Origin of the sequence: Halorubrum rarum (assembly GCF_048380895.1) — an archaeon.
In the GTDB taxonomy this organism is placed as follows: Archaea; Halobacteriota; Halobacteria; order Halobacteriales; family Haloferacaceae; genus Halorubrum.
The window spans coordinates 1-55,305 of record NZ_JBLWMN010000008.1 but is presented as its reverse complement, the minus strand read 5'-3'; the positions used below and the strand labels follow the sequence as shown (position 1 = coordinate 55,305).

The following is a 55,305-nucleotide window of genomic DNA, read 5'->3' as shown; positions in this document are numbered from 1 at the left end:
CCGGCCCGTTTCGCGGTGACGTCCGCCGATCGGCGGTCGGAGACGTGGCGGTCCGCGGACCGTCAGCCGCCCCCGATTCACCGCCAAGCGGCGAGGAGATCGACTTCGTCGCGCTCCCCCCGTCGCTGACGCCCGTCGAGCCGCCGAGCGCGGACGAGCCGCCGACCGACGACCGGGACGAGCGGGACGGGACAGCGGAGTCCGATCGGTCGGGCGTCGACTCGTCGGAACCGCCGCCGGTCTGCGGCCGGTTCGTCTGTGTTTTGACGTCGCCGTCGGGCGTCGAACCGAGGAGACCGACGCCGCCGCCGAGATCGCCGAGTCGGTCGCGTTCGACCTCGATGACTTTCGTTTCGCCCTTATGAGTGACTTCCATGGTGACGGTGCCGCCGGGGTCGTTCCGCGTTTTGAAGTTGGCGACGCCGACGAACAGACACCAGAACGTCGTCGCCGCGCCGAGGAAGTAGATACCCGCGGTGGGGAGCGTGAGGTCGGTCAGCTCCGGTCGCGGGCCGCCGACCCACTGGTAGGGGTACGCGTGCGCGAACAGGGCCACGCCAAGCGCCATCACCGCAGCGCCGACGACGGCCGCCGCGCGGGTGGTCCGATCGGCCGGCAACACGGTCATGACGCCGAGCATGACGAGCGGGACGCCGAGCCCGCCGAGTATCCCGCCGTACAGACGGGCCTCACCGGACGAGTACGTCCCGCTCGCGAGCACCTCCGCGGCCGTGAGAATGCCGACGACGAGCAGCAGCGTTCCCCCCGCGAACAGCGCCACGCCGAGGTACAGCCGCCGCGAATCGACCTCGGAGCGTCCCCGACCCCCGTACGTCTCCGAGAGACTGGTCATACGCGGGCTACGTGGTCCTCCCTGAAAACAGTATGTCAGACGTACCCCGGGCGATCGGCGTCGGAGTCGGCGTCGAACGGGAGGGCTCAGGGGCGGGTCACACCCGGCGAAAGTCCCATCCGACGCGCGGAGACGTGAAGCGATCGAAAACGTTAGGCCCGATGGAACGGAACCGCGAGGTATGAGCGACACCGAAGCGGAGGACGCCGAGGAGGCCGAGCCCGCGGTCGAACTCGGTGACGGTCCCGACGTCGACGGCGAGCCGATCGCTCGCGTCGCCGCCCGTCTCACGTGGCCCGCGAAGAACAGCGACGTCCGAACCCAGGAGGGCGACGCGGTCGTCAGAACGCCCGACGGCCCCAAAGAGCTCGACGCCGTGTTGGTCGACACCGACCGCCCCCTGTTCGAGAGCCGCGGCGAGTTCGTCGACGCCGTCGAGAGCGTCGTCGGCTCCGGTCCCGTCGCGACCGAGTAGCGAGCGGTCCGGATCGCCGCCGTCCCCCACCCTTTTGCCCGAGCGACCCCAATCATGAGTCATGACGCTCCCGTTCGATCCCGCGGCGCTTGACCCCGACGACCTCGGCGAGAAACGAGCGACGCTCGAGATGGACCACGACGAGGCCGTCGAACGCGTTCGGACGGTGTGTACGGACGCAGGCTTCGGCGTCCCCGTCGAGTTCTCCCCCTCGGAGCTGTTGAACGAGAAGGTCGACGCCGACCGTGACCCCTACTACGTGCTCGGGGCGTGTAACCCCGCGATCGCCGACCGCGCGCTCTCGGCGACCGACGGCCGGATCGGTGCGCTGTTCCCGTGTAACATGGTGATCCAGGAGATCGAACCCGGCGAACAGCTCGTCTACCACGTCTCGATCATGAAGGTCGCCCGCCTGCTCGGGTTCGCCGTCGACGACGAGGAGATGGACGAGATCATCGCGGAGACCGGTGAGCTGGTCGAGTCGGTGTACGAGCGGCTCGAGGAGGCGTAGCGACCGCGTCCCGGACACCGGTCGGCCGCCGCCGTCGATGGGGTCCGATCGACCGTCATTTCTTTGCTCCCTCCGGACGTGACCGGAGCCATGGAGGTGCTCGTCTACGGTGCGGGCGCGCTCGGCAGCCTCGTCGGCGGGCTGTTGGCCCGCAGACACGACGTCACGCTCGTCGGGCGGGACCCGCACATGCGACGGATACGGGAGGAGGGTCTCCGTATCGAGGGCGCTGTCGACGCACACGTTCATCCGCGGGCGGTGACGGACGGGTACGGTCGGTCGGCGGAGCTGGCGCTCGTGACGACGAAGGCGTACGACGTCGACGAGGCGGCCCGCGGGCTCGCAACGGGAACGTACGAGGCGGTCTGTTCGCTGGCCAACGGGCTCACGGAGGAGCGGCTCGTCGCCGCGCTCGACACGGTCGTCCTCGCCGGGACGGCGACGTACGGCGCACGGTTCCGCGAGCCGGGACGCGTGTCGTGTACGGGCGTCGGTGAGATCGCGGTCGGGTCGCTGTCCGGCGGTCCGGATCCGATCGCCGAGCGGGTCCGATCGGCGTTCGAGGACGCGGGCGTCGAGGCGGTCGCAGCGTCGGACATGCCCCGCCGCCGCTACGAGAAGCTCGCAGTCAACGCGGGGATAAACGGCCCCTCGGCGCTCGCACGGACCGACAACGGAACGACCCTGGACGGGCCGGCGGGCGACGTGGCCCGCGAGACCGCCCGCGAGGTCGCCCGTGTCGCGCGGGTCGAAGGTGTCGACCTCGCGGACGACGAGGCCGTCGCCGCCCTCGAACGGGTGGCCGACGACACCGCGACCAACCACTCGTCGATGCGCGAGGACGTCGAGAACCGGCGGCGGACCGAGGTCGACGCGATCTACGGGGCCGTGGTCGATCGCGCCGACGCGACCGCGGTGTCGGTTCCGACGTGCCGGACGATCGCGTCGCTGCTGCGAGGGTGGGAGACGGGACTGGACCGTCGCCCCGACGAGTAGTGCTCCGACGAGTAGCCCCGGCAGCGGTCACGCTCCGTGGAGTGACCCAGCGAGGAGACGGTCGAGGAAAGAACGGTCGCTATCGACTCAACACCACTCCTCGAGGACGGTGGCGTCCGTCTCGTCGACGGACATCCACGCGTTCTCGCGAGAGACGTCGGCGATCACGAGCTCCGGTCGGGACTGGGAGGCGTCGATGGACGCCATTACGTCCGTCGACGGCGTCGGGATCGTCTCCGCACCCGTCGGCAGTTCCGTCGGCCGACGATCAGGGTCCGGTTCGTCCCAGGGAGTGGAACTCCGTGACATGGTTGACATCAACCAGCAGCCAGTAATAAGGGTTGCGGATCGATAGCATGAGACGGGGATATTGAGCACAGTCATGCAGTAATATTCGGATAGATGGACCGTTCGTTTTCAATACAGCCGTGAGCCGGACGTATGCTCGAACTCGCGTCGATAGCCGTTCCGGTCGGTCACGTTCGCGCGCACACGACGAATCGCTTCGCAGTATACAAGAGGTGGCACGGCAAAGGACGGGTCATGAACGTGTCCGACGCCATGACTCCGCGGGCGGATCTCGTCGTGGTCGAGATTCCCGGCAGCCGAAACGACGTCTTAGAGTACATCCAGGAGTACGGATTCTCCTCGGTACCGGTGGTCAAAGAGGTCGACGGCGAGGAGGTGTACCGCGGGCTCGTCTCGCGGGACGATCTGATCGAACAGCCGGACGAAGACCAGCTCGCGCTGTTGATGCGCGAGGTCCCGACCGTCGAGGCGAGCGACGACCTCCGTGAGGCGGCCGCGACGATGGTCGCCGAGCAGTCCCGCCGTCTGCCGGTCGTCGACGGCGACGCGCTCGGCGGGATCGTCACCGTCACCGACGTCGTTCGGGCCATCGCTCGCGGCGAGGTCGACGGGGAACGCGAGGTCGGACCGCTCGCGACTCGGACGGTCAACACCACGTACGTCGGGACGCCGCTCCCGGTCGCGGAACGCGAGATCGGCCTCGCGGACGTTCCCTACGTCGTCGTGCTCGGTGACGACGCGCGGATGGCCGGCATCCTCACCGAGGTCGACATCCTCGCGGTCGCCCGCGTCGTCGAGGGCGAGGCGAGCACCGGTAACTCCATCGCCGAACAGGACTCCGAGTGGTCCTGGGAGGGGATCAAGGCGATCGGTGCACGGTACCTTCCGACTCGGAACGTCGAGATCCCGGCCGAGGAGACGCGTCACTTCATGACGAGCGACCTCGTGACCGTCTCCGGGACCCGAACCGCAAAGGAGGTCGCCCAGGAGATGATCGCCAACGACATCGAGCAGGCCCCGCTCGTGAGCGGCGGCGAGCTCGTGGGCATCGTCCGCGACGTCGACCTCCTGGAGGGCATCTGAATGGCGAGCGCCGACCTCGTCGAACTGGCGAAGCGACGAGGGTTCTTCTTCGGCTCGAACGGCGCGTACGGTGGCACCGCCGGGTTTTACACGTTCGGACCGCAGGGCGCGGCCCTGAAGCGGAACGTCGAGGAGGCGTGGCGCGATCGCTTCACCATCAAGGAGGGGAACCGCGAGATCGAAGCGCCCACGATCATGCCCGAGGCCGTCTTCGAGGCGTCCGGTCACCTCGACGGCTTCGACGACATGCTCGTGGAGTGCGGCGAGTGCGGCGAGTCCCACCGAGCGGACCACCTCGTCGAGGACGCCACCGACGTCGAGGACGCCGAGGCGCTCCCCGGCGAGGAGGTCGAGGCGCTGATCGCCGACCACGATATCGCCTGTCCGTCGTGTGGTACCCCCCTCGCCGGCGAGGCGGTCGAGGACTTCAACCTCATGTTCCGGACCGACATCGGGCCGGGGGACTCCCAGCCCGGCTACCTGCGACCGGAGACAGCACAGGGGATCTTCGTCGAGTTCCCGCGCTTGAAGGAGTACGCCCGGGGGAGCCTCCCGTTCGGGATCACCCAGATCGGTCCCGCCTACCGCAACGAGATCTCTCCGCGCGGCGGTCTGCTCCGCCTCCGGGAGTTCACGCAGGCGGAGTTGGAACAGTTCATCGACCCCGAGACGGACGAGCCACCGATCGAGCGGGTCGCAGACGTCGAGGTTCGGCTGTACCCGGCGACTGAACAGGAGCGCGAGGACGGCGACTACCTCGAGACGACCGTCGGCGAGGCGATAGACGAGGGAGTCATCGGCTCCGCGTGGGTCGGCTACTACCTCGGCGTGGCCCAGCGGTGGTACGACCGGGTCGGCGTCGATCCCGATCGGTTCCGATTCCGCCAGCACCTCGCGGGCGAGCGCGCCCACTACGCCGCCGACTGCTGGGACGCGGAGTCGGAGATCGACGGCGACTGGGTCGAGATCGCCGGTTTCGCGTCCCGCGGCGACTACGACCTCTCGAAACACGACGAGTACGGCGACGACTCCTTTACCGTGTTCAAACGCTACGAGGAGCCGAAGACGGTCGAGCGCGCGACCGTCGACCCGGACATGGCGACGCTCGGCCCCGAGTTCGGCGGGGACGCCGCGGCGGTCGCCGACGCCCTCGAAACGCTCGCGGAGCGCGATCCGGACGCGTTCGAGCAGGACACGGTCACGGTCGAGATCGGCGACGGCGACGATCGTGAGACGTGCGAGGTCGACGCCGACGTCGCGAACTTCTCGATCGAGACGGTCACCGAGAACGGCGAGCACATCACGCCGCACGTCGTCGAACCCTCCTTTGGCGTCGGCCGAACGGTCCAGACGCTGCTCGCGCACGCCTACCGCGAGGACGAGGTCGACGGGGAGGAGCGGACGTACCTCGCCTTGGAGCCGGAGATCGCGCCCCGCGACGCCGCCGTGTTCCCGCTCGTCACCAGCGACGAGCGCCTGACGGAACTGGCAGACCGCGTGGCCGCCGACCTCCGCGAGGCCGGGCTGTCGGTGGCGTACGACGACTCCGGTTCCATCGGTCGGCGCTACCGACGTCAGGACGAGGTCGGGACCCCGTTCTGTGTCACCGTCGACCGGGACGGCGTCGAAAGCGACGGCGAAGCGACCGTAACGGTGCGCGAGCGCGACTCCGCGGCACAGGGACGCGTTCCCGTCGACGAGTTGGCGGACGAGCTGGCCGCGTTGCGTGCGGGAGACGGGTTCGAGGGGCTCCTCGATCGGTACGAACCCGTCGAAACCGACGTGGAGACGAACTGACGTGACCCTCCCTGCGGCGGACTGGCGCGAGCGCATCGAGTTCGAGCGTCGACTGGTCCACGCGGGAGGAACCCTGTACCCGGTTCCGTACCTCCTCGGGTGGCTCTCGTGGACGGAGACGGGATACCTGCTCGTCGCGGGACTCGTCGTCGTCACCGTGCTGGAGGCGCTTCGACTGTCAGACGCCGCGGGTCCGCTCGACCCGCTGTACGACGCGTTGGTACGCGAGTACGAGGCCGACGGCGTCGCCGGCTACGCGCTGTATCAGCTCAGCATGACCGGGGTCGGGCTGCTGGCGGCCACGTCGGTCGCGAGCCCGTCGATCGCGATCCCTGCGATGTGGATGCTGTCGCTCGGTGATCCGGTGAGCGGCGCGCTCGGTGACAACGCGGCGACGGAGCCGAAACGCCCCGCCGTGTGGGTCGCGATGTTTCTCGTCTGTGTCGCGCTCGCGACGCCGTTTACCGTGCCCGCGTTCGGGACGACCGCGGGTGTCGCCGTCGCGGTCGCCGGAGCGAGCGCCGCGACGATCGCCGACGGGTTGCCGCCGGTGATCCGCGACGTCGCCGTCGACGACAACCTCACCATCCCGCCCGCCGCCGCCGCCGCGATGCTCGCGGTCCTCGCGATCATCGGGTGACGCGATAGCCGACGGCCGAGGCCGACGCGGCCTCATCGAAGATCGACACTCCGTGAACGACCCGCATCTCGCTGCACGGGCTCCGTGAGCAGCGCGTTCCTTCCGACGACGCCTCCGGGCGTTCCCGTTCATCGCCCGGCGAACAAGTGAGGATTGTGTATTGCCATATGGAGTTTATCAGAGATGGCTCGGCGCTCCCCGGATCGGAAAGCCTCCCGTTGACGAACCCGGGGTTCAGGGACGCAGCCCGCGATCGACCGTCTTTTTCCCGTCGACGACCGACGTCCGAGTATGGCCGACGAGTTCGATCCGGAGAAGTTCGAGGACAAGTACGTACACTACTTCCAGGAGCTCCAGCGGGCGTACAAGAACGCCTTCAACCGGATGAACGAACGGTACGACTCGGAGCTGATCCACGGGATCGACCAGATGGTGCTCAACGAGTCCGAACCGTTCTACGAGGACGGTGAGTTCCGGGTCGAACTCCCGGAGAACCCGCGCGAGCGCCTACAGGGCGTCCTCGTCGACGACGAGACGTTCGAGGACGTACTGGAGACGTACGTCGATCGGATCGAGGAGGAGCTCCACCGGACGCTCGGCGTCGATCGCTCCGAGTGAACGACGAGGGGTACTGCTCGAGGGCCCGGAGCGATTCGAACGCCGCACGAGGCGACGGATCGGGAAAACGAACCAAACACATAAGCACGGCGACCACCAACCGAGACGTATGAGCACGGAAACGAGCGACGCGGACAACGATCTCCGCGAGCGGATCACGAACTTCCTGCGGCGCAACTTCCCGCAGATCCAGATGCACGGCGGGAGCGCCGCGATCAGTCACCTCGACCGCGAGACGGGCGAGGTCCACATTCAGCTCGGCGGTGCCTGCTCGGGCTGTGGCATCTCCCCGATGACGATTCAAGCGATCAAGTCGCGAATGGTCAAGGAGATTCCCGAAATCGAGTCCGTCCACGCCGACACCGGCATGGGTGCCGGCGCGGACGGCGACCTCGGCGGCACGGGCGGCACGTCGCCCTCGTTCCCCGGCGAGACGAGCGGCGACGGCGAGGACGACGAAGGTCCGCAGGCCCCCTTTTAACGCAGATAGCCCGTTTCAGGGCCCCGAGCGCAGAGAGACGCTGCGCCAGTTTTCGACCGCGTACGAGTTGTTACGCCGATCCGAACCAGGGACGGCGATCCCGCTCGGCCGTGATAAATCACATATCGCGATATAGAAATACGCGATTCGGAGATCGCGACAGACGCCTCGAGACCGGGGCGAGTGAAGCCTTTTTGCCCCCGTGGACCGTCACCGGTTCCTATGCACTATCGGGAAGTCGAGCCGACGGCCGAGTACGTCGCACGGTTCGAGACGGGAGCCGATTGGCGCGAGGAGATCGAGGACCTCGCCCGCGAGGAGTCGGTCGAGGCGGGGTGGTTCACGGCGCTCGGTGCGGTACAGGACGCCGACGTCTGGTTCTACGACCAGGAGGACACCGAGTACCGGTCGGTGACGTTCGACGAGCCGCTGGAGGTCGCCGCCTGCGTCGGCAACGTGTCGCTGCTCGACGGCGACGTCTTCGCGCACACCCACGCGGTGTTGTCGCGGCCGAGCGGACAGGCGCTCGCGGGGCACCTCGACGCCGCGACCGTCTGGGCGGGCGAGTGTCACCTGCGCGCGTTCGCGGAGCCGCTGGAGCGCGATCACGACCCGGTCACCGACCTGGATCTGTGGCTCTGATGGATCGGAGACGGGGCGTGTCGGGGGACGGAGGACGCGGATGAGGCCGGACGACGAGCGCTACTTCGCCCGGATCGAGGAGCGACTCGACGAGGCGTTCGACGTCGCGGAGGCGGCGAAAGGGCAGGGAAAGGACCCCGAGCCCGAGATCGAGATCCCGGTCGCCCGCGACATGGCCGACCGCGTCGAGAACATCTTGGGGATCGACGGCGTCGCCGAGCGCGTCCGCGAACTCGAAGGCGAGATGTCTCGCGAGGAGGCGGCCCTGGAACTCGTTACCGACTTCGTCGAGGGGACGGTCGGGGAGTACGACTCCCGCGCCGGCAAGGTCGAGGGCGCGGTCCGCACCGCGGTCGCGCTGCTCACCGAGGGTGTCGTCGCCGCGCCGATCGAGGGGATCGACCGCGTCGAACTGCTGGAGAACGACGACGGAACCGAGTTCGTCAACGTGTACTACGCCGGACCGATCCGCTCGGCCGGAGGGACCGCACAGGCGCTGTCCGTGCTCGTCGCCGACTACGCCCGGTCGCTGCTGGGGATCGACGAGTACAAGCCGCGAACCGAGGAGGTCGAGCGCTACGCCGAGGAGATCGCCTTATACGACAAGGAGACGGGCCTCCAGTACACCCCGAAGGACAAGGAGTCGAAGTTCATCGCCGAGCACATCCCGATCATGCTCGACGGCGAGGCGACCGGTGACGAGGAGGTGTCGGGGTTCCGGGACTTAGAGCGCGTCGGCACCAACTCCGCGCGCGGGGGGATGTGTCTCGTCGCGGCCGAAGGGATCGCCCTGAAGGCCCCGAAGATACAGCGGTACACTCGCGATCTGGACGAGGTCGACTGGCCGTGGCTCCAGGACCTCATCGACGGGACGATCGGTGATGACGGCGGTGACGCCGACGGGGACGCGGGCGAGGGAGCGGGAGCCGCCGAGGGAGGAGCACACGACGACGGCGGCGACACGGATGCGACACCCGAGGACGTCGACGACGGACCGTCGGGCCCGCCGCGAGCGAAACCCTCCCAGAAGTTTCTCCGCGACCTGATCGCCGGACGTCCGGTGTTCACGCATCCCTCGGAGCCGGGCGGGTTCCGGCTGCGGTACGGACGGGCGCGCAACCACGGGTTCGCGACCGGCGGGGTGCATCCCGCGGCGATGCACGTCGTCGACGACTTCCTCGCGGCCGGAACGCAGATCAAAACCGAGCGTCCGGGGAAGGCACACGGGGTCGTCCCGGTCGACTCCATCGAGGGGCCGACGGTGAAGCTCGCGAACGGCGAGGTCCGGCGGATCGACGATCCGGCGGAGGCGCTGGCGGTCCGAAACGGGATCGAACGCATCCTCGATCTCGGCGAGTACCTCGTCAACTACGGGGAGTTCGTCGAGAACAACCACGCTCTCGCGCCCGCCGCGTACGTCCACGAGTGGTGGGCCCAGGAGTTCGAGGCGGCGGGGGCTGACGTTCAAGCGCTCTCGGACGACCCCCACGTCGACCTCGAACGCCCGGATGCCGACGAGGCGCTGGCGTGGGCGGAGTCGTACGACTGTCCGCTCCATCCGGAGTACACGTACCTGTGGCACGATCTCTCAGTGGCGGGATTCGAGGCGCTCGCGGACGCGGTCGCCGACGGCGAGATCGCCGGGAGCGTGTTGGCGATCGAGCACACGGAGGCGACCCGCACCGCGCTCGAAGCGCTGCTCGTCGAGCACACTCAGACGACGGACGCGCTGCGGATCCCGACGTGGCGGCCGCTCGCTCGCTCGCTCGGCGTCGACGACGGCCTCCGAAAGGAGTGGGACGACCTCTCGGCGACGGCTCGGGCGTGGGACGGCGGTGAGAGCGCGATGCGGGCGGTCAACGAGGTCGCGCCGTTCGAGGTGCGCGAGCGTGCGCCGACCCGGATCGGGAACCGGATGGGTCGCCCGGAGAAGTCGGAGAGCCGCGACCTCTCGCCGGCCGTTCACACCCTCTTTCCGATCAACGAGGCGGGCGGTCCGCAGCGCGACGTCGCGGAGGCCGCCCGAGCGATGGACGATCGGGGGCGGCGCGGTCACCACGAACTGGAGGTGGCAGACCGACAGTGTCCGTCCTGTGGCACCCACACGTACCGGGCCGCCTGCCCCGACTGCGAGACGCACACGGAACCGCACTACGAGTGCGGCGACTGCGGCACCGTCTGTCAGCCGGACGAGGCGGGCCGCGTGGAGTGTCCCCACTGCGAGTGGGAGGTCACCGCGGCGACGTACCAGGACGTGGACCTCAACGAGGCGTACCACGACGCCTTAGCGGAGGTCGGCGAGCGCGAGGCCGCCTTCGAGATCCTGAAAGGGGTACAGGGGCTCACCTCCAGGAACAAGACGCCGGAGCCGATCGAGAAGGGCGTGCTCCGCGCGAAAAACGGCGTCACGTCGTTCAAGGATGGGACCGTCCGATACGACATGACCGACCTCCCGGTCACCGCAGTCCGACCGGAGGAGCTCGACGTCACCGCCGGTCACTTCCGCGAGCTCGGCTACGAGACCGACATCGACGGCGACCCCCTGCGTCACGACGACCAGCTGATCGAGTTGAAGGTACAGGACGTCGTGCTCTCGGACGGCGCGGCCGAGCACATGATGAAGACGGCGGAGTTCGTCGACGACCTCCTCGAGCAGTACTACGACCTGCCCCGCTTCTACGAGCTCAACGAGCGCGACGACCTCGTCGGCGAGCTCGTCTTCGGGATGGCACCGCACACGAGCGCGGCGACCGTCGGGAGAGTGGTCGGGTTCACCTCGGCCGCAGTCGGGTATGCTCATCCGTACTTCCACGCCGCGAAGCGGCGGAACTGCTTCCACCCGGAGACGAGGATCGAGTATCGAGACGACGCAGGGTGGCACCGCAAAACGATCGAGGAATTCGTCGAGGAGCGGTTGGACGACCCCGAGCAGGACGACTTCGGGACGCTCGTCGAGGAGCTCGACGGAGCGGTTCGAGTGCCGTCGATCGACGAGCGCGGCGAACCGACGATGAAACCGGTGACCGCCGTCTCGAAACACCGGAGTCAGGACCATCTCGTCCGGATCGAAACGCGACACGGACGCTCGATCCGGGTGACTCCGGACCACGCGATGCTTCGAGCGGTGAACGGTGCCGTTCGGAGGGTCCCGGCGCGCGAGCTGGACGTCGGTGATTCGATACCCTGCGAGCCGTACGGCGACGGAGCGACTGCGGTGGCCGCGGCGACCGAAGCGGCCGGCCCCGAGACCATCGCGGACGGCGGCGTCGCGACCGACGAGGTCGCCTCCGTGGAGTACCTCGAAAGCGACGTGGCGCACACGTACAACCTGACCGTCGCGGAGACGCACACGCTCGTTGCGAACGGGATGGCGGTCGCGCAGTGTGACGGCGACGAGGACTGCGTCATGCTCCTGATGGACGGCTTGCTCAACTTCTCGAAGACCTACTTGCCGAACCAGCGAGGCGGGCGCATGGACGCACCCCTCGTGATGTCCTCGCGGATCGATCCCTCCGAGATCGACGACGAGGCGCACAACATGGACATCGTCCGTCAGTATCCCCTCGCGTTCTACGAGGCGACCCGCGAGATGGCCGATCCGGGCGACGTCGAGGACCTGATCCAACTGGGTGAGGACACGCTGGGAACCGACGACGAGTACCGCGGGTTCGATCACACCCACGACACGACGGACATCGCGATGGGGCCGGACCTGTCGGCGTACAAGACGCTCGGCGACATGATGGAGAAGATGGACGCCCAGTTGGAACTGGCCCGGAAGCTGCGCGCGGTCGACGAGACCGACGTCGCCGAACGCGTGATCGAGTACCACTTCCTGCCGGACATCATCGGGAACCTCCGGGCCTTCTCGAGACAGGAAACTCGCTGTCTCGACTGTGGCGAGAAGTATCGCCGGATGCCCCTGACGGGCGACTGTCGAGAGTGCGGCGGCCGGGTCACCCTCACCGTCCATGAGGGGTCGGTGAACAAGTACGTCGACACGGCCATCGAGGTCGCCGAACGGTTCGGCTGTCGCCCGTACACCAAACAGCGACTCTACGTGTTAGAGGAGGCGCTGGAGTCGGTCTTCGAGGACGACACCAACAAGCAGTCGGGTATCGCGGACTTCATGTGACCGGCGTGGCGTTCGATTCCCGTCACACCGTGACGGTGATCTCCGCAACGCTTCGGGACAGGTCGATCCCCGCCACGCTTTTCCCCCCGGGTCTTATAAGGAGATTCGATGAACGCCGTCACGCTCGGCCCCGCCGGCACGTACTCACACCGTGCGGCGCGGGCCGTCGCCGCCGAGGTGTCGTTTCGCGAGTCCGTCACGGCCATCGTCGACGCCGTCGCGAACGGGGAGTTCGAGCGCGGAGTGGTTCCGATCGAGAACAGCATCGAGGGGTCGGTCACCGAGAGCCTCGACGCGCTCGCGGAACACGACGTCGCGGTCACCCGCGAGATCGTCACGCCGATCCGACACGCCCTGCTCGCGCAGTCGTCGGAGTTCGAGGTCGTCGCCAGCCACTCGCAGGCGCTCGCGCAGTGTCGCGACTGGCTGGAGGCCAACTACCCGTCGGTCGGACTGGAGGCGGTCGCCTCGACCGCCCGCGGCGTCGAGCGCGCCCGCGAGGACGCCCGAATCGCCGGCATCGGACACCCGGACAACGCGGGTGACGACCTGGAGATCCTCGCGGAGGGGATCCAGGATCGCACCTCGAACGCGACCCGGTTCCTCGTCGTCGAGCCGGCGGCCGCGCGCTCGGATGCGGGCGGGAAGACGACGCTGATCGTCTATCCGAACGACAACTACCCCGGCCTCCTGTTGGAGCTTCTGGAGGCGTTCGCGGAGCGCAACCTCAACCTTTCGCGGATCGAGTCGCGACCGAGCGGCGAGCGACTCGGCGACTACGTGTTCCACTTCGACGTCGACGCCGGGCTGTACGAGGACCACCTCGCGGCGGCCGTCGAGGACGTCGAGGCGATCGCCGAGAAGGGATGGGTCCGGGTGCTCGGCTCGTACGACGCGAAGCACGTCCTGGAGTGACTGCCGATTCGCGTCCTGGAGTGACTGCCGATTCACGTCCTGGAGTGACGGCCGACTCACGTCCTGGAGTGACGGCCGACTCACGTCACGGAGTGACGACCCTCACGTTGCGATCGGCCGAAGCCGATCGACCTCTGACGAACACGGTTATACCCGCAGACGCCCTCGGATCGTGTATGCACTGTCACTACTGTGACCGGGAGGCCGCATACGGGGCCGAGACCGACGGCGTCACCGTCGGTCTCTGTGAGGAGCACTTCCGCGAACGGCTCGAGGAGCTCGCGGAGTCCGACGAGCTCGCGGCGCTCGAGGATCGGATCGACATCGACTCCGCCGAGTAAAAGACGGCCGGGGACCAACGACCGGATATGCACCCCGTTGATCGACCGCGGCGACTCCGCACCGACGGCGTCCGACCGCTGGTCAGCGAGACGAACCTCGCGGCGTCGGACCTGATCGCGCCCGTCTTCGTCGACGCCACGACCGACGAGCGCGTTCCCATCGAGACGATGCCCGGCCACGAGCGCGTCCCGGTCGACGACGCCGTCGCTCGCGTCGAGGAGATCCGCGAGACGGGCGTGGAAGCAGTCATCCTCTTCGGGATCCCGGACTCGAAGGATTCGGACGGCTCTCGGGCGTACGCCGACGACGGAGTCGTCCAGCGGGCGATCCGGGCGATCACGGCCGAGACGGACGCGTACGTCGTCGGCGACGTCTGTCTGTGCGAGTACACCGACCACGGTCACTGCGGCGTGATAGAGGACACCGCGGAGACGGACCCGACGCTCACCGTCCGCAACGACGAGACGCTACCGCTGCTGGCGAGAACGGCGGTCTCACAGGCCGACGCGGGCGCGGACATGGTCGCACCCTCGGCGATGACCGACGGACAGGTGAAAGCGATCCGGCACGCGCTCGACGAGGCGGGCCACGAGGACGTGGCGCTGTTGAGCTACGCCGCGAAGTACCGGTCCGCCTTCTACGGCCCGTTCCGGGACGCCGCCGACGGCGCGCCCGCGTTCGGCGACCGCCGGCACTACCAGATGGATCCCGCGAACCGCCGCGAGGCACTTCGTGAGGCACGTATCGACGTCGAGGAGGGCGCTGACGTGCTGATGGTGAAGCCGGGGTTGCCGTACCTCGACGTCGTCGCCGACCTGCGCCGGGAGTTCGATCACCCGATCGCCGCGTACAACGTCTCCGGCGAGTACGCGATGCTGCACGCGGCCGCCGAGAAGGGATGGCTCGATCTGGAGGACGTCGCATACGAGTCGCTGCTCTCGCTGAAGCGGGCGGGCGCGGACCTGATCCTCACCTACTTCGCCGAGGACGTCGCCGACCGGCTGTAGCCCGCCGAGTCATTCGACGAGGTTCTCTTCCCACTCCAGATACCGCTTCATCTCCCGTGTTCCCTGTGCGTACGGCTTCCGTACCGCCTCGTGTGGCTCGATCACCGTTCGTCCGTCCCCCGTCTCGACGTCGTGCCCGGAGCCCCGCCATGCCGCCACGCCCCCCTCGAGAACGACGATCGTGACGTCGTCCGCGAGCGATTCGACCGACGCGACGGCATCGCACGCGTCACCCCGCAGTCCCTCGGCCGAGGCTCGGCAGTGCTCGAGTTGTGCCGCCGCGAACGCGGACGTCTCGCCCGACTCGCACGTCAGCACCAGCGTCCCGCCGTCCTCGTGTTCGGCGGCGATGGCGGACTCGATCTCGGAGCGGGGTGCCCACGCCGCGCCGGGCACGTGACCGTCCGCGTACGGCTCGCGTGCGCCGACGTCGAGAACCGTCGGTCGATCGGTGTCACGCAGGTCGGCGAGGTCGTCCGGGGAGACGGTCGTGACCGCCGCTGCGACCCGATCGCTGCCGATCGGTTCGATCGTCTCGGCCCCCTCGACGAGGTCGGAGCCGGCGTCCGCCCAGGCGGTGGTCCCGCCACGAAGCACGTGGACGTTCTGATACCCCATCTCGGCGAGCCAGTACGCGGTTATCGACGACCGGACGTGCGTCTCCGAGACGAGGACGATCGCCGCGTCCCGGACGGCGATGTGTCGGCCGGCGGTCTGGATGAGCTGTCCGCCGGCGACGGAGCGCGCCCCGGGGATGTGTCCCGTCTCGAACTCCGGTTCGGTCCGTACGTCGAAGAGATACGTCGTCCGTCCGTCGTCGGTCTCGGCGCGGAGCGCCGCCAGTTCGGTCGGAGAGAGGTACGACGCGTCCGATCCCTGCAGGAGTTCCTCGACGGACGACCGGAGACGACGATGTCGGTCGGAGTCGACGTCGACGGCGTCCGGTTGACCGGGACCCGCCTCCAGTTCGTGGCCCGCGAGTTCCCAGCCCATCGTCCCGTTTTCCAGCTCGTACACGTCCTCGATCCCGAGCGCCTGGAGGGTCGCAGTACCGATGATGCTCCGCGTTCGACCGGCACAGTGGACGACCAGCGGTTCGTCGTCCCGGAGCTCGTCGGCGTACAACGCGAGGTCGACGCCCTCGACGTTGATCGACCCGGGGATCGTCCCGTACCGCTCGTACTCGGGAGGGTTCCGCACGTCGACGACGGTGAGGTCCTCCCGCCGCTCCGCCACCTCGTCGGGGTCCAGCTTCGGGAGGTCCCGTGACACCTCGACCCGTTCGCCGAACTCCTTGCTCTCGTAGCCGAACGCCGTCGCGTGGACGCCGTCGACCGCCTCCACGAGGTCCATCCCGGCGTCCCGCCACGCCGCGATCCCGCCGTCCAGATAGTCGACGCGGTCGTAGCCGAGCGACTCGATCCAGTGCGCGTCGAGCGGGGCGCGCTCGCCGCGATCGTCACAGAGGACGATCGGCGTCGAGCGGTTCGGAACCAGCACCGGAAGTCGGCGTTCGAGGTCGCTTCGCGGGACCCACGTGCTCTCCATGACGTTCCCGTTGACGTAGTCGAGCGACTGTCGAACGTCGAGTATCGCGACCGGATCGCTGGAGTCGATCGCGTCCCGTACCGCCGAAGGTGAGAGCGGAGCTGCCATCGTACGTCTCGACCACAGGCTCCATCACTATTTATAGTGTAAGGGGGAGTAGTCACCCGGTAGGCGCGGGTCGACCCCGTGCGTCGGATCGACCTACACGACCTGTTCGCCGTCCTCGTACACCTCGATCGCGTCGACCGGGCACACCCGTGCGGCGAACGTCGCGTCGTACTCCTCCCCGTCCGGTACCTCGACGACGAAGACGTCGTCGTCCTCCGCCTCGCTCTCGAGGAGAACCGCCTTCCCGGCGTCCTCGTCCCGCTCGAACCCGTCCCACTCGGCGACACACTGGAACATCCCGATGCAGGTGTCGCGATCGAACTTCACACGCATACAGCGGCGTACGACAAGCGGGTACAAAGCCGTGGCGACCCGTCGGAGACGGTCGCCGCGAGAGCCGGACGCAGGCGGTGGCTCGACCGACCGCCGGCCCGCGGCGTGCCAGTCCGCTGCGGACCGGCCCTTTTACCACTGCGAGGCGCGGAGTCCGTCACGATGACCGAAGTCTGGCTCGTCGATCGGGAGTTCGACTCGAAGGGGCTCGTCCGGCTGACCTACGCGACGACGGACGGGACGCGGGTCCACACGAAGGAACTGGCCGAGCAGCGACTGTTCACGGGGAACGGGATCACCGCCGCGCGCGACGTCGGCGACGACGCACTGGGCGAGACCGCATCCGAGAACGTCGAGCGATTCGCCACGGAGGCGTCGCGGATGGCCGACGAACACGACCCCGACGACACGGTGTGAGCCCGCGCGTTCCGACGTTTTAAACCGGATCGGGGATCAAGGGGAGGTAATGCAACCGAGTTCGCTCTCCGGACTTCCCGCGGGCGTCGGCGAAGCGCTCGAAGCGGAGGGCGTCACCGATCTGTATCCGCCCCAGGAGGCGGCCGTCGACGCGGGCGTCGTCGACGGTGAGAGCCTCGTCGCGGCGGTCCCCACCGCGTCGGGGAAGACGCTCATCGCCGAGCTCGCCATGCTCTCCGCGGTCGAGCGGGGCGGGAAGGCCCTCTACATCGTCCCGCTCCGCGCGCTCGCCTCGGAGAAGAAGACGGAGTTCGAGCGCTTCGAGGAGTTCGGCGTCACCGTCGGCGTTTCGACGGGAAACTACGACTCGGACGGCGAGTGGCTCGCGACCCGCGACGTCATCGTCGCCACCTCCGAGAAGGTCGACTCGCTCGTTCGGAACGGCGCGCCGTGGATCGACGATCTGACGTGCGTCGTCTCGGACGAGGTGCACCTCGTCGACGACGCCGGGCGGGGACCGACGCTCGAGGTCACGCTCGCGAAGCTCCGCCGGCTGAACCCCGGCCTCCAGACGGTCGCGCTCTCGGCGACCGTCGGCAACGCCGCGACCATCGCCGACTGGCTCGACGCCGAACTCGTCGAGTCCGACTGGCGACCGATCGATCTCAGGATGGGCGTTCACTACGGCAGCGCGATCAACTTCGACGACGGGTCCCAAACGGAGGTTCCGGTCGGGAGCGGCGAGGACCAAACCGCGGCGCTCGTCGGCGACGCCCTCGACACCGAGGAGGACGGGCAGGGCGGCTCCTCGCTCGTGTTCGTCAACTCCCGCCGGAACGCCGAGAGCGCGGCCCGGAAGCTGACGGGCGTGACGGGCCCCAGACTCACGACCGACGAGCGAGACCGGCTCCGCGAGCTCGCCGGGGACCTGCGGGACGTCTCGGACACGGAGACGTCCGAGGACCTCGCGTCGGCCGTCGAAGCGGGCGCGGCGTTCCATCACGCGGGGCTCGCGAGCGAACACCGGAGCCTCGTCGAGGACGCGTTCCGCGACCGGCTGATCAAGGTGGTCTGTGCGACGCCGACGCTCGCGGCCGGCGTCAACACGCCCGCTCGACGAGTGATCGTCCGGGACTGGCGGCGGTACGACGGCGACTTCGGCGGGATGAAACCGCTCGACGTCCTGGAAGTCCACCAGATGTGCGGCCGGGCGGGGCGACCCGGACTCGATCCGTACGGGGAGGCCGTCCTCCTCGCGACGGACGCGGACACGATGGACGAGCTGTTCGACCGATACGTCTGGGCGGACGCGGAGCCGGTCCGATCGAAACTCGCCGCCGAGCCCGCGCTCCGGACGCACGTGCTCGCGACGGTCGCCTCGGGGTTCGCCGCCACCCGCGAGGGGCTGTTGGAGTTCCTCGACAACACCCTCTACGCGACCCAGACGGACGACGAGGGACGTCTCGCGGCGGTTACCGACGCCGTCGTCGACTACCTCGTCGTCAACGGCTTCATCGATCGCGAGCGCGACGGCGGCGTCGAGCGCCTCGCCGCGACCGGGATCGGCCACACCGTCTCCCGGCTCTACCTCGATCCGATGAGCGCCGCGACGGTCCTCGACGGGCTTCGTGACGCGTGCGCGACGACCGACGACACGGGCGATGCGGCGGGAGCGTACGCGCTCTCCGCGGGAACGGCGGAGGACGACGAGGAGCCGGCCTTCGGAACGTACAGCCGTGTGGACGATGAGGGGGAAGGCGGCGAGGGCGACGGAGACAACGAGGAGGACGGAGGCGGCGAGCGTGACGGAGACGGCAGGAGCGACGCCGACACCGACTCCGGTCCCGAGATCACCCCGCTCGGCCTGTATCACCTCGTGTGTCGGACGCCGGACATGTACCAGCTCTACTTGAAGTCGGGGGACCGCGAGACGTACGAGGAGATCTACTACGAACGCGAGGCGGAGCTCCTCGGTGACGCTCCCTCGGAGTACGAGGACGTGCGCTTCGAGGACTGGCTCGCGGCGCTGAAAACCGCTCGACTGCTGGAGGACTGGGCGAGCGAGGTCGACGAGGACCGGATGACCGAGCGATACGGCGTCGGGCCGGGGGACATCCGCGGCAAGGTCGACACCGCGGAGTGGCTGCTCCGCGCGACCGAGACGCTCGCCAGCGACGTGGACGGCGTCGACGGCGACGCGGTCCTCGCCGTTCGGGAGGCGCGCAAGCGGGTCGAGTACGGCGTTCGCGAGGAGCTACTGGATCTGGCGGGCGTCCGCAACGTCGGTCGGAAGCGTGCCAGGCGACTGTACGAGGCGGGCGTCGAGAGCCGCGCCGACCTCCGCGAGGCGGAGAAGGGCGTCGTCCTCGGCGCGCTCCGCGGCCGGGAGCGAACCGCGGAACGAGTACTGGAGAACGCCGGTCGGGAGGACCCGTCGATGGAGGGGGTTCGATCCGATCGGTCGGCCTCCGCGGCCGCGACCGCGGGATCCGACGGCGACGACGGCGAGGGGCAGGCGAGCCTCGGTGATTTCCAGTGAGCGGCGGGACGGACGAGGGGCGACCGGATCGGGTCGACGACGCCCCCGAGCCCGAGATCCGACTGGTCGAAGGGACGGCGTCGATCGACGATCTCGACCGCTTCCTCGAGGCGATCCGCTCGATCGGCGAGGAGACGGGAGCGGTCGTGCAGGCGTTCGACGCCGACCTCGTCGTCTCCGCGGCACAGCTCCGCCGCGCGACCCGACTCGCCGCGCGAGCGATCGCGAGAGGCGAGGCGGTCGCCCGCGATCCGGCCGTCGAGGTGCTGCTGTATGCGGCCGGTCGCCGACAGATCGATCGCGCGCTCGCCCTCGGCGTCTCGGAGGGCGAGGTCCCGATCGTCGCGGTCGTCGCCGACTTCGGTGCGGTGTCGGGCGCGGGGCGTCCGACGGCCGACCTCGACGCGGCGGTCGCGGCGGTGAGCGAGCTCGTGGCACCCGGAAAGACGCTCGGCGCGTTCGACGAGACGGCCGTCCGGGAGCGCTACGGCGTCACCGATCGGGAGCTCGCCGCGACCGACGGCGACCTGCCGGACGTCGTGTGCGAGCGGGTCGCGCTACTCGACGTCGAGAAGTGATCCGTCCCCGCGTTCGCGTTCGGCGGCCACCAACTGGAGCGCCTGCCGAACGTGGTACCGCCCCCGCTCGTCCTCGACGGCGTCGAGGGCGGACCCGAGGTGGCGTTCGATACGGACGAGACCATCCTGCGGGGAGGCCGAGGGGACGAGGTCATCCTCCGGGGAGGCCGAGGTGTCGTCGGGCGCGTGCGAAGCCCCGTCCTCGGGATCGTCAGAAGTCATCGATTCTCCCCTCGCGAGTCCATCCGAACCGGATCGTGTGCCGATGTTCGAGTCGGGTCACGTGATCGTATCATGCCGCATCACTGATAAGATGACGCCGCCGTCGTGACGGAAGCGTCGGGAGTTCGAGAACGATATCGCCCGTTTTCGTGAGCGATCACGACCCCCTTTGTTCTGGTGGAAATCGCATGACTGAACGGCGATAAAGTTCCAGTAGAAACGGCGAGGCGGAGAGCTACCGGGCACGGGAATGAACGTGCCGAGGAAAGCGGCGGCGGAACGCACGGCGACTGACCCCGCGGCGGATACAGCGGACCCAGCGAGGTCGTGTGAGTGCGTCGAGACGAGAATAGTCCATCCTGGATTCGAACCAGGGTCGTTGCCCCCAGAAGGCAACAGGATTGGCCACTACCCCAATGGACTGTGCACTCACCCGTAATCCGTGGGTGTTTGTAAGCGTTGCGCGTCGTCGCCGCCCTGACACCGGTTCGCAGATGACGTTCCTCGAGGAGACGGAACGGGTAGTGAGCGTCACCGTACCGACGAACGTGCGTACATCGGCGCTTTTAAGCGAGCGAATAGCCACGTTCGTGTATGTACATCGGCCGCTTCGTCGTCGTCGGACCCGGCATCGGCGCGTACCGCGTCTCCTCGCGATCGTTCCCGAACCGTCGCGTGCTCGACCGCGACGGGACCCTGACGGTCGGACCGACGCCGGACGCGCCCGAGACGGACAACCCCTACATCTCGTACAACTGCGCGCGCGGCGTCGAGACGCCGACGGGCGAGTCGCTGGCGGTCGTCGGCAACGGCTCGCACGTCGACCCCATCGCGGAGAAGGTGGAGCTCGGGTACCCCGTCCGCGACGCGCTCGCGTCGCCGCTGCTCGCGCTCGACTTCGAGAAGGACGACTACGACACGCCGCGGATCGCGGGCGTGGTCGGCGCGGAGACGGCGACGATCGGAACGGTTCGCCGGGACGCGCTGCTCGTCGAGGCCGTCGACGAGCCGACCATCGTCGCCACTTACGAGACGGACAGCCCGGAGCCGTACGGGCTCTCCGCGACCGGCGCGGGAGCCGCCGCGAGCGAGGTGCTCGGAGCCGACTTCGAGCACGCGGTGTGTGCGGCGGGCGCGACCGTCGACGGCGACGGCGTGACTCTCGCGTTCGACAACGGCGGGGAGTGAGACGCGACCGCTCGCTTCCGCCTCCCGACGCCTTTTGAGTGCGGCGGTCGAGAAACGAATATGAAGCGCGTGACTGCGGCGGATTACCACGACATCGCGAAGCCCGCGGACCCGCGGCTCTCTCCCGACGGCGAACGCGTCGCGTTCCTGCGGAAACAGCCGCTCGACGAGGAGGAGTACGAGTCGACGGTGTATCTCGTCGACGTCGACGGCGGCGACCCGCGACGACTCACCCTCGCGGAGGGAACGGACGCGGAGCCTCGCTGGAGCCCCTCCGGCGATCGGATCGCGTTCGCTTCCACGCGCGGGGCGGACGACGACCGACAGCAGCTGTGGGTGCTCCCGGTCGGCGGCGGCGAGGCGCGACGGGTGACCGACGTCGTCGGGGGCGTCTCCGACATCGCGTGGTCGCCCGACGGCGAGCGGATCGCGTTCGTACAGTCCGTGACTCGCGAGGACCGCGAGGCGGAGCGGGACCTGTCGGTTCCCGACGAGTATGAGCCGGAGGAGCATCCCGACCCACGGGTGGTCGACCGGACCGTCTTCCGGTCCGGACAGGAGTACTTCGACGGACGGTACTCGGGGATCTACCTCGTCGACGCGGACGCGATCGTCGACGGCGTCCGAGCGGACGACGAGCCCGCGATCGACCGCGTGACGGACCGCGACGCGGAGTTCGGGGCTCCGACGTTCGGCGACGCCGACACCCTGTACTACACCGAGTCGGTCGGCGACGACCCGGACGACTCCGACGAGATCGCGATCCACGCTCACGACCTCGCGGCGGACAGCCCGGGCGACACGACCGAACGGATCCACACCACGACCGGGTGGGAGACGCCCCTCGCGGCGACGGCGGACGGGCGGATCGCGTTCGCGCACATCGAGCCGGATCAGGCGTCGTTACGGGGGACGGACCTACACTGCCTCGACCGGGAGACGGGAACGGTGACGGATCTCACCGCCGGTCTCGACCGCGGGCTGGGCTACGGCATCGCCCCGCAGTGGGGCCCCGACGACGAGACGGTGTACTTCACGACGCCCGACGAGGGGGCCACTGCGGTGTGGTCCGTCCCGGGCGACGGCTCCGAAGACCCGGCCCGGCTCCGTCGATCGGGCACCGTTTCGGGCGGAACCGTCGTCGGCGCTTCCGGTGCCGGTCCCGACGAGGTCGTCGTCGCGGTCGCACGAAGCGAGTGGGACCATCCCGGCGACGTGTTCGCGTTCGATGCCGGGAGCGACGAAGAGCGGCGGCTCACGGAGCTCAACGCCGACTACCTCGCGGAGCGACGCGTCGGCGAGCCGGAGGAGCTGTGGTTCGACTCCGAGCAGGGCGAGGTCCACGGCTGGGTGTTGACGCCGCCCGAACTCGACGCGACGGACGCCGCGAGCGGCGGGGAGACCGACGGGGAGAGCGACGACCGCGAGGAGTACCCGTTGGCGGTGGAGATCCACGGCGGGCCGCACGCGATGTGGTCGACGTCGGGGACGATGTGGCACGAGTTCCAGACGCTCGCGGCCCGCGGCTACGTCGTCTTCTGGTCGAACCCGCGCGGGTCGGCCGGCTACGGCGAGGCGTACCGTCAAGCGATCGAGCGGAACTGGGGTGAAGCCACGCTGACAGACGTGATGGCGGGCGTCGACGAGGTGGCCGAGCGCGGGTACGTCGACGAGTCGAACGCCTTCGTCACCGGCGGCTCCTTCGGCGGGTTCATGACCGCGTGGACGGTCGGGCGGACGGGCTACTTCCGGGCGGCCGTCGCCCAGCGCGGCGTGTACGACCTCACGGGACTGTACGGCTCGACCGACGGCGCGTACAAGCTGGTCGAGGGCGATTTCGACACCGTCCCCACCGAGGAGCCGGGGCTGCTCTGGGAGCAGTCGCCGGCCGCCCACGCGGCCGACGTCGACACGCCCACCCTGTTGATCCACTCCGAGGACGACACCCGAACGCCGATCGGTACGGCGGAGCTGTACCATCGGATCCTCCGGAAGAACGGCGTCGAGACGCGGTTCGTTCGGTACCCGCGGGAGGGTCACGAGCTGTCGCGGTCGGGGGAGCCGGGCCACATCGTCGATCGTATCGAGCGGATCGCGCGGTGGTTCGACGGCTACTCCGATCACCACGACGCCCCGAAGGCGCTGGACCGCCCGGAGGACGACGGACTGACCGCGGGCAACGGGGACGGCGACGGCGGCGAGACCGACGACGGCGGCGAGACCGACGACGGCGATAGCCGGGCACCGTAGACGACGTCCGGCTGAGAGCCGGCGAAGCGCCCGCCCGTTTTTAAGTCCGCGGCGACCGATCGCACGGACATGGCGAACCCGTACTACGCGCTCCGTCGGATCCGTCGCGCTCGTGGATCCCTCCCGACGCCGCCGTCCTCGCGGTTCGAGACGCGTCGCGACGAGTACGAGGCGATCCTCACCGCGGTCCACGATCTGGGCGGCGACCGCGCGGTCGACGATCTCACCGGATGGATCATCGTTCAGACCGGCCACGACGAGGCGTTGCCGGCACCCGCGGCGGTCCGACGTCGCGCGAACGCGCTGTTGAAAGTGCACGGCGTATCCGTGCCGGACGACTCGCCGCTGGCCGTCGAGTAGCGCGGAGGCGAGCCGAACGGACGGTCCCCGACCGCTACAGCTCTCCTTTCGTGCTCGGCGTATCGCTGCGCCGGTCGTCGATCCGGGTCGCGTCATCGAGCGCGCGCGCCAGTGCCTTAAATAGGGCCTCCACCTCGTGGTGGGCGTTGTCGCCGGTCTCGACGGCGGCGTGGAGCGTGAGTCCCGCGTTGTGCGCGAGCGAGAGCGCGAAGTGATCGGCCATGACGCTCGTGAACTCGCCGACCCGATCCTGAGAGAACTCGCCGTCGAACTCGTAGTACGGTCGACCGGCGACGTCGACGACGACGGACGCGACCGCCTCGTCGAGGGGAACGCGGCGGTCGGCGTAACGTCGGATCCCGCGTTTGTCGCCGAGCGCCTCGTCGAACGCCTCGCCGAGGCAGATGGCGACGTCCTCGACGGTGTGGTGGTCGTCGATGTGGGTGTCGCCGTCACAGCGGACCGTGAGATCGAACAGGCCGTGTTTCGCGAACGATTCGAGCATGTGGTCGAAAAAGCCGATCCCGGTGTCGACCTCGCCGTCGCCGTCGCCGTCGATTGCGAGGGTGAGGTCGATCGCCGTCTCGCTCGTCTCGCGTGAGACGGCAGCGTGTCGGTCGTTATCGCTCATACGTCACCCTCAACGGGCGCTCTTAAGGGGATTGCGCTCGGACCGCCGCCGTCGACGGCTCAGTTCCGGACGACGAGGACGGGGCGATCGGAGTCGGCGATGACCCGTTCGGTGACGTCGCCGAGCAGTTGCTCGCGGAGCGAGGGCTCCGACTCGCCGACCACGACGAGGTCCGCCTCGCTCGCCGCGGCGGTGATAGCGACTCCGGGCGAGCCGGATCGCTCCTGTCGCCAGTCGATCCGGTCCTCGGTGATCCCGTCGTCGGCCAGTCTGTCGGCGGCCCCGCGGAGGAGGAACTCGCCGGATGCCTCCTCGTCGTCGGAATCGGCCACGTTGAACAGCGTCACCGTTGCGTCGCTCTCGGCGAGCAACGCACCGACGAACTCGACGATCCGTCCGAGGTTCACGTCGCCTTTCAGCGGGACGAACACACGATCCAGTCGCTCCCCGATGGATCCGCCGGTGAGTACCGCATGACAGTCGCTCTCCTCCGCGATCCGATCAATAGTCGCCCGCCGATCGCGCGTGAACACGACGACCGATTCGACCGTCGCGCCGGCGTCGGCGAAGCTCGTCGAGACGTCCTCGACGGCGGCAGCCGCCTCCTCCCCGTACTCGGCCTGGAACTGCTCGGGCGACGCCTGATCCGGAACGGGATAGTACCCCAACACGACGACGTGATGGGGATGGAGTAGCTCGACGAGCGCGGGCGGCGGCTCCACGGGATCGGCGACGTTCACCGGGACGAGCACGGTCGGATCGTCGAGATCGTCGTTCATGGGTGGTCGTTCCGTAATGGTTGCACGTCCGGGGGTATCAACGTCCCGGACCCGTCGAGTCGTCGTCGCCGGCCCGATCGTTCGCCCGCTCGGTCGGTCGGACGTCCGGCCCGTCGAGCGTCATCTCCACCTCGTCGCCCGTCCGGACGCCGCGAAGCGTGGCGAGGGCGCTGTCGTCCGTCGTCCGGTACCGGACGTACACGACGTACCAGGCGATACTGAGCACGACGAACGCGAGTCCGAGGAGTATCTCGATCGGGTCCATAAAGCCGATCAGCCCGAACGAGGTGATCGCTCCCGCGATCGGGACCCACGGATACAGGGGGACTCGGTACGGCGGGTCGTACGCAACACCGTCGGCCTCTCGAAAGACGATGAGCGCGATATTCACGAGCCCGTACACGACGAGATGGAGCACGCTCGCCGCCTTCGCGAGGACCGCGACGTCGCCGATCAACACGAAAAGCAGGATGAACGCACCGGTCAGGACGATCGCACGGGTGGGGGTTTTGAACCGGTCGTGGATCTTGTTCAGCGTGGGCGAGACGAGACCGTCACGGCCCATCGCGTAGTTGATCCGGGAGGCGGCGAGGATCGACGCGTTCGCCGAGGAGGCGGTCGCCAGCAGGCCGGCGAGCGTGAGCAGACCGACGCCGACCGCGGCCGCACCGAAGAACTGTCCGAACAGCAGCCCCGCCACGTCCGCGACCGCCGTCTCCGACTCCGCGATGTCGCCGCGATCGACGACGCCGAGCACGATAACCATGATGACGGCGTACATCACGGTGACGATCAGGACGCTCCCGATGAGCGCGCGCGGGAGGTTCCGGGACGGCTCCTTGATCTCGCCGGCGACGGTCGTGATCTTCACGAAGCCGAGATAGGAGACGAACACGAGCGCGGTCCCGGGGAGGATCGCACCGGTCCCCTCGGGCGTGAACGGGGTGAGCGTCGAGAGATCGGCCGCGACCACGCCGAGGAGCGCGAACACCGCCAGGATCCCGAGTAGTCCGAGTACGATGAGGTTCTGGAGGTTTCCCGTCTCCTCGGTCGAGACGTAGTTGATGCCGATGAACAACACGCCCCCGATCAACCCGCCGATCTGTGCGAATTCCAGCGTGAGGGGGCCGAGCGCGAGCGACGGGAGGGGCACGACGGCCGCCAACAGCAGTCCGAGGTAGCTGCCGAACCCGATGACGTAGAACGCGGACGCGAACGCGAGTCCGAGCCAGTTCCCGAACCCGGCGATCGATCCGAACAACGGTCCGAGTCCCTCGTTGATGAAGTGGTAGCTCCCGCCCGCACGCGGCATCGCGGTCGCCAGTTCCGAGGCGGACAGGGCGGTCAACAGCGCGATCCCGCCGCCGATGACGAACGAGAGTGCGATCGCCGGTCCGGCGGCTCCGGCCGCGGGCCCCGGTAACACGAAGATCCCCGCCCCGATCATCGTTCCGACGCCGATCATCAGCGCCTCCGTGAACCCGAGCGTCCGTTCGAGTTGTGTCTCGGGTTGAACGTCGGGTGCCATCCACCGACGTTTGTGAGGCCATAGATAAAGTGCTGGGGGATGCGGGCGATCGGCCCACCCCAGATCTCCGGACTGCATTGATCGACGGCGACGACGACGGCGTTCGTCGGCCGGGACGGAGGAGCGCCCCGGCGACGGCGACGGCGGCGGCGACGGTGACGGCGACAGCGACGGCGACAGCGACAGCGATCGCCCAGAGGGACTATGCCGGTTCGGCCGAGAGGACACACATGGTGTTCCGCGTGCTCGTCGCAATGGACGGATCGGAGATGGGAGAGCGGACGCTTCGATACGCCCTCGAAACGCATCCAGACGCCGAGATAACCGTGCTCCACGTCGTGGGAGAACCCTCGTCGATGTGGGGGAAAGCGACGAGCCTCGCGCTCGAAGACGACATCGAGCAGGCCGCCGAGGAGCTCGCCGAAGACGTGTTAACGACGGCACGCGAGATCGCCGACGAGTACGGAACGGAGATCGAAACCGACGTGCGGATCGGAAATCCCGCGCGTGCGATCATCGGTCGTGCGGAGGAGTACGACACCGTCGTGATCGGAACCCACGGCGGCTCGGTGGCCGAGCGGTTGGTCGTCGGCGACGTCGCACGGAAGGTGTTCCGGCACTCGCCCGTGCCGGTGACGACGGTTCGCTGATGACGAGTCGGTGACGACGGTTCGCTGATGACGAGTCGGTGACGACGGTTCGCTGATGACGAGTCGGTGACGACGGGTCGGTGACGCTCGTCCCGTGCGATCCGTACCGCCAGGTTCAGCTCCCGTCCGCGGCGTCCGCCGCCGACTGCGCCTCTCGAAGCGTGAACCGGCCCTCGTAGAGGGCGGTTCCGACGACGACCGCGGCGGCACCCGCCTCCTTGAGAGCGATCACGTCCTCGACCGTCGCGACGCCGCCGGAGGCGATCACGGGGATCTCGACGGCGTCGACCACGGCCGAGACGGCCTCGCGGTCGATCCCCTCGAGTTGACCCTCCACGTCGACGTTCGTGAAGAGGATCGCGCCAGCACCCAGCTCCTCGTAGCGTGCCGCGGCCTCGGCGGGGTCGAGTCCGGTCCCTTCGGTCCAGCCGCTGACGACGACCTCGCCGTCCTTGGCGTCGAGGCTGACGACGACGCTTCCGGGATGTGTGCCGTCGATATCGGCGACGATCTCGGGCGTCTCGACCGCGGCGGTGCCGAGGATGACGCGGTCGAGCCCCGTATCGAGCAGGTCTCGGGCTCCCGCCGCGGTGCGGATGCCTCCGCCGAGCTGGAGGCCGACGTCGTCGTCGACGGCGTCGACGACCGCCTCGATGGCGGCCGCGTTGACGCGCTCGCCCTCGAACGCCCCGTCCAGATCGACGAGGTGGAGCGTCGACGCGCCCGCGTCGATCCAGCGCTCCGCCGCCTCGACCGGGTCGCCGTACCGTTTGCCCGTGCCGCGCTCGCCGCCGACGAGCTGAACGACCTCGCCGTCCTGGACGTCGACCGCGGGGATCACCTCGAACTCGGGGAGATGTGTCATACGGGATCGATGATCCGGGCGGGGATTAAGCCGGTCGGTTCCGAGCGTGTCATCGCCGATCCCGCGCCGGTGATCGCCGATCCCGCGCCGATGATCGCCGATCCCGCGCCGATGATCGACGTGTCGCGTCGATCGGCCGGTTGTCTCCGACTGACTGCGGGGCCCGAGCGGAACGCTGGCCGATCGGATGCAGTTAATCGAGGATAAATCGGGACGAATCGAGTTGAGGGAACGCAACTCCTCGGGATCCGAGTTCACGGCTTCATCCCCTTATGCAGGTGGCGACCGGAGCACGGGACGCGATGAACACGAATCGACTGGTCACGATCGCGGTCGCAGCGATGTTCCTGATCGGCGGCGTGGCGGCGGTGGGTGCCGCCAGCCCGGTCGATCAGGCGAGCGAGAACGCAACGGACGCACACGAGGAGAACGCTCCGGGTGATGTCGACGACGACCTCGACGAGGACGACGCTGAATCCGCCGAAAACAGCGCGGATTCCGCCGATGACAACGCGAACGGAGTCGGTCCGAGCGACGGGCTTCCGGAGCGGACACCGGATCGAGTGAACGAGGCCCACGAGGCGATCGAGTCGTTCCTCGACGGTTCGGTGGAGAGCCTCGGCGAGTCGCTGAACGACCTGCTTGCCAGCGACGGGGCGGCTGATGGGGCCGCCGATGACGACGAGAACGCGGCGGACGATGACGGAGGCGAGGAGAATGCGGACGCGTAACCGGCCGACCGTCCACGAGCGCCGACGGTGATCACCATGCACTGGAAACACGTCGCCGTCGGGGTCACCGCGGTCGTGGTGCTGCTCGTCGGCGTCGGTGCCGCGTTGTACACCGGGGTCGGACCGGCACCCGGCGGTGGCTCCGGCGACGAGATCGAGGAGTTCCCCACCGGTACCGAGTACGGTGGGAGTACTGGCGACGACGGTTCTGACGACGGCAGCTCGGACGGAAACTCGGACGACGATGCCGACGAACCGCCGTTCACGTTCACGATCGACGAGATCGAGGAGTGCGGGCAGACCTGCCGCGACGTCACCACGACGCTGTACAACGAGCGGACCGACGCCGCGACGGACGTGACGGTGTACACCAGGATCTACGCCGGCGAGGACGCGAGCGACCCCGACGACATCGTCTGGGAGGGGACCGAACCCGTCGGGGACCTCGATGCGAACGAGTCGTACACCACGGACGAGCGCGTGGAGCTCTCGTTCCGGGACGCACGGGAGATCGATCGGAACGACGGATGGATAACGATCGTCACGACGGTCGAAGCGAACGAGGAGACGGTGACGTTCACGGACAATGAACAGGTCGCGTAGCCTCGAACCGTGGCGGACGCCTCGGTCGGTGGAGGGGTCCCTCTCGAAGCAGTCGACCACCACCTATACCCGGCTCGTGAGAGAGGTGAACACATGGTAGTTCCATTCATCGGGTCGATCGTCGCGTTCCTCGTCGCACTGCTGGTCGGCGGGCTCGCCATCTACGTGAGCGCCCGGCTGATCGCCGACGTCGACGACTACGGTCGTGCCGTGATCACGGCGCTGATCGGTGCGGTCGCGTGGGCGCTGACGTCGTGGATCCCGCTGATCGGGACGATCGTCGCACTGGTCGTCTGGGTCGGCGTGATCAACTGGCGATACCCCGGCGGCTGGGTCGCCGCCGCGAAGATCGGCCTGATCGCGTGGGCCGCCGCGCTCGCCATCCTCTTCGTCGTGAACACGGTGTTCCGGCTCGGGATCGGTGCGTTCGGCGTCCCCGGCGTCTGAGCGGTTCGAGAGCTCGCCCGTGAGGGAGCTCACCCGTGAGGGAGCTCACCCGTGAGGGAGCTCACCCGTGGGAGAGCGGCCGTTGATCGCGGTCCGCGTATCGGCGACCGCCCGCGGACGAAAACGTTTCCCGCCGGCCGCGCGTCGGACGACGTATGCGAATCGCCGTGCCCAACAAGGGCCGCCTGCACGACCCGACGCTCTCGCTTCTCGAACGCGCGGGGCTCCACATCGAGAACACCGCCGACCGACAGCTGTACGCCGACACGGTCGATCCCGACGTGTCGATCCTGTTCGCGCGCGCGGCCGACATCCCGGAGTACGTCCGTGACGGCGCGGCGGACCTCGGGATCACGGGCCTCGATCAGGCCGAGGAGTCCGGCGGCGTCGCCGCCGACGCGGGAAGTGCGGACGAGGACGACCTCGTCGATCTGTTGGATCTCGACTACGGGTCGTGTCGGCTCGTGCTCGCCGCGCCCGAGGACGGCGACGTCGAGTCGGTCGCGGACCTACAGGGCGCGACCGTCGCCACCGAGTTCCCGAACGTCACTCGCGAGTACTTCGATCGGGTCGGCGTCGACGCCGACATCGTCACCGTGACCGGCGCGACCGAGCTCACGCCCCACGTCGACATGGCCGACGCCATCGTCGACATCACCTCCACGGGGACCACCCTCAAGGTGAACCGACTCGCGGTGATCGACGACGTGCTCGACTCGTCGGTCCGATTGTTCGCTCGCTCCGACGTCGTCGACGACCCGAAGGTCGAGCAGGTCCGGACCGCACTCGAGTCCGTCCTCGCCGCGGACGGCCGCCGGTACCTCATGATGAACGCCCCCAAAGCGAACCTCGACGCGGTGAGAGACGTGATTCCGGGACTCGGCGGACAGACCGTGATGGACGTCGAGGCCGACGAGAACGGCAACGGAATGGTCGCGGTCCACGTCGTCGTCGACGAGCGCGACGTGTTCGAGGCGATCGCGGAGCTGAAGGAGGTCGGCGCGACCGGGATCCTCGTCACGGAGATCGAGCGACTCGTGGAGTAGTCCGGGCGAGTATTTACCTAGCGGCGTCGAACGGCCACGTATGCACGTCGGCGTCGTCGTCAACCCCATCGCCGGGATGGGCGGCCGTGTCGGGTTGAAAGGGACCGACGGGAAGGTCCGGGAAGCGATCGAGCGCGGCGCGGAGCCACGGGCACCGGACCGGGCGCGGCGCGCGCTCGACCGACTCGCGTCGGTCGCTCCCGAGGCCGTCGTCTCGACCGCCCGGGACCCGATGGGCGAGCGGCTCGTTCGCGAGGCGGGGTTCGATCCGGTCCGCGTGGTCGATCCGTTCGGGGACGAGGCGGGATCGGGAGCCGTGGCGGGTTCCGAGACGACAGCCGAGCACACGACGCGCGTGGTCCGCGAGTTCCTCGACGACGGCGTCGACGTCGTCCTGTTCGTCGGCGGCGACGGGACGGCCGCGGACGTCGCGGAGGCGATCGAGGGGACCGGGACGCCGATGCTCGGGGTTCCCGCCGGGGTGAAGGTGTACTCGTCCGTGTTCGCGGTATCACCGGAGGACGCCGCTGAGGTCGTCGCGACCTTCTCCCGGACCGAGCGTCGCGAGGTGATGGACATCGACGAGGACGAGTACCGCGAGGGGGAGGTGAATCCCGAACTGCGTGCGGTCGCACACGTCCCCGTCGCCGAGAACCTCCAGTCGTCGAAACAGACCGGCGGGGGGACCGTCGAGTCGCTCGCGGAGGGCGTGGCCGACGACATCCGCTCCCGCGAGGGCGACGGCGTCACCTACGTGCTCGGGCCGGGCTCGACGGTCGGCGCGATCAAAGCCGAGCTCGGCTTCGAGCCGTCGCCGATCGGTGTCGACGTCTGGCGCGACGGGGAGGTCGTGGCCCGGGACGCGACGGAGACGGAGATACTCGCGGCGCTCGGCGCGGAGAACGTCGTCGTCGTCTCGCCGATCGGCGGACAGGGGTTCGTGTTCGGGCGCGGGAACCCGCAGCTGTCGCCCGCCGTGATCCGCGAGTGCGACGTGGCGATCGTCGCCTCGCGGGCGAAGCTCGACGACGTGCGCGCGCTCCGCGTCGATACCGACGACCCCGACCTCGACGCGGAGCTCGCCGGCTGGGTGAAGGTGCGCGTCGGGAAGTTCGAGACCCGAATGATGAAGATCGTGTAGCGGGACGGGGTGGGCGACGCCCGACGTTACCCGTCGAGCGCGTCCGCGATCGCGGGCGCGGCGCTGACGACGCTACAGCCGCGCTCGATCGTGTCGGTTCCGACGATCCGGTCGACGCCCGCGGCCCGCAGCTTCGTCGTGGCGTTCGCGGCCAGCATCGGGTGAACGCAGGCGGCGAACACGCGTTTCACTCCGCGATCGGTCAACACGCCGATCGCCTCGCTCATCGTCGAGCCGGTGGCGACGATGTCATCGACGACGACGACGTCGCGATCGGCCACGGGCGCGTCCGAGGGGACGATCTCGATCTCGCCCGTCTCGCGGTCTCGGTGTTTCTCGAAGTAGTCCGTCTCGCCCGCACTGTACGCCTCGCGGACGGTGTCTGCGATCCCGATCGCGCCCTCGTCCGGTGCGAGAAACAGCGGATCGTCGAGCGCGGGGAGGGGATCGGCGAGCACGCCGGCGGCGTCGACGGTGGTGGCCGGGACGGTGTAGAAGTCGGCGACGGCCGACTCGTGGGGGTTCACGAGAACGACCCGGTCGCTTCCGGTGGAGACCGCCTTCGCCATCGCGCGCGCGGAGACCGGCTGGCCGTCGCCGAACGACTCGTCCTGTCGCGCGTACCCCATGTAGGGGACGACCGTCGTCACGTGCTCGGCACCCGCCTCGCGGACGGCGTCCTGGAGCTGGAGCAGTTCGACCCACGCCTCGTCGGAGTCGGTCGTCGCGACGACGACCGCCTCCTCGCCCGTGAACTCCGGGACCGCGGCCAGCCGTTCGCCGTCCGGGAAGCGGTCGTACGTCGCCGTCGCCAGCGGGCGTCCCGTCTCGTCGGCGAGCGCGGCCGCAAGCGATTGAGAGCTCGATCCGGGTACGATCATGGAGGGTCGTTCCGCGGACTCGGATAAACCAGTTTCCTTACAACGGTAGTCGCGGACGGGTCACGCCGCCGTATCCCCCGCCAGTCACCCGCATGCGGCCGACGACAGGGGCGGATATTTACGCGCGCGGCGGGTACGACGCCGTAATGACCGAAACAGGAGACCGAGTCGGCCTCGCCTGCCCGTCGTGTTCGCCGGGCGAGCCGACCGTCCACGAGGTGTTGCGACCGGGTGGACAGGCGACCGTCCGGTGTACCGACTGCGACCACACCCACAAAACCGAGATCCCGGAGGAGGAGACCGTCGACCTGCGGATCGTCGTCTCACAGGACGGCGACTCGTTCACGACCGAGATGGCGGTGCCCGCCGACACGTACGTCGCCGAGACCGACGAGTTCGTCGTCGACACCCCCGACGCGCTGATGCAGGTGCGGATCACCGGCATCGAGGTCGGACCGGAGGAGCGCGTCGAGGAGGCGGCCGTCGAGGACGTCGAGACGCTGTGGACCCGCGCGGTCGACAACGTCGGCGTCGACGTGACGCTCCACCCGAAGGACGGCGACGCCGATCGGACGCGAGCGCTCAGGGTCAACGTCCCCGGCGACTACGAGTTCGTGGTCGGCGAGAGCGCGGAGTTCGGCGACGAGGAGTTCACGATCGAGGGGCTCCAGATCCGCGAGGACGCCCCCGAGTACCGGCACGGAAAGCTCGACCACGACGGCGACATGGCGTACGCGAAGGACCTCAAGCGCGTGTACGCGCGAGATGAGACGCTGACCGCGTGGTCGGCGTGGTGATGACCGCGTGGTCGGCGTGGTGACGTCGCGAACTGACCCGTAACCGGTCGAGTTCGCGACGCTCGGAGACGTCTACCGGATCCGCGCGAGTACCTCCCGGCGTCCGCGTTCGGCCGCGAGCCCGACGCCGAGCAGGACGAGTCCCGCAGCGATCAGCGCGAGCGGTCCGGAGACGACGTCGACGACGGGGCCGGCGAGGAACGCGATCACCCCGAGAACGAACCCGAGCGTGGCGACGTTGACTAACGCGGCCTCCCGAAGCCCGACGGCCGCGACGACGAGCGCGAGCAGCAGCGCGAGCAGGCAGCCGAGCGCGACGAGCGCTGCGGCGACGTCGCCGACCCCCGCCGTGCCGACGGTCCACGCCACCGCGATACCGACCGGAGCGGCGAGGGCGGGCGTCGTCGCGTATCGGGGCCGCCCGTCGTCCCACCGCTGCCCGACGACGACCGCCGCGGCGACGACCGCGACGGTTCCGAGCGCCACCGTCCCGGCCTCGATGCCGATCCGCGGGGACTGGCCGGCGACCGAGGCGAGCGCGAGCGCGACGACGGCGAAGCCGCCGCCGAGCCATCGGTGCGTGGCCGCGATCCGGGACCTCGCCGGAGTCGCGTCGCCGTCGACCGTGGCTCGGTCCCCGAGAATCAGGCCGGCCGCGTAGACGACGCCGCCGTAGAAGCCGACGACGAGGACGGGGTTCTCGGGGGCGAGCGCGACCACGAGCGTCGCCAGCCCGAGCAGCGTCCCGAGCGCGGATATCGGTCGGGACCAGATCCCGAGCGCGATCGCGGTCGCCACCGTGGTCCACGCCAGCCAGAGCCACGGCTCCGTCCCGGTCTCGTCGACGAACGGCGCGAGGTCGGCGAGCTGAAACAGGGTGACGCCGGCGAAGAGGGCCGCGAGCAGCCACAGCCCGTGAGCGGTTCGCGGGGCTCGGTCGGCGAGTCGATGGCCGCCGAGACCGGCACCGACGGGGACGGCCACGAGAACGAGCGCCCGGACGGCGACGGGGATCGAGTCCCACCGTTCGAGCAGGAACGTGCCGACGCCGACCGCGACGAGCGCGCCGCCCATCAGCGCGAGCGCGACGACGAGCCGGCGGTCCTCGAGGAGATCGCGGGCTTCGTCACCGGAGGTCGAGTCGGTAGCGACGTCAGCGGTCGAGCCGGCAGCGACGCCGGGATCCGATTCGACGTCCTCGAAGGCTCGGATGCGGTCGGCGGTGGACTCGTCGATCAGCTCCTCGTCGGTCCACCGATGGAGGGCAGTGCGGAGGTCGTCGGGGTCCATGGACGGATCCTCCGAACGCGTCCCAAAGAGCGTTGTCCCGTCGGATCGCGGTTCGGTGAATCTGCCTGTGCCGGCCTACAGGTCGGCGACGTCCTCGATGGCGTCGGTGAGCGCCTCGATGCTCTCGACGGTGTGTTCGCCCATGTGGCCGATCCGGAAGGTCGCTTCGCCGAGCTGGGAGCCGTAGCCGTTCGAGAAGGCCATGTCGTACTCCTCGCTCACCTGCTCGATGGTGGCCGCGACGTCGATGTCTCGCGTGTTCTCGATGCAGGCGACCGTCTGTGACTCGTAGCCCTCCTCGGGGAACATCGCGAAGTGCTCGTCGGCCCAGTCGTGGACGTACTCCATCATCTCGCGGTGGCGCTCGTCGCGGGCGCGGTGTCCCTCGTCGAGCATGTGTTTCATCTGCTTGCGGTACGCCAACATGATCGGGATGGCGGGCGTCGAGTGGGTCTGGCCCTTCCGGTCGTAGTAGTCGATCGTGCGCCGGAAGCCGCCGTACCACGAGGAGGTTCCCTTCTCGACCTCGCGGTCGTAGGCGTCCTCGCTGACGACGCAGACCGCGAGTCCCGGCGGCATCGCGAACGCCTTCTGGCTCGACGCGAAGAGGACGTCGATGTCGTGTGCGTCGATGTCGACGTAGTCGCCGCCCAGCGCGGAGACGGCGTCGACGACGAAGTACGTGTCCGGATACTCCGCGACCACGTCGCCGATCTCCTCGACGGGATTGCGGACGCCGGTCGACGACTCGTTCATCACGGTGGCGACCACGTCGTAGTGTTTGTCGCTCGATTCGAGCGCCTCGCGGACGTCCTCGGGCTTGACGGCGTCGCCCCACTCGTACTCCAGCCGGTCGACGTTCTTGCCGAGTCGCTCGGCGACGTTGGCGTGGCGCTCGCTGAAGCTTCCGCAGGTCGGGACGAGGATGTTCTCGTCGACCAGGTTCAGCGTCGACGCCTCCCAGAACTCGGTCCCGGAGGCGGTGAGGATGACCACGTCGTTGTCCGTGCCGAGGAACTCCTTCGTGTCCTCGACGATGGTGGTGTAGAGATCGGTCATCCGGTCCATCCGGTGGCCGAACGTCGACTCCGTCATGGCCTCGATCACGTCCTCGCGCACCTCCGTCGGGCCGGGGATGTACAGCGTCTTGTCGTCGTAGTCGTCTCGGTATTCGCGTTTTTCCGTCACGGGATCCACCTGTTGGTTCCTACCGCGAGGCGAGAGGGTATGGTCCTTATGATACGTCCACAAAGCGGCGGCGCGCCGGCGAGCGCCCTTTTAAGGGCGCGAGCCGACCGCGAGGGAGGAGGACCGGCGCACTCGCGCCGGTCCGACGAGGCTGGGGAGGCGTGAGGGCGGTGCGAGGCGGGGCGGGGCGGTTCGGGTGGTGCGGTGCAGGGCGGGGCGGTGCGGGTGGTGCGGGGCGGGGCGGTGCGGGGCGGGGCGGTTCGGGTGGTGCAGGGCGGTGCGGGGCGGTGCGGGGCGAGTGGTGCGGAGCGGTGCGGGAGGATTTATAAACAGTCAGCGTATTGAAACGGTCCGATCGCCGAGTCTCACTTCCAGTGCCAGAAGTGGTCTCGGCCGCCCTCGACGGGATCGGTCCGCTCGCGGAGGTCGACGACGTCCCGTTCGGTCGGCTCGGTGTCGTCGGGGAGCTTCTCCATGCACTCGAAACAGAGGAAGAACTCGGAGCCGTCGGTTAGCTCCAGGGTCATCCCCTGCGTCGACTCGAACGCGAAGTTCCACAGGTCACCGATCCCGCCGGCGATCCTGACGGACCGCTCGCAGACGTCACACGACTCCGAGGCCATACACGCGGTTGGGACCCGGCATTGATAAGTTGGTCCGAACGCAGCGGCAAGCACACCCGACGATGGCCGATCAGCGATCGACTGCGACGACGTGAGCGTCCGCGGGGTCGAACCCGACGGCGATCTCGCCCGAGACGGGGTCCGGGGTGCGGACGAGTATCTCCTGACCGTCCCAGTCGAGGTGAACGCGAGTCGTCTCGCCGAGGAACTCCGCGCTCTCGACGGTCGCCCGGAGCGCGTTCTCCTCGCGACCGATCCGGAGGTGTTCGGGGCGCACACAGAACGTGAGTCGGTCGCCGGGGCTCGCTTCGATCCCCTCGTCGACTGCGACGCGAAGCGTCTCGCCGCCGACGTCGACGGCCGCGGTCCGACGGCCATCCGCGGCCGGATAACTCCCGTCGACCCCCGTGACCCGCCCCGCGAACACGTTGTTGTCCCCGACGAACTCGGCGACGAACCGCGAGGCCGGGCGGCGGTACACCGTCCGTGGCGGGGCAAGCTGCTCGAGGCCGCCGTCGCGCATGACGGCGACGCGGTCGGAGATCGCCAGCGCCTCCTCCTGATCGTGAGTGACGTATATCGTCGTGATGTCCAGCGACCGCTGGATCGCTTTTATCTGCACGCGGAGCCGCTCCCGGAGCCGGGCGTCGAGCGCGCTCATCGGCTCGTCCAGGAGGAGAACGTCCGGGCCGGGAGCGAGCGCTCGCGCCATCGCGACGCGCTGTTGTTGCCCCCCCGAGAGGCTGTCGGGTGCGCGGTCGGCGGTCCCCGCCAGATCGACCAGCGCCAACAGCTCGCGGACGCGCTCCGCGCGGGAGACGCCGCCGGGCGGATCCGCGAACTGCAGCCCGTAGGCGACGTTCTCGCCGACCGTCATATGCGGGAACAGCGCGTAGTTCTGGAACACGACGCCGACGTTTCGGTCCTCCGGCGGGACGCCCGAGACGTCCTCGCCGTCGAACGATATCGCCCCCGACGTCGGCCTCTCGAAGCCCGCGATCAGCCGGAGCGTCGTCGTCTTCCCGCAGCCGGAGGGACCGACCAGCGTGAAGAACTCCCCCTCCCGGATCCGGAGGCTCACGTCGTCGACGGCGTTCGTTCCCGCATAGCGCTTGGTCACGCCGTCGAGCTCGACCGCGATCGGGGCGTCCTCTCCGGGCGCGTCCGTCTCAGAGCCCATCGCTCTCACCCCCGAGCCGGTCGATGACGACGAAACTGACGCTCGTTACGACGAGTAAGACGACACCCATTGCGGTCGCCGGTCCGAGCCGACGCCCGATGAAGCGTTCGATGGCGACCGGCATCGTGTACGCGTCCGTGCCGGTCGCCAACACGACGGTCGCGGAGAACTCGCCGATCGAGATGGCGAACGCGAACGCCGCGCCGGCGACGACGCCCGGCCACACGAGCGGGAGCTCGACGTCGAGGAGGACCCGTGCTCGCGACGCGCCGAGCGCCCGCGCCGACTCGACGAGCGAGCGGTCGAGTCCCTCCAGGCCGGGCGCGACGGTTCGGACGACGAACGGATACCCCGCGGCGGCGTGGGCGGCGACGATCGCGATCGACCCGGCGACGGCGATCCGCCACCCGCCGATCTCGACGCCGAAGACGAGTCCGCGAAGCAGTCCGAGCCCGACGATTATCCCCGACACGGCGAGGGGAGCCATCGTGACCGCGTCGACGAGCTTCCGGCCGCGATAGCGCCGGGTCGTCAGCACCGCGACGACGACGCCCATCGGGAGCGCGACGAGCAGGGATCCGACGGCGAACGCGAGCGAGTTCCGGATCGCGGGCCACGGCCGCACCTGAAACGCCGCGCCCGTTCGCTGGCGATCGACGAGGAACCGGTAGTGGTCCAGCGTGAGCGCTCCGTCCCCGCCGGTCACGCTCGCGAGGACCATCGAGAGGATCGGCGAGACGAACACGACCGCGGCGACGAGGACGTACGCCGACAGTCCGACGCGCGGGAGGACCTCGCGGAGCGTCGGTGCCGGCGGGAGGAGCGGTCGACGCGGGAGCGTTCGAGCGCCTCGCGAGCGAACGGCGTGTCGCGCCTCGTACCGGAGGTACGCGAGGAGGATCGAAAGCGAGATCACGAGCTCGACGACCGCCAGCGCGGCCGCCTCCGCGTAGTGCAACTGGCGAACGAGCCGGTAGACGAACACCTCGACGGTCGCGAGCTGGAACCCCCCGAGCGCGAGCACGATGGGGAACGTCCCGAACGTGAACACGAACGTGAGCGCCGCGCCCATCAACACCGCGGGGTAGATCTGCGGGGCGACCACGTCACGAAACGCCCGGAACGGACTCGCTCCGAGGCTCCGGGCGGTTTCTACCGTGCGGGCGTCGACGGACTCCCACGCCGCGGTCGTCACCCGCGCCACCAGCGGGGCGTTATAAAACGCGTGTGCGATCACGATCGCCTCCAGCGTGAACAGCAGTTCGACGGGACCGAGTCCGACGGCGGCCAACGCGGTGTTGAGCGTTCCGCTGCGCCCGAACGTGGCGACGAACCCGACCGCGACCATGATCGACGGGAGGACGAACGGGAGGATCGTCAGCGACCGCAGCGTCCGACGCCCGCGGAACTCGAAGCGCACGAGCAGGTAGGCCGCGGGGACGCCGAGCGCGACGCTGGCGACCGTCGACAGTGCCGCCTGATACGCGGTGAAGCCGACGATCCCCAGCCGACGGTCCGACCCGAGGAGATCTCGACCGACCGACAGCGGGTTCTCCCCGGCGAACAGCCGCGCGAACTCCCCGAAGTAGAAGGGGTCGCGGAGGAGCTCCGCGAACACGCCGAGGGTGACGACGCCGTCGACGACGACCGACTCGACGAAGACGGTGCCGACCGGGTAATAAAAGACGACGAGAAGCAGCGCCGCCGTCGCGACCGCGAGCACGGCCAGTGCCCGGCGTTCGACCCCCTCACGAATCGCCCGCCCGCTCGCGTCGGTCACGGGACGCCCTCAGTTGCTCGCGAACTGCTGTACCCAGGCCTCGATCCAGTCATCGACCGATCCTTGCAGCTCCTCGTACGTGAACGTGACCGGATCCGCCGGCTCCTGGGCCAGCGCCGCGTAGTCGGCGTCGAGGTCGGCAGTGTCGGTCGCGGGGAACTGGACGTTGCGCCGCGCGATCTCGCCTTGCACCTCCGGTGTGAGCAGGAACTCGACGAACTCGCGGGCCAGATCCGGGTGGTCGGCGTCCGCGAAGACGGCCGCGCCCTCGGGGTTCGCGTACGCTTGATCGTTTAAAAATCGGATCTGGTGTTCCGCCAGGTCCGCACCGTCCATGTCGGCGAACACCTGGTCGGTGGAGTAGGAGACGACCATCGGCGCTTCCCCGCCGGACCACGCGGTGTACGCGTCGTTCCACGAGCCGAGCACGCGCACGTCGTTGTCCTGGAGGTCGGCCCAGAAGTCGAGATAGTCGTACTCGGTGTCCTCACCGGCGGTTCCCGCCACGCCGTCCGCGCCGAACCGGTGGATCGTGTGAAGCAGGAACGCCCGCCCGGTCGTCGAGCCGTCCGGGTTCTGCGCGATGAGCCCGCCGCGGTGGTCCTCGTCGAGCAGCCCCTCGAACGTCTCCGGAGCCTCCGTCGCGGTACCGTCGTACACGAGGCTGACGTAGTTCGTCGCGTACGGTACGGCGCGTTCGCGCGGATCGAACCACAGCCCCTCGCGCACGTCGTCGACTCCCTCGACGTCGTCGAGCGCGCCGGTCGCGAACAGCGGGTCGTCGAGCGCGCCGTCGATCCGGACGAGGTCGTCCGTGTTGATCCCGACGAACAGGTCGGCGTCGACGTCGACGCCCGACGCTCGGCGCTCGACGTAGTGGTTCAGCCCGTTCGAGGGTGTCGCCCACGCCAGTTCCGCGTCGAACCGCTCCTCGAACGCCTCCTGGAGCCACGGTCCCGGGCTCGACGACGGGGCGTCGACGAAGGAGTCGTACGTCGCGACGGTGAGCGTGCGGGGCTCGCCGTCGTCCGTCGTCTCCTCGCCGTCGTCCGTTCCGGCCCCGTCCGACGTCTCCGTCCCTCCGTCGTCGCTTCCCTCGTCGTCCTCGGTCGGCTCCGCGGAACACCCCGCGAGCACGACCGCGCCGGTCGCGCCCGCCGCCGCGAGGAACGACCGGCGCGAGCGCCGATCGATCGAACCCGCCCGTCCGTGCGACTCGGTCACCGGTCCGTCGGACTCCGCCCGCGCCTCGGATCTAGTCATTACTGGGTTGTTCCACCTAGTGGTTATATAAGCCCTCCGTGTCCCGAACTCGCCGTGATCCGAGTCCACCGCGTTCCGGGTATTCGGCGGCCCCGAACGCTCCGAGCGGGGCACGGAGCGGCGATTCGGTCGCGGAGCGGGATCGTCGATAGCGATTTACGAGGGGACGACATTCGATGGGGCATGACTGACGGATCCGGCCGACAGACCTCGGGCCTCACGCGACGACGACTGTTGACGGCGGGCGCGGCGGCGAGCGTCGTCGCCACCGCCGGCTGTCTCGGAACGCGGGACGGCGACGTGCCGGAGCCGCTCGTCACGGACGACCGGATCGACGACGGCTGGCGGCTCGTCGACGAGTCCGACGGCGTCGTCTTCGAGGAGCCGGTCGGCCCGGTCACGATCCGCGCGCTCGAGCGGACGACAGTGTACGAGTACGTCGACCTCGCGGAGGCGGTCGCGGAGGCGTTCGACGCGGACGGCTCGCCCGTTATTTTCTTCGCGTCCCGGATCGATCTCCGGCCGGCGCTCGACGGGCTGCCCGGCGGGATCGGACGCGATCGACTGATGGAGGAGGTCCGACCCGCCGCGGAGGCGGCGTTCCGCGATCAGCTCGCCGCGAGCGGACTGGAGGACGTCGAGCGCGTCGACACCGACACGGTCGACGTCGCGGGCGGACACGCCGCGACGGCCTATCGGTTTACGGCGGCGTTCCCCATCGAGGGCGAGACGACGCTGCCGGACGGGTCGACGGGCCCGATCGACGACGTCGTCGAAGTCGAGGCGCGGCTCGCCGTCTGGCACGACGGGACCGACGTGATGCTCTCCGGTGGGGCCTATCCCACGGAGCCGATCATCGCGGTGTTCGACCGGGCCCTTCCCGACGTGCTCGACGCCGCCGACGTCATCGGCGAGGTCGTCGACGGTGACGAGGCCGAGGCGCTCTCGACCGAACCGGAGACGTTCGCGGAGGCGGTCGACGCGCTGCTCGTCTCGGTGGAGTGAACCCGTCGCTCGACGCAGTCGACGAATCGCATCGCTCACCACTTCGGTGTACGGGCCGGGAGGGATTCGAACCACGGTCACTCCGCTTCGCTCCGTTCCCTGATTCGAATCCCTCCTGTCGACGCAGTCGACGGATCGCATCGCTCACCACTTCGGTGTACGGGCCGGGAGGGATTCGAACCCCCGACCGTCCGGTTAAAAGCCGGACGCTCTCCCTAACTGAGCTACCGGCCCGCAGTGTCTCCTTACGCTACGCGACTGATAAACGTTTAGAAACGGCGAGCGATCGACGACCGCGACCGTCGCGGGGTTATCGGCCGCGGGGGCCGTCGACGGAGTCGTCGTCCGCGAAGTAGTCGGACAGCGCCTCGCCGACGATCACGCCGGGCTCGACGTTGCGCATGGCGGCGCGTCGCCGGAGTTCGACGTACGCGTCCGTCGGGAGCCGCAGCGTGAGCTCGCCGACGTCGACGCCCGCCGTGCGGAGCGCGCGCTCGGCGTCGGTGCCGTCGTTGACCGTCGAGGCGATCGACCTGACTTCCCGAACCGTGAGGTCCGCGTCGAGCACCGCCCACGCGAGGAGGTAGCGGTCCTCGCCGCCGACGCGAGCGACGTGTTTCGCCGCGCTCGGCGCGATGTGACCGCGAGCGACGTGACGACGGATCGCCTGCGGGAGGTCGTGAACCCGCGCCCACTTCCGGATGAACGCGACCGAGACGCCGTCGCCGGCTCGTTCGGCGGCCGCCTTGTACGAGCCCGTGCCGCGCACGAGCGCCGCACACGCCGCGGCCCCGCGAAGCATGAGCACGTGGTCGTCGCCCGCGACGTCGCCGGTCGCGAACCGACCGACGGTCTCGGCCGCCTCCGCCACGCTGTCGGGGTCGTTCGGATCGAACCCGACCGCCTCGGCGGCCCGCTCGCCGGTTATCTCCGGATCCGCCCGAACGACCGGTTCGCCGACCGGGGACCGACGGTCCGCGCGTGACTCCTCGTTCATGTCACACCGTTCGCGTCCGAGTACATAAGCGGCGGGCACCGGGGCAGGTATCGCACCTGACTGTGACGGGCCGGCGTCGATGACGGCGAGGGGCCGATCGATGATGCGACCGGAGTCGATGGCGGCGGCCGGCGTCGATGACGGCGACCGGAGTCGACGACGAGGTGCCGTCCGGATCAGACGTTGATCGACTCCATGTAGGAGTTGATCACCATCTGCCCTTTCCGCGTGAGCGCGGTGCCTCGCTCGCCGTCGACGACGAGCCCGTCCTCGCGGAGCGAGTCGAGGACCATCGACGTTCGAGTGGCGTCGCCGGTGACGATGTCGGCGATGCTCGCCTCGCCGCCCGCCGAGTAGATGGAGACGAGGATCTCGAGCTCCTCCTCGGTCGGGTCGAGCTCCTCGACCTCCGTTAACACCTCGCTGTACTCCAGTTTGATGTACCGACCGAGGACGTTCAGTGCCCGTTCGTTCGGCACCGTCGCGATCGACGTGACGGTGCGCGTCTCGGGAACGTGCTCGAACACGAGCGCGGGACGCGTCTTCCCGCCGAGCGTTCGGTCGGTGCGCTCGTAGTCGACCACCGTCGAGAGGTCGACGGTGAACGGGTCCGGACAGTCGATGAACCCGATCGCTCCCGGAGAGAGCTTCAGGGACGCGGTTCGGTCGGACGCGTCCGTGACGTGACCGCCGACCTTCGCGGGATGTCTGACCGTGACGGTGACGTTTCGGAGGATCGCTTTGAACAACACCCGCGTGAACCGGTCCATGTCGTCGGGTTCACCCTCGATGACCGCCGTCCGGCGAGCGTTCCCCGCGCTGTACGCGATGGTGACGGTGTCGCTGAAAAACGATCGGAGGTCGCTGGGGACGGTCCCGACTGCGACGTCGAACACGCTGGCGAGCGGCATCGTCGTTTTCGTGTCCGTCGTCGCGAGAACCAGGCGTCGCTGGCTCAACAGCACGCGACCGGACACCGGTTCGTCGGCTCCGATATCGGGCGTGTGTATCCGGCCGACGAAATCTGCGACGACTGACTCCCCCATTGGATAGTGTTGAGAGTCGTTCGGTCTTTACGTTTTCTGCTGTCGTTCGTCCACGAGAAGCAACGACGTCGGTTCGGGAGACGCGGTGAATACAATCGGTGTTCGCCGAGAGCGGGCCCGAGCGACAAGAGACGGTCGATTCCTGCGCCGCGAGAGGAACAGCAAAGCCTAATGAGGTGGGCGATGAAATCCCGGGTGATGCCCACGGTAGAATACCTCAACTACGAAGTGCTCGACGACAACGGTTGGTCGCTCGACGACGAAGACCTCTTCGCGGAGGCCGCCGACGCCGGTCTCGACGACGAGGACTACGGGTCGCTCGAGGTGAATCAGGGCGAATACATCCTTGAAGCCGCGGAGGCGCAGGGATTCGATTGGCCGTTCTCCTGTCGCGCTGGCGCGTGTGCGAACTGTGCCGCCATCGTGAAGGAGGGTGAGATCGAGATGGACATGCAGCAGATCCTCTCCGACGAGGAGGTCGAGGAGAAAAACGTCCGTCTGACCTGTATCGGTAGCCCCGACGCAGAGGAAGTCAGGATCGTCTACAACGCGAAACACCTCGACTACCTGCAGAACCGCGTCATCTAACAACCGCTGTTCGAGCGGTTGACGTGACGCCTGTTCTCGGACTCGGTCCGAGAACCGACCTTCCCAATATTCTCGCATGTAGCGTACGTGTTGAACATCAGGGAGAATCGCCTCCGGAGCGACGACGGCCACTACTGCTCGGCTTTGAGAGTCAGGCACTCTCCGTGAGTCGCTGTGATATCTAGCCGAGGATTGGTTTGCGAGGTCGTGCTGAATACGGCGCGCGTATCTTGCAGCGGCGGCGTCAAGAAGAGACACGATCATCAGCACAGAGCGGATGACTCGCCGTTCCGACCCAACTCCTATATCCCGGCAGGTTGTATATAATCATCGACCATGGGAAATACTGTTAAAACGATCGAACTGATCGGTAACTCGACGGACTCGTGGGAAGATGCCGCTCAAAACGCACTTGACGATGCCGATAAAACGATCGAGGGGATCAAAGGCATCGAGATCATCTCACAAACCGCAAACGTAGAGAACGGCCAGATCGATCGCTACAAAACGACCCTTCACGTAGCGTTCGAGTTGCAAGGTCGGTAACGCTGTCGACGGTCGGTGAGAGCCGGATTTTCTCGAGGCGAATTAATCAATATTGTTGCGTGACAGTCGCTCGACTCACATCAACTGAGAAGCACCCGGCGTCTTTGCTGCAGACATACTCGAATATCCGTATAGAGACTCGGCCGATACAGCCCGTTGAGGAGAGGTTTTCGGGGCGTACTGAATGCAAACTATCGGTGTCTCCCCGAATGAACTAATACCATTAACCATGAACGACACAGTGTCATGGTATCTCCTGACAAGATGAGAGAGCTATACGCCGATATGGTAACGGCTCGCTATTACGAGGAGCGCCTCCAAGAGGAGTATCTGGAGGGAAAACAGCCGGCGTTCGATATCTCTGCAGGGCCGATCCCCGGAGAACTCCACCTCGCAGCAGGCCAAGAGGCGGCTGCCGTTGGCGTCTGTCACCATCTCCGGCCGGAAGACACCGTGACGGCACCCCACCGGCCACACCACGTCGCTATCGCGAAAGGGGTCGATCTGAAGCGAATGACCGCCGAGATATTTGGTCGGAAGACCGGCCTTTGCAAGGGGAAAGGCGGACACATGCATCTCTTCGATCCCGATGTGAAATTCGCGTGTAGTGGGATCATCGCGGAGGGGTGCCCACCAGCTGCCGGTGCCGCCTTAGCGGCACAAAAGCGCAACGAGGATACGGTCGCAGTCGCATTCCTCGGGGAGGGCGCGATCGATCAGGGTGCGTTCCTCGAATCGCTGAACTTCGCGAGCGTCCATGACCTGCCAGTAGTGTTCGTTGTGGAGGACAACGACTGGGCGATCAGTATGCCCAAAGAGCGGGTCACAGACGTCGAAGACGGCTCGGATCGCGCTGCTGGATTCGACATGACTGGTATGCGGGTCGACCAAGACGACGCTGTCGCCGTGTACGAGGCTGCCGAGGAGGCGATCGGCCGAGCGCGCGATCGGAACGGACCAACGCTACTCGAGGTACAGGTCCACCGCCGGATGGGTCACTTCATGGGCGATCCACAGACGTACCGGCCTGAAGACGATGAGGAGGCGGCGCTCGCGCGCGACTCGATCGAGCGGCTCGCGGCGCGGTTGCGTGATCACGGTGTCGACGACGACGAACTCGCTGCGGTTCGCGAGAACGCTGAAGAGCGTGTCGAAGCGGCGATCGAGTGGGCAAAAGAACAGCCGAAACCCGACCCGGAAGACGCCTACGACGACGTCTTCGTCACCGCACCGTCAGGCGTGACAACGGAGGAACCCGACTTCGAGCTCGCGGAGGTGACCACCGATGAGTGACGCCTCCACCGTGATCGACCGCGAGTTGACGATGAGTCGAGCGATGGTCGAGTCGATCGCCGACGAGATGCGATCGAACGAGGAGGTGTTCTACATGGGCGAGGACGTCGCCGATTACGGCGGGATCTTCGATAGTACCCAAGGGCTGCTCGAGGAGTTCGGGCGCGACCGGATAATGGACGTTCCGATCAGCGAGACTGCCTATCTCGGGGCCGCCGTCGGTGCCGCACAGGAGGGAATGCGCCCCATCGCGGAGCTGATGTTCGTCGACTTCTTCGGCGTCGCGATGGATCAGATCTACAACCAACTTGCGAAGAACACGTACATGAGCGGCGGGAACGTGAACGTCCCGCTCGTTCTCACGGCAGCCGTCGGTGGGACGTATAACGACGCTGCCCAGCACTCGCAGACGTTGTACGGTACCTTCGCTCACCTTCCCGGACTGAAGATCGTGGTCCCCTCGACCGCGTATGACGCGAAGGGGCTGATGCACAACGCCATCCGCGATGATGACCCGGTGATGTACCTCTTCCACAAACGGTTGATGGGAATCGGCTGGATGCCGGCCCCCGACGGCCCGAAAACGCCGGTCCCCGAGACGGACTACACGATCCCCTTCGGATCCGCGGACGTCAAGCGGGAGGGGTCAGACGCCACTGCCGTCACCCTTGGATTGCACGTTCACCGGGCGCTCACCGCTGCGGAATCACTGGCGAAAGAAGGTGTCGACGTGGAGGTCATTGACCTCCGGACGCTCGTTCCACTCGATGTCGAGACGATCGTGGAATCGGTCCGCAAGACGGGGCGACTCGTCGTCGTCGACGAGGACTATCGCTCCTTCGGCGTCACTGGTGAGATCGTGGCAAGCGTCGCCGATCGGGATCTCGATGCGTTAGAGGCCGTTGAGCGTGTCGCTGTTCCGGACGTGCCGATCCCGTATGCCCGATCGATGGAAAACGAAGTCATTCCCGATGCGACTGCTGTCGAGGAACGTGTCCGTGAGGTACTCGAATCCTAATGACCGATCAACGAGTTGTCACTGATGGCGGATCCGGAATGCGAGTCGCGATCCGCGCAGCCGGCGATTGGGAGGACGACATCGACGAGACCGCGGGAATCGTCGTTGACTGGTTCACTCGAGAGGGGCGATCCGTCGAGAGCGGTGCCACCGTCTGTGAGATACAGGTTGAAAAGGTGAGCATCGATATCCTCGCGCCGATAGATGGCACGCTCGACGAGATCATTGTCGGCGAGGACGACGAGTTCGAGATCGGTGAGACGCTCGGGTGGATCCAGCCGCAGTGAGGTCCTCCCCGGGAGCAGTGCTCGCAAACAGGGAACGCGTTACAGGACGTCCCGATACGCCGCCAGCGTCTCCTCGACGTCCGCTTCGGTGTGCGCGTAGGAGGTGAACTGGCACTCGAACTGGTTGGCGGTGAGGAACACGCCACGGTCTTTCATCTCCTGCCAGAACACGCGCTCCCAGCGGTCGGTCTCGGCGCTGGCGACGTCGGCACCGGTCTTCGGACACAGGTCGTACCGGGCGCAGTCGGGGTTCTGTCGGCAGCCGCCCACACAGCAGGCGTCGACGTCGTCCGGCACGTCCCGCGTGAACACCGTCTTGAACATCGAGTCGGTGCCGACGACGGTGTACTCCGGCGCGCGCTCCGCGCAGATCTCCGAGATACCCTCGCGGAGCATCCGCCCCAGACGGTTGACGTGCTCGTACACGTCGTTTTCGGCGGCGTACTCCAGATACGCCTTGCCCGCGGCCATCGTGACGGGGTGCCCGGAGAACGTGCCCGACTGGAACACGTCGCCGGAGGGCGTGAACCCCTCGATGATGTCGGCTCGCCCGCCGATCGCACCGACCGGGAACCCGCCCCCGAGTATCTTGCCGAACGTGGTGAGATCGGGGGTGACGCCGAACTTCGACTGTGCACAGCCGAGCCCACCGACGCGGAACCCGGTGATCACCTCGTCGAACACGAGGAGGGAGCCGTGGTCGTCACACAGGTCCCGAAGCGTCTCGTGGTAGCCGTCGATGGGCATCACGATCCCCATGTTCGCGAGGATCGGTTCGACGAGGACGGCGGCGATGTCGTCGCCGTGCTCCTCGAAGACGGCCGTGGCCGCCTCGGGATCGTTGAACGGGATCGGCAGCGTGTGCTCCGCGAACGAGTCCGGAATCCCCGCGGTCGAGGGGTGCGGGTTCTCGGCCGATCCCCCGACGAGCGTCGACTCCTGTGCGCCGTGGTAGCCGCCCTGCATGATGACCACTTTGTCGCGACCGGTGTCGCCGCGAGCGAGCCGGACGGCCGACACCGTCGCCTCCGTCCCCGAGTTCACGAACCGGATCGACTCGACGCTCGGGACGTGGCGGGCGACGAACTCCGCGTGTTCGACCTCAACCTCCGTCGGGGCACCGTACATCGGGCCGGCGGCGGCGTGCGACTGGATCGCCGACTCGACGGGTTCGGGGACGTCGTGGCCGTACAGTAGAGGTCCGTACCCCATCACCCAGTCGACGTACCGGTTGCCGTCGGCGTCGACGACGTGGCCGCCGTCGCCGCGCTGGATGAAGAAGGGGTGCGGCATCGTCGCCCGGACCGAGGAGTTGACGCCGCCCGGCATCACCGACAGCGCGCGGTCGTACAGCGCTCGGGAACGCTCGTGGTTCATGATCGAGCGTTGGACCCCGGCGATGAAAGTAGTTACCGGGTCGGCTATCGAGCCGTCGATGTCGCTCGATCGCGGTGCACCGGTTGCGGCGAAAAAGACCGTTCCGAAGCCGTGTCGTCGCGTCGCGTTACACCGCTTCCGGGCCGGTCTCCCCGGTACGAACCTGCAGTGCGTCCTCGACGGGAAGGATGAACACCTTGCCGTCGCCGGGCTCGCCGGTCGCGGCCGCGCCGCGGATCGCCTCTGCGACCTCGTCGGCCGGGATATCGGCGACGACGATGTCGATCTTCACCTTCTGGTGGAGATCGACCGTGAACTCCTCGCCGCGCCACTGTCCCGTCTTGGCGGGTTGGGAGCCGCGGCCGGAGACGTTCGTCACCGTGAGCGACGGTGCGCCGATCTCCGCGAGAGACGTCTTGATGTCGCCGAGCTTGTCGGGACGGACGATGGCGGTGACCATCTTGATCTCCGTGCCCGCCTCCTCACCGCCGTCGGCGCGGGGGGAACCGTCGGTAGTGTCGACCACCGAGGCACCGCCGTCGGTGGCGACGGTCGGTTTACCGAACTCGGGGTACGTCTCGACGCCGTGTTCGCTGACGTCGAGGCCGTCACGCTCGTGTTCGGGGGTGACGCGGGCCTGACCGAGCGCCTTGAACGCACCGAACACCGCCGCGGTCGCGAGCACCGTCCAAACGGTGATGACGGCGACGCCGATGACCTGCGAGACGAGCAGGCTCGCCGAGAAGCCGTCGACGTGGACGAACGGCAGCGCGAGCACGCCCAGCACGCCTGCGGAGCCGTGAACGGGGAACACCGCACAGACGTCATCGATCTTCATGCGATCGGAGACGAACTCGAAGACGAGCGGGAGCTGGAGCCCGGCCAACAGCGCAACCAGAATGGCTCCCCACCAGGTGACGAGGTCGGCGATGCCGGTAACGCCGACGAGGCCCGCGAGGAGGCCGTTGGCGACGTACAGCGTGTCGACCTTCTTGGTGAGGTACAGCGAGCCGATCGCCGCACCGACCGCGCCAGCGGCCATACCGAGCGTCGTCGCGAGCGCGACGCGGCCGACGACGGCGTACCCGCCGAGAGCGAGCTCGCCGCCGTCGACAGCGAACACCGTCGCGGTCGTCCCGACGTTGAACCCGTACCAGCCGAACGCCAGAACGAGCGTCCCGAGCACCGCGAACGTCATCGAGTGGCCGGGGATGACGTTCGTGGTGCCGTCCTCGGCGTAGCGGTCCATACGCGGACCGATCACGTACGCCGCCGTGAGTCCGGCGATGCCGCCCATGCCGTGGACGATCATGCCGCCCGCGAAGTCGGTGAACCCGAGTCCGGCGAGGATCCCGCCGCCCCACGTGAAGCCGACGACGACGGGGTAGATGACCGCCGACAGCGCGATCGTGTATCCCACGTACGCGCGGAGCTTCGCGCGTCCGGCGACCGCACCGGAGACGATGGTCGCGGCCGTCATCGCGAAGACCGCACCGAACAGCCAGCTGTTGATCCAGTCGCCGTCGGCCGCGGTCATGACGTCAGTGAACGCGCCGGCGGAGAAACCGCCGCCGCCCGTGAGCGACCCGATGACCCCCTCGATGGCGAAGCCGAGGAAGAAGTACGCCAGAATACCCACGCTCCAGGTGAGCAGGTTCTTCGTGAGCTGGTTCGCGACGTTCTTCGCACGGACCTGTCCTGCCTCGAGCATCGCGAAGCCCGCGTGCATGAAGAAGATGAGGAAACAGACCAGCGCGACCCACATCAGGTTTACACCCTCCGCGATCACGGTCGGATCGACGGTCGCGAGGACGCCGGCCGTCACGACGTACTCACCTCAAATGGACGCATGTCTTTCGTGGAACGCAATTCGTTCGTGTTCATGTTCTGAATCACGTTTCGACACCGGGGAACGGATGTATATAAACGTTGTAGTTGAGGTTTCTCAAAAAAGAGCAATATAATTCTGCAACTGTGGAATATAAGGACGGATGGATGGTGTATAAGGTAATATGATGCGGAGTTCTACGGTAAGAATTGCGAATATATCCAACGCATGTCGTGTATCTGGTCTGACAACAGAGGGGAGAACGTCCGCTCGCGCGACAAATCTTGCCGGAGAGGTCGAAAGGGAGTCCGACCGCGAGTCGACCGCGACGCGTTCCGCGGTCCGAGCGCTGGAAACGGCGTTTTTCGGGAGAAAGACGGAACGAAACGGGAATTCGACGATCGGACACCGACGTCTCCGATCGGTGTGTCCACGTTCGGATCGGGGGCGGGAACGTGGCGAGTTCGTTACTCCGGTTTCAACCCGGCACCCTCGACCCGCATGATCGCCTCACCGTCGGCGAGGTTCGGCGCGTCGACGAGCTTGACGATCCGCTTGTTACCCTTCGACTTCCGGAGGTACATCCGGAACGTGGAGGCGTGCCCGAGGATGTTGCCCCCGATCGCCTGCGTCGGGTCGCCGAAGTAGGAGTCGGGGTTGGAGGCGACCTGGTTGGTGACGAGAATGGCGGTGTTGTACAGATCGCCGATCCGCATCAGGTCGTGGAGGTGTTTGTTAAGCTTCTGTTGGCGGTCCGCGAGCTCACCGCGACCCACGTACTCCGCGCGGAAGTGCGCGGTCAGCGAGTCCACACAGACGATCCGGATGGGCCACTCGCCCTCCTCGTGTTCGCCCGCGAGCTCCTTGGCCTTCTCGGCGAGGAGGATCTGGTGGTTGGAGTTGAACGCCTTCGCGACGTGGATCTGGTCGAGGAACGCGGCGATGAGCTCGTCCATGGCCTCTTCGTCGTCCGGCGTTCCCTCGATCTCGCGGCGCTCCATCTCGTCGGCGAGGATCCCGTCGTCGAGCCCGCGAACCATGTCGTCGATCCGCTCGGGACGGAACGTGTCCTCGGAGTCGACGAAGATACAGCCCCCGTCGAGTCCGCCGTGCTCCTCGCTGAGCTGGACGTTGACGGCCATCTGGTGTGTGACCTGCGACTTCCCGGATCCGAACTCACCGTACACTTCCGTGATCGACTGGGTTTCGATCCCGCCGCCCAGCAGATCGTCGACCTCGTCGATCTGCCAGGAGAGCTTGCCGATCTCCTGTCGGCGTTCGAGCACGGTCGCGCCCGTCTCGAAACCGCCGACGTCGGCGGCCTTGCGCGCGGCGTTGATGATGTCGCTGGCCGAGGACTCGCCGATGTCGGCCGTGTTCGACAGCTCGCCGGGGCTCGCCACGGCGATCGACTGGTAGCTCTCGAAACCGGTATCAACGAGTTTGTCCGCCGTCGCGGGGCCGACGCCCGGAAGGTCCTCGAGTTCGTCTTCTGGCATGTACACACGGCTTGTTCGGCTTCGGGTATAAAGCCTCGTTTACACCCGAGTGAAAGTGAAACGATCGGGAACCCTCGAGATCGAGTCGTCGCTCGTGTTCGTCTCCCCCGGAGGCGATCGGTGGACGGGACGTGAACGGCGGTCGCGACGGGAGGAGGGACGTGAACGGCGGTCGCGGCGGGAGGAGGGACGTCAACGGCGGTCGAAGCGGGAGCCGGGAGCGTCGTCTGCGCCGTTGACGTCCGGCCCGAACGCCGTCGACGGTCGTTTAAAAGCCGACGCGACGGACGTAGTCGAGTTCGCGGATCTCGACGAGGAGCTCGCCGGGGAGTTCGGCGTCGGTGATCACGTACAGTTTCGGGTCGTCGGTGAACTCCGGGTCGTCGCTCAACACCTGTCGTATCGGGATCTCGTGGTCGGCGAGGATCCCCGTCACCTCCGCGATGATCCCCGCCTCGTCGGCAGCGTCGACCTCGATGGTGAGGACGGTGAGATCGAGGACGGGAGCCAGGTCCATCAGGCTCGGGACCGACGAGATGTTGGCGAAGATGCGTCGGAGATCGGGATCGGCCAAGATCGCGTCGGTCGTCGAGTCGACGACCCGCCGGTCGACGTCGAGCTCGCGCGCGATACCGGTGTACGGGATCTCGATCCCGCCGGAGACGACCCGGCCGGAGTCGTTGACGGAGAAGCCGCGCTCCAGGAGGAGCCGGATGACCGCCTGCTGGCTGGGGGATCCCTCGAACTTCTCGAGGATCTCGTCGAACATGCGTTACTCCATCTGCCCGGCCCGGCGGCTTAAAAGGGGAGGTGAGCGCGACCGCGAGGGTCAGTTCGCGTGCTCGAGAGGGCGTCCCGTAGCGTGTATATATATCCCTATAATGTTGAGGTCAACTGACACGTGGCAGTGGCGAGTCCGTTCAGACGTGGGAGTCACCACCATGGAGGCGATGCGGATGCCTCGCAGGATCGATCGGAGGTGACGCCGGCCCACGGAGCGATCGGGGTGAGAAAAACGATGACACACGACATACAAAACGTACGGACGAGACTGTTCGGGCGGACGGTATCGTTCGATCTCGACGGGCCATGGACCAGCTACTGGATGCTGTTCCTGCGGCTGACCATGGGATGGTGGTTCATGGCGGCCGGGCTCGGAAAGATCATGGAATACGGGGTGTTCTACGACGCACATGGGTGGATGATGTTCGCCACTGAGGGGACGATCATCCACCCGGTCACGGCGTGGTTCGCCGCCAACGCCGTCTGGCTGCCGAACCTGCTGATTCCGTGGGGACAGTTCGCGATCGGACTGGGGCTACTGGTCGGCTGTCTGACTCGGTTAGCAGCCGCCAACGGCGCATTCCTCATGTTCTTTTTCTACTTCGGGAACGCCGATTGGGGGAACGGGTTCGTCAACGGTGACCTCTTTGGACTCCTGTTGTTCCTGACGCTTATCGTGTTCGGAGCCGGCCGCGTGTTCGGTATCGACGCACGGCTCGAGAGTACCGAGATCGTGGAGAACAATCAGTGGCTGCGGTATCTAATGGGGTGACAACGGATGAACACTACGATGGACACGGCTGACGGGATCGCAATGGCTCTCGGTGGTGGCCTGATCGCGCTCGGGATCGTCGTCATGGGCCTGATCAACGAACTCGCGGGATCACCGCACGTCCCCATCGAGGAGGAGGGAGCGATCGTCGCGACGCCGATCGTCGCGCCGGAGCTTCGCGCGTATCTCATCGCGCTCGGGCTGCTCGTGTGGGTTGTGTACGCGATGTACAAGCTGGCCAGCCCGCCGCCGCCGACGAACACGAACCGACCGACCACACCGGCCGACGACTGACGGGCATCGACTCGTCCGTTCGCTCGTCGCGCTCCGACGAGACGCAGCGATCGGTCGATCCACCGCACCCGCCATCGCGGGTGTTACGGAGAATCAAGGAGAAAGCCTCGCGCTTTAGCGCGGGGATGAATCCGACACTCCCCTTTAGAGTCCACCGTCCGATGGCACGGCTGGATATTCCGCGCTGCTCCAATCCAAGCCT

56 protein-coding genes and 2 tRNA genes (1 of these 58 only partly in view) are annotated in these 55,305 nt (G+C 67.8%); 34 read left to right on the top strand and 24 right to left on the bottom strand.

What is annotated here, in order from left to right; genetic code table 11:
- Nucleotides 1-853, bottom strand: partial view of a cell division protein CdpA domain-containing protein gene (locus tag ACNSN7_RS08235; RefSeq protein WP_418281801.1) — the 5' portion only. 131 nt of this gene lie to the left of the window's left edge; the window shows 853 of its 984 coding nt (coding positions 1-853); it begins with the start codon at nt 851-853; its stop codon lies beyond the left edge, outside the window.
- A 181-nt stretch (nt 854-1,034) separates the two neighbouring features.
- Here ACNSN7_RS08235 and ACNSN7_RS08230 point away from each other — a divergent pair, with 181 nt between their 5' ends.
- The 3 genes from ACNSN7_RS08230 to ACNSN7_RS08220 all read left to right on the top strand — a co-directional run bounded on the left by ACNSN7_RS08230 (nt 1,035) and on the right by ACNSN7_RS08220 (nt 2,835).
- On the top strand, nt 1,035-1,328 hold the full coding sequence (locus ACNSN7_RS08230) for a DUF5789 family protein (protein WP_418281800.1): 294 nt from the start codon (nt 1,035-1,037) through the stop codon (nt 1,326-1,328).
- 61 nt (nt 1,329-1,389) lie between these two features.
- Complete coding sequence (locus ACNSN7_RS08225) at nt 1,390-1,839, top strand: DUF302 domain-containing protein (RefSeq protein WP_418281799.1); 450 nt, start codon at nt 1,390-1,392, stop codon at nt 1,837-1,839.
- A 90-nt stretch (nt 1,840-1,929) separates the two neighbouring features.
- Complete coding sequence (locus ACNSN7_RS08220; protein ID WP_418281798.1) at nt 1,930-2,835, top strand: ketopantoate reductase family protein; 906 nt, start codon at nt 1,930-1,932, stop codon at nt 2,833-2,835.
- 87 nt (nt 2,836-2,922) lie between these two features.
- Here ACNSN7_RS08220 and ACNSN7_RS08215 read toward each other — a convergent pair whose 3' ends face one another.
- Nucleotides 2,923-3,144, bottom strand: coding sequence for a DUF7556 family protein (locus ACNSN7_RS08215; protein WP_418281797.1), 222 nt, complete (start codon nt 3,142-3,144; stop codon nt 2,923-2,925).
- Nucleotides 3,145-3,378: 234 nt separating this feature from the next.
- On the opposite strand from ACNSN7_RS08215, the gene ACNSN7_RS08210 reads away from it, so the two are divergent.
- The 10 genes from ACNSN7_RS08210 (at nt 3,379) to hemB (ending at nt 14,804) form a co-directional block, all read left to right on the top strand.
- Nucleotides 3,379-4,227 (top strand): CBS domain-containing protein, encoded by an 849-nt coding sequence (locus tag ACNSN7_RS08210; RefSeq protein WP_418281796.1) that lies wholly within the window; start codon nt 3,379-3,381, stop codon nt 4,225-4,227.
- Nucleotides 4,228-6,024, top strand: a complete 1,797-nt coding sequence (gene glyS / locus ACNSN7_RS08205; RefSeq protein WP_418281795.1) for a glycine--tRNA ligase — start codon at nt 4,228-4,230, stop codon at nt 6,022-6,024.
- 1 nt (nt 6,025) lies between these two features.
- Nucleotides 6,026-6,664, top strand: coding sequence for a dolichol kinase (locus ACNSN7_RS08200; RefSeq protein WP_418281794.1), 639 nt, complete (start codon nt 6,026-6,028; stop codon nt 6,662-6,664).
- A gap of 291 nt (nt 6,665-6,955) precedes the next feature.
- Nucleotides 6,956-7,282, top strand: coding sequence for a DUF5783 family protein (locus tag ACNSN7_RS08195; protein ID WP_418281793.1), 327 nt, complete (start codon nt 6,956-6,958; stop codon nt 7,280-7,282).
- 109 nt (nt 7,283-7,391) lie between these two features.
- Nucleotides 7,392-7,763, top strand: a complete 372-nt coding sequence (locus tag ACNSN7_RS08190) for a NifU family protein (protein WP_418281792.1) — start codon at nt 7,392-7,394, stop codon at nt 7,761-7,763.
- Nucleotides 7,764-7,985: 222 nt separating this feature from the next.
- Nucleotides 7,986-8,405, top strand: a complete 420-nt coding sequence (locus ACNSN7_RS08185; RefSeq protein WP_418281791.1) for a PPC domain-containing DNA-binding protein — start codon at nt 7,986-7,988, stop codon at nt 8,403-8,405.
- A gap of 40 nt (nt 8,406-8,445) precedes the next feature.
- Nucleotides 8,446-12,540 carry a DNA-directed DNA polymerase II large subunit gene (locus tag ACNSN7_RS08180; RefSeq protein ID WP_418281790.1) on the top strand — a complete coding sequence of 1,365 codons (4,095 nt, stop codon included), beginning with the start codon at nt 8,446-8,448 and terminating at the stop codon, nt 12,538-12,540.
- Nucleotides 12,541-12,648: 108 nt separating this feature from the next.
- Nucleotides 12,649-13,455: a prephenate dehydratase gene (pheA, locus tag ACNSN7_RS08175; protein ID WP_418281789.1), complete on the top strand. Its 807-nt coding sequence runs from the start codon at nt 12,649-12,651 to the stop codon at nt 13,453-13,455.
- A 176-nt stretch (nt 13,456-13,631) separates the two neighbouring features.
- On the top strand, nt 13,632-13,796 hold the full coding sequence (locus ACNSN7_RS08170) for a DUF6757 family protein (RefSeq protein WP_418281788.1): 165 nt from the start codon (nt 13,632-13,634) through the stop codon (nt 13,794-13,796).
- A 27-nt stretch (nt 13,797-13,823) separates the two neighbouring features.
- Entirely contained in the window at nt 13,824-14,804 is a 981-nt protein-coding gene (gene hemB / locus ACNSN7_RS08165) for a porphobilinogen synthase (RefSeq protein ID WP_418281787.1), read from the top strand.
- A gap of 9 nt (nt 14,805-14,813) precedes the next feature.
- On the opposite strand, the gene ACNSN7_RS08160 is transcribed toward hemB, so the two are convergent.
- Together ACNSN7_RS08160 and ACNSN7_RS08155 are read right to left on the bottom strand one after the other, a co-directional pair.
- The gene (locus ACNSN7_RS08160) at nt 14,814-16,460 is read right to left on the bottom strand and encodes a rhodanese-like domain-containing protein (protein WP_418281786.1); all 1,647 of its coding nucleotides are present in this window, start codon (nt 16,458-16,460) and stop codon (nt 14,814-14,816) included.
- A gap of 93 nt (nt 16,461-16,553) precedes the next feature.
- Nucleotides 16,554-16,793 (bottom strand): ferredoxin, encoded by a 240-nt coding sequence (locus ACNSN7_RS08155; RefSeq protein WP_418281785.1) that lies wholly within the window; start codon nt 16,791-16,793, stop codon nt 16,554-16,556.
- Nucleotides 16,794-16,955: 162 nt separating this feature from the next.
- Between ACNSN7_RS08155 and ACNSN7_RS08150 the strand changes: the two genes are divergently transcribed.
- The 3 genes from ACNSN7_RS08150 to cgi121 are packed head-to-tail and all read left to right on the top strand — an operon-like array spanning nt 16,956 to nt 20,327.
- Nucleotides 16,956-17,210 carry a DUF7967 family protein gene (locus tag ACNSN7_RS08150; RefSeq protein ID WP_418281784.1) on the top strand — a complete coding sequence of 85 codons (255 nt, stop codon included), beginning with the start codon at nt 16,956-16,958 and terminating at the stop codon, nt 17,208-17,210.
- Nucleotides 17,211-17,259: 49 nt separating this feature from the next.
- On the top strand, nt 17,260-19,749 hold the full coding sequence (locus ACNSN7_RS08145) for an ATP-dependent DNA helicase (RefSeq protein WP_418281783.1): 2,490 nt from the start codon (nt 17,260-17,262) through the stop codon (nt 19,747-19,749).
- Nucleotides 19,746-20,327 (top strand): KEOPS complex subunit Cgi121, encoded by a 582-nt coding sequence (cgi121, locus tag ACNSN7_RS08140; protein WP_418281782.1) that lies wholly within the window; start codon nt 19,746-19,748, stop codon nt 20,325-20,327. The genes ACNSN7_RS08145 and cgi121 overlap by 4 nt, the downstream gene beginning before the upstream one ends.
- On the opposite strand, the gene ACNSN7_RS08135 is transcribed toward cgi121, so the two are convergent.
- Together ACNSN7_RS08135 and ACNSN7_RS08130 are read right to left on the bottom strand one after the other, a co-directional pair.
- Nucleotides 20,307-20,549, bottom strand: coding sequence for a hypothetical protein (locus tag ACNSN7_RS08135; RefSeq protein WP_418281781.1), 243 nt, complete (start codon nt 20,547-20,549; stop codon nt 20,307-20,309). The genes cgi121 and ACNSN7_RS08135 overlap by 21 nt on opposite strands.
- A gap of 350 nt (nt 20,550-20,899) precedes the next feature.
- Nucleotides 20,900-20,972: transfer RNA gene (locus ACNSN7_RS08130), tRNA-Gln, on the bottom strand.
- Nucleotides 20,973-21,143: 171 nt separating this feature from the next.
- On the opposite strand from ACNSN7_RS08130, the gene ACNSN7_RS08125 reads away from it, so the two are divergent.
- The 3 genes from ACNSN7_RS08125 to ACNSN7_RS08115 all read left to right on the top strand — a co-directional run bounded on the left by ACNSN7_RS08125 (nt 21,144) and on the right by ACNSN7_RS08115 (nt 24,347).
- Entirely contained in the window at nt 21,144-21,737 is a 594-nt protein-coding gene (locus ACNSN7_RS08125) for an IMP cyclohydrolase (RefSeq protein WP_418281780.1), read from the top strand.
- Between the two features lie 60 nt (nt 21,738-21,797).
- Nucleotides 21,798-23,987, top strand: coding sequence for a S9 family peptidase (locus ACNSN7_RS08120; protein WP_418281779.1), 2,190 nt, complete (start codon nt 21,798-21,800; stop codon nt 23,985-23,987).
- A gap of 69 nt (nt 23,988-24,056) precedes the next feature.
- Nucleotides 24,057-24,347, top strand: coding sequence for a hypothetical protein (locus ACNSN7_RS08115; protein WP_418281778.1), 291 nt, complete (start codon nt 24,057-24,059; stop codon nt 24,345-24,347).
- A gap of 34 nt (nt 24,348-24,381) precedes the next feature.
- Here ACNSN7_RS08115 and hisB read toward each other — a convergent pair whose 3' ends face one another.
- From hisB to ACNSN7_RS08100, 3 genes are read right to left on the bottom strand one after another with little or no spacing between them, the layout of a single operon-like run.
- Nucleotides 24,382-24,978 carry an imidazoleglycerol-phosphate dehydratase HisB gene (gene hisB, locus ACNSN7_RS08110; RefSeq protein ID WP_418281777.1) on the bottom strand — a complete coding sequence of 199 codons (597 nt, stop codon included), beginning with the start codon at nt 24,976-24,978 and terminating at the stop codon, nt 24,382-24,384.
- 59 nt (nt 24,979-25,037) lie between these two features.
- Entirely contained in the window at nt 25,038-25,757 is a 720-nt protein-coding gene (locus ACNSN7_RS08105) for a universal stress protein (protein WP_418281776.1), read from the bottom strand.
- A gap of 37 nt (nt 25,758-25,794) precedes the next feature.
- Nucleotides 25,795-27,285, bottom strand: coding sequence for an APC family permease (locus tag ACNSN7_RS08100; protein WP_418281775.1), 1,491 nt, complete (start codon nt 27,283-27,285; stop codon nt 25,795-25,797).
- A 230-nt stretch (nt 27,286-27,515) separates the two neighbouring features.
- Between ACNSN7_RS08100 and ACNSN7_RS08095 the strand changes: the two genes are divergently transcribed.
- Entirely contained in the window at nt 27,516-27,935 is a 420-nt protein-coding gene (locus ACNSN7_RS08095) for a universal stress protein (protein WP_418281774.1), read from the top strand.
- 115 nt (nt 27,936-28,050) lie between these two features.
- Here ACNSN7_RS08095 and hisA read toward each other — a convergent pair whose 3' ends face one another.
- A complete protein-coding gene (gene hisA / locus ACNSN7_RS08090; RefSeq protein ID WP_418281773.1) occupies nt 28,051-28,800 on the bottom strand; it encodes a 1-(5-phosphoribosyl)-5-[(5-phosphoribosylamino)methylideneamino]imidazole-4-carboxamide isomerase in 750 nt (249 codons plus the stop codon).
- A 302-nt stretch (nt 28,801-29,102) separates the two neighbouring features.
- On the opposite strand from hisA, the gene ACNSN7_RS08085 reads away from it, so the two are divergent.
- The 5 genes from ACNSN7_RS08085 to ACNSN7_RS08065 all read left to right on the top strand — a co-directional run bounded on the left by ACNSN7_RS08085 (nt 29,103) and on the right by ACNSN7_RS08065 (nt 32,768).
- The gene (locus tag ACNSN7_RS08085) at nt 29,103-29,531 is read left to right on the top strand and encodes a hypothetical protein (RefSeq protein WP_418281772.1); all 429 of its coding nucleotides are present in this window, start codon (nt 29,103-29,105) and stop codon (nt 29,529-29,531) included.
- Between the two features lie 36 nt (nt 29,532-29,567).
- A complete protein-coding gene (locus tag ACNSN7_RS08080; RefSeq protein WP_418281771.1) occupies nt 29,568-30,134 on the top strand; it encodes a hypothetical protein in 567 nt (188 codons plus the stop codon).
- 93 nt (nt 30,135-30,227) lie between these two features.
- The gene (locus tag ACNSN7_RS08075; RefSeq protein ID WP_418281770.1) at nt 30,228-30,581 is read left to right on the top strand and encodes a hypothetical protein; all 354 of its coding nucleotides are present in this window, start codon (nt 30,228-30,230) and stop codon (nt 30,579-30,581) included.
- 155 nt (nt 30,582-30,736) lie between these two features.
- Nucleotides 30,737-31,627 carry an ATP phosphoribosyltransferase gene (gene hisG / locus ACNSN7_RS08070; RefSeq protein ID WP_418281769.1) on the top strand — a complete coding sequence of 297 codons (891 nt, stop codon included), beginning with the start codon at nt 30,737-30,739 and terminating at the stop codon, nt 31,625-31,627.
- A 40-nt stretch (nt 31,628-31,667) separates the two neighbouring features.
- Nucleotides 31,668-32,768 (top strand): ATP-NAD kinase family protein, encoded by a 1,101-nt coding sequence (locus tag ACNSN7_RS08065; protein WP_418281768.1) that lies wholly within the window; start codon nt 31,668-31,670, stop codon nt 32,766-32,768.
- A gap of 26 nt (nt 32,769-32,794) precedes the next feature.
- Here ACNSN7_RS08065 and prs read toward each other — a convergent pair whose 3' ends face one another.
- A complete protein-coding gene (prs, locus tag ACNSN7_RS08060; protein ID WP_418281767.1) occupies nt 32,795-33,649 on the bottom strand; it encodes a ribose-phosphate diphosphokinase in 855 nt (284 codons plus the stop codon).
- Nucleotides 33,650-33,795: 146 nt separating this feature from the next.
- Here prs and ACNSN7_RS08055 point away from each other — a divergent pair, with 146 nt between their 5' ends.
- Nucleotides 33,796-34,446, top strand: coding sequence for an HVO_0476 family zinc finger protein (locus ACNSN7_RS08055; protein ID WP_418281766.1), 651 nt, complete (start codon nt 33,796-33,798; stop codon nt 34,444-34,446).
- 72 nt (nt 34,447-34,518) lie between these two features.
- On the opposite strand, the gene ACNSN7_RS08050 is transcribed toward ACNSN7_RS08055, so the two are convergent.
- The 6 genes from ACNSN7_RS08050 to ACNSN7_RS08025 form a co-directional block, all read right to left on the bottom strand.
- On the bottom strand, nt 34,519-35,736 hold the full coding sequence (locus tag ACNSN7_RS08050; protein WP_418281765.1) for a DUF2157 domain-containing protein: 1,218 nt from the start codon (nt 35,734-35,736) through the stop codon (nt 34,519-34,521).
- A gap of 75 nt (nt 35,737-35,811) precedes the next feature.
- Nucleotides 35,812-36,924, bottom strand: coding sequence for a pyridoxal-phosphate-dependent aminotransferase family protein (locus tag ACNSN7_RS08045; RefSeq protein ID WP_418281764.1), 1,113 nt, complete (start codon nt 36,922-36,924; stop codon nt 35,812-35,814).
- Nucleotides 36,925-37,289: 365 nt separating this feature from the next.
- Complete coding sequence (locus ACNSN7_RS08040) at nt 37,290-37,547, bottom strand: DUF7561 family protein (RefSeq protein ID WP_418281763.1); 258 nt, start codon at nt 37,545-37,547, stop codon at nt 37,290-37,292.
- A 70-nt stretch (nt 37,548-37,617) separates the two neighbouring features.
- The gene (locus ACNSN7_RS08035; RefSeq protein ID WP_418281762.1) at nt 37,618-38,727 is read right to left on the bottom strand and encodes an ABC transporter ATP-binding protein; all 1,110 of its coding nucleotides are present in this window, start codon (nt 38,725-38,727) and stop codon (nt 37,618-37,620) included.
- Complete coding sequence (locus ACNSN7_RS08030; protein WP_418281761.1) at nt 38,717-40,507, bottom strand: ABC transporter permease; 1,791 nt, start codon at nt 40,505-40,507, stop codon at nt 38,717-38,719. Before ACNSN7_RS08030 ends, ACNSN7_RS08035 begins: the two co-directional genes overlap by 11 nt.
- Nucleotides 40,508-40,516: 9 nt before the next feature.
- Nucleotides 40,517-41,770 (bottom strand): thiamine ABC transporter substrate-binding protein, encoded by a 1,254-nt coding sequence (locus ACNSN7_RS08025; protein ID WP_418281760.1) that lies wholly within the window; start codon nt 41,768-41,770, stop codon nt 40,517-40,519.
- A gap of 183 nt (nt 41,771-41,953) precedes the next feature.
- Between ACNSN7_RS08025 and ACNSN7_RS08020 the strand changes: the two genes are divergently transcribed.
- Nucleotides 41,954-42,775: a DUF6517 family protein gene (locus tag ACNSN7_RS08020; RefSeq protein WP_418281759.1), complete on the top strand. Its 822-nt coding sequence runs from the start codon at nt 41,954-41,956 to the stop codon at nt 42,773-42,775.
- A gap of 160 nt (nt 42,776-42,935) precedes the next feature.
- On the opposite strand, the gene ACNSN7_RS08015 is transcribed toward ACNSN7_RS08020, so the two are convergent.
- The 3 genes from ACNSN7_RS08015 to ACNSN7_RS08005 form a co-directional block, all read right to left on the bottom strand.
- Nucleotides 42,936-43,009 (bottom strand) — tRNA-Lys (locus ACNSN7_RS08015).
- Nucleotides 43,010-43,085: 76 nt separating this feature from the next.
- A complete protein-coding gene (locus ACNSN7_RS08010) occupies nt 43,086-43,772 on the bottom strand; it encodes a DUF7119 family protein (protein WP_418281758.1) in 687 nt (228 codons plus the stop codon).
- Between the two features lie 176 nt (nt 43,773-43,948).
- Complete coding sequence (locus tag ACNSN7_RS08005) at nt 43,949-44,818, bottom strand: CheF family chemotaxis protein (RefSeq protein ID WP_418281757.1); 870 nt, start codon at nt 44,816-44,818, stop codon at nt 43,949-43,951.
- 198 nt (nt 44,819-45,016) lie between these two features.
- Between ACNSN7_RS08005 and fer the strand changes: the two genes are divergently transcribed.
- The 5 genes from fer to ACNSN7_RS07980 all read left to right on the top strand — a co-directional run bounded on the left by fer (nt 45,017) and on the right by ACNSN7_RS07980 (nt 48,550).
- Nucleotides 45,017-45,406, top strand: coding sequence for a ferredoxin Fer (fer, locus tag ACNSN7_RS08000; RefSeq protein WP_418281756.1), 390 nt, complete (start codon nt 45,017-45,019; stop codon nt 45,404-45,406).
- A gap of 336 nt (nt 45,407-45,742) precedes the next feature.
- Nucleotides 45,743-45,952, top strand: coding sequence for a dodecin family protein (locus ACNSN7_RS07995; protein ID WP_418281755.1), 210 nt, complete (start codon nt 45,743-45,745; stop codon nt 45,950-45,952).
- Nucleotides 45,953-46,237: 285 nt separating this feature from the next.
- Complete coding sequence (locus ACNSN7_RS07990) at nt 46,238-47,245, top strand: thiamine pyrophosphate-dependent dehydrogenase E1 component subunit alpha (RefSeq protein ID WP_418281754.1); 1,008 nt, start codon at nt 46,238-46,240, stop codon at nt 47,243-47,245.
- Entirely contained in the window at nt 47,238-48,263 is a 1,026-nt protein-coding gene (locus ACNSN7_RS07985; protein ID WP_418281753.1) for an alpha-ketoacid dehydrogenase subunit beta, read from the top strand. Before ACNSN7_RS07990 ends, ACNSN7_RS07985 begins: the two co-directional genes overlap by 8 nt.
- Nucleotides 48,263-48,550: a lipoyl domain-containing protein gene (locus ACNSN7_RS07980; protein WP_418281752.1), complete on the top strand. Its 288-nt coding sequence runs from the start codon at nt 48,263-48,265 to the stop codon at nt 48,548-48,550. The genes ACNSN7_RS07985 and ACNSN7_RS07980 overlap by 1 nt, the downstream gene beginning before the upstream one ends.
- A 39-nt stretch (nt 48,551-48,589) precedes the next feature.
- On the opposite strand, the gene hemL is transcribed toward ACNSN7_RS07980, so the two are convergent.
- The 4 genes from hemL to trpY all read right to left on the bottom strand — a co-directional run bounded on the left by hemL (nt 48,590) and on the right by trpY (nt 54,023).
- Complete coding sequence (hemL, locus tag ACNSN7_RS07975) at nt 48,590-49,927, bottom strand: glutamate-1-semialdehyde 2,1-aminomutase (protein ID WP_418281751.1); 1,338 nt, start codon at nt 49,925-49,927, stop codon at nt 48,590-48,592.
- Between the two features lie 127 nt (nt 49,928-50,054).
- Nucleotides 50,055-51,752, bottom strand: a complete 1,698-nt coding sequence (locus ACNSN7_RS07970) for an ammonium transporter (RefSeq protein ID WP_418281750.1) — start codon at nt 51,750-51,752, stop codon at nt 50,055-50,057.
- 470 nt (nt 51,753-52,222) lie between these two features.
- Entirely contained in the window at nt 52,223-53,254 is a 1,032-nt protein-coding gene (gene radA / locus ACNSN7_RS07965) for a DNA repair and recombination protein RadA (RefSeq protein ID WP_418281749.1), read from the bottom strand.
- A gap of 268 nt (nt 53,255-53,522) precedes the next feature.
- Nucleotides 53,523-54,023, bottom strand: a complete 501-nt coding sequence (trpY, locus tag ACNSN7_RS07960; RefSeq protein ID WP_418281748.1) for a TrpY family transcription regulator — start codon at nt 54,021-54,023, stop codon at nt 53,523-53,525.
- Between the two features lie 249 nt (nt 54,024-54,272).
- Between trpY and ACNSN7_RS07955 the strand changes: the two genes are divergently transcribed.
- Both ACNSN7_RS07955 and ACNSN7_RS07950 read left to right on the top strand, forming a co-directional pair.
- Nucleotides 54,273-54,809 (top strand): DoxX family protein, encoded by a 537-nt coding sequence (locus tag ACNSN7_RS07955; protein WP_418281747.1) that lies wholly within the window; start codon nt 54,273-54,275, stop codon nt 54,807-54,809.
- Nucleotides 54,810-54,827: 18 nt separating this feature from the next.
- The gene (locus tag ACNSN7_RS07950; RefSeq protein ID WP_418281746.1) at nt 54,828-55,103 is read left to right on the top strand and encodes a hypothetical protein; all 276 of its coding nucleotides are present in this window, start codon (nt 54,828-54,830) and stop codon (nt 55,101-55,103) included.
- The last annotated feature ends 202 nt before the right edge of the window (nt 55,104-55,305 follow it).

Excerpts from the sequence above, each read along its gene's own strand:
- ACNSN7_RS08230 (WP_418281800.1), top strand. The coding sequence starts at position 1,035 with ATGAGCGACACCGAAGCGGAGGACGCCGAGGAGGCCGAGCCCGCGGTC.
- ACNSN7_RS08225 (WP_418281799.1), top strand. The coding sequence starts at position 1,390 with ATGACGCTCCCGTTCGATCCCGCGGCGCTTGACCCCGACGACCTCGGC.
- ACNSN7_RS08220 (WP_418281798.1), top strand. The coding sequence starts at position 1,930 with ATGGAGGTGCTCGTCTACGGTGCGGGCGCGCTCGGCAGCCTCGTCGGC.
- ACNSN7_RS08215 (WP_418281797.1), bottom strand. The coding sequence starts at position 3,144 with ATGTCACGGAGTTCCACTCCCTGGGACGAACCGGACCCTGATCGTCGG.
- ACNSN7_RS08210 (WP_418281796.1), top strand. The coding sequence starts at position 3,379 with ATGAACGTGTCCGACGCCATGACTCCGCGGGCGGATCTCGTCGTGGTC.
- glyS (WP_418281795.1), top strand. The coding sequence starts at position 4,228 with ATGGCGAGCGCCGACCTCGTCGAACTGGCGAAGCGACGAGGGTTCTTC.
- ACNSN7_RS08195 (WP_418281793.1), top strand. The coding sequence starts at position 6,956 with ATGGCCGACGAGTTCGATCCGGAGAAGTTCGAGGACAAGTACGTACAC.
- ACNSN7_RS08190 (WP_418281792.1), top strand. The coding sequence starts at position 7,392 with ATGAGCACGGAAACGAGCGACGCGGACAACGATCTCCGCGAGCGGATC.
- ACNSN7_RS08185 (WP_418281791.1), top strand. The coding sequence starts at position 7,986 with ATGCACTATCGGGAAGTCGAGCCGACGGCCGAGTACGTCGCACGGTTC.
- ACNSN7_RS08180 (WP_418281790.1), top strand. The coding sequence starts at position 8,446 with ATGAGGCCGGACGACGAGCGCTACTTCGCCCGGATCGAGGAGCGACTC.
- pheA (WP_418281789.1), top strand. The coding sequence starts at position 12,649 with ATGAACGCCGTCACGCTCGGCCCCGCCGGCACGTACTCACACCGTGCG.
- ACNSN7_RS08170 (WP_418281788.1), top strand. The coding sequence starts at position 13,632 with ATGCACTGTCACTACTGTGACCGGGAGGCCGCATACGGGGCCGAGACC.
- hemB (WP_418281787.1), top strand. The coding sequence starts at position 13,824 with ATGCACCCCGTTGATCGACCGCGGCGACTCCGCACCGACGGCGTCCGA.
- ACNSN7_RS08160 (WP_418281786.1), bottom strand. The coding sequence starts at position 16,460 with ATGGCAGCTCCGCTCTCACCTTCGGCGGTACGGGACGCGATCGACTCC.
- ACNSN7_RS08155 (WP_418281785.1), bottom strand. The coding sequence starts at position 16,793 with ATGCGTGTGAAGTTCGATCGCGACACCTGCATCGGGATGTTCCAGTGT.
- ACNSN7_RS08150 (WP_418281784.1), top strand. The coding sequence starts at position 16,956 with ATGACCGAAGTCTGGCTCGTCGATCGGGAGTTCGACTCGAAGGGGCTC.
- ACNSN7_RS08145 (WP_418281783.1), top strand. The coding sequence starts at position 17,260 with ATGCAACCGAGTTCGCTCTCCGGACTTCCCGCGGGCGTCGGCGAAGCG.
- ACNSN7_RS08135 (WP_418281781.1), bottom strand. The coding sequence starts at position 20,549 with ATGACTTCTGACGATCCCGAGGACGGGGCTTCGCACGCGCCCGACGAC.
- ACNSN7_RS08125 (WP_418281780.1), top strand. The coding sequence starts at position 21,144 with ATGTACATCGGCCGCTTCGTCGTCGTCGGACCCGGCATCGGCGCGTAC.
- ACNSN7_RS08120 (WP_418281779.1), top strand. The coding sequence starts at position 21,798 with ATGAAGCGCGTGACTGCGGCGGATTACCACGACATCGCGAAGCCCGCG.
- ACNSN7_RS08115 (WP_418281778.1), top strand. The coding sequence starts at position 24,057 with ATGGCGAACCCGTACTACGCGCTCCGTCGGATCCGTCGCGCTCGTGGA.
- hisB (WP_418281777.1), bottom strand. The coding sequence starts at position 24,978 with ATGAGCGATAACGACCGACACGCTGCCGTCTCACGCGAGACGAGCGAG.
- ACNSN7_RS08105 (WP_418281776.1), bottom strand. The coding sequence starts at position 25,757 with ATGAACGACGATCTCGACGATCCGACCGTGCTCGTCCCGGTGAACGTC.
- ACNSN7_RS08100 (WP_418281775.1), bottom strand. The coding sequence starts at position 27,285 with ATGGCACCCGACGTTCAACCCGAGACACAACTCGAACGGACGCTCGGG.
- ACNSN7_RS08095 (WP_418281774.1), top strand. The coding sequence starts at position 27,516 with ATGGTGTTCCGCGTGCTCGTCGCAATGGACGGATCGGAGATGGGAGAG.
- hisA (WP_418281773.1), bottom strand. The coding sequence starts at position 28,800 with ATGACACATCTCCCCGAGTTCGAGGTGATCCCCGCGGTCGACGTCCAG.
- ACNSN7_RS08085 (WP_418281772.1), top strand. The coding sequence starts at position 29,103 with ATGAACACGAATCGACTGGTCACGATCGCGGTCGCAGCGATGTTCCTG.
- ACNSN7_RS08080 (WP_418281771.1), top strand. The coding sequence starts at position 29,568 with ATGCACTGGAAACACGTCGCCGTCGGGGTCACCGCGGTCGTGGTGCTG.
- ACNSN7_RS08075 (WP_418281770.1), top strand. The coding sequence starts at position 30,228 with ATGGTAGTTCCATTCATCGGGTCGATCGTCGCGTTCCTCGTCGCACTG.
- hisG (WP_418281769.1), top strand. The coding sequence starts at position 30,737 with ATGCGAATCGCCGTGCCCAACAAGGGCCGCCTGCACGACCCGACGCTC.
- ACNSN7_RS08065 (WP_418281768.1), top strand. The coding sequence starts at position 31,668 with ATGCACGTCGGCGTCGTCGTCAACCCCATCGCCGGGATGGGCGGCCGT.
- prs (WP_418281767.1), bottom strand. The coding sequence starts at position 33,649 with ATGATCGTACCCGGATCGAGCTCTCAATCGCTTGCGGCCGCGCTCGCC.
- ACNSN7_RS08055 (WP_418281766.1), top strand. The coding sequence starts at position 33,796 with ATGACCGAAACAGGAGACCGAGTCGGCCTCGCCTGCCCGTCGTGTTCG.
- ACNSN7_RS08050 (WP_418281765.1), bottom strand. The coding sequence starts at position 35,736 with ATGGACCCCGACGACCTCCGCACTGCCCTCCATCGGTGGACCGACGAG.
- ACNSN7_RS08040 (WP_418281763.1), bottom strand. The coding sequence starts at position 37,547 with ATGGCCTCGGAGTCGTGTGACGTCTGCGAGCGGTCCGTCAGGATCGCC.
- ACNSN7_RS08035 (WP_418281762.1), bottom strand. The coding sequence starts at position 38,727 with ATGGGCTCTGAGACGGACGCGCCCGGAGAGGACGCCCCGATCGCGGTC.
- ACNSN7_RS08025 (WP_418281760.1), bottom strand. The coding sequence starts at position 41,770 with ATGACTAGATCCGAGGCGCGGGCGGAGTCCGACGGACCGGTGACCGAG.
- ACNSN7_RS08020 (WP_418281759.1), top strand. The coding sequence starts at position 41,954 with ATGACTGACGGATCCGGCCGACAGACCTCGGGCCTCACGCGACGACGA.
- ACNSN7_RS08010 (WP_418281758.1), bottom strand. The coding sequence starts at position 43,772 with ATGAACGAGGAGTCACGCGCGGACCGTCGGTCCCCGGTCGGCGAACCG.
- ACNSN7_RS08005 (WP_418281757.1), bottom strand. The coding sequence starts at position 44,818 with ATGGGGGAGTCAGTCGTCGCAGATTTCGTCGGCCGGATACACACGCCC.
- fer (WP_418281756.1), top strand. The coding sequence starts at position 45,017 with ATGCCCACGGTAGAATACCTCAACTACGAAGTGCTCGACGACAACGGT.
- ACNSN7_RS07995 (WP_418281755.1), top strand. The coding sequence starts at position 45,743 with ATGGGAAATACTGTTAAAACGATCGAACTGATCGGTAACTCGACGGAC.
- ACNSN7_RS07990 (WP_418281754.1), top strand. The coding sequence starts at position 46,238 with ATGGTAACGGCTCGCTATTACGAGGAGCGCCTCCAAGAGGAGTATCTG.
- ACNSN7_RS07985 (WP_418281753.1), top strand. The coding sequence starts at position 47,238 with ATGAGTGACGCCTCCACCGTGATCGACCGCGAGTTGACGATGAGTCGA.
- ACNSN7_RS07980 (WP_418281752.1), top strand. The coding sequence starts at position 48,263 with ATGACCGATCAACGAGTTGTCACTGATGGCGGATCCGGAATGCGAGTC.
- hemL (WP_418281751.1), bottom strand. The coding sequence starts at position 49,927 with ATGAACCACGAGCGTTCCCGAGCGCTGTACGACCGCGCGCTGTCGGTG.
- radA (WP_418281749.1), bottom strand. The coding sequence starts at position 53,254 with ATGCCAGAAGACGAACTCGAGGACCTTCCGGGCGTCGGCCCCGCGACG.
- trpY (WP_418281748.1), bottom strand. The coding sequence starts at position 54,023 with ATGTTCGACGAGATCCTCGAGAAGTTCGAGGGATCCCCCAGCCAGCAG.
- ACNSN7_RS07955 (WP_418281747.1), top strand. The coding sequence starts at position 54,273 with ATGACACACGACATACAAAACGTACGGACGAGACTGTTCGGGCGGACG.
- ACNSN7_RS07950 (WP_418281746.1), top strand. The coding sequence starts at position 54,828 with ATGGACACGGCTGACGGGATCGCAATGGCTCTCGGTGGTGGCCTGATC.